Origin of the sequence: Dechloromonas hankyongensis (assembly GCF_022012295.1) — a bacterium.
GTDB lineage: Bacteria > Pseudomonadota > Gammaproteobacteria > Burkholderiales > Rhodocyclaceae > Azonexus > Azonexus hankyongensis.
Window position 1 is genome coordinate 230687 of sequence record NZ_JAKLTN010000002.1, and the last position, 57671, is coordinate 288357.

Sequence of the window (57671 nt, forward strand, 5' to 3'; positions counted from 1 at the left end):
TCTCGGCCTTGCGGTCATCGACAATGACCAGGCGCGTCTCGACCTTGTGCGCTCGGAGCAGTTCGTCGAGCTGGCGCAGTTGGTAGCCGCCATCACGGGACAATTTGCCGTCGATCAGGCTGGGTTCCCCAAAGACCTGTGCCCTGGTCTTTTTGCCGGTGGCGATAACGCTTTCCTGAGTATGCCGACGCACGGTCAATTCCAGTCCGCCAGGGAGGTAACGGCTGTCCGCGGGAAGCAGGCGACTGCGATCGCGCGGCGCCTCCTCGCCTTGTGGGGCCAGGGCGTTGAGGACCATGGCCGCCGTGGTCGGGCCGCAGAAGGCTATTGTCGCCTGCGCTTCGAACTGATTAGCGAGGGGCGCGAAGTCGGTTTTTGCATTGGTACGGGCCAGTCTATCCAGACCCTCCGCGCTGGCGAAGGGGACGAGCGCCTGGCTGTGTGATGGCGCTCTGGTGCCGTCGGCGAGGGCGGAGGCATGCAGCGCGACCGCCACCAGCAGTGCGGACGCGATTCGGGCGAGCGATGACATTGATCCCTCCATGTGACGAGAGGGTAATTCTACCGCCCCCTGCTTTGCCGGCCGGCGTTGGTCAGTATCTTGTCCTTTACTGCATCGAATGCAGGCCGATCATGTTGCCTTCGCTGTCCCTCAACAGCACGATGAACCCGTACTGGCCAATGGACATCTTGTCCTTGACGATCTGGCCGCCGGCCTTGGCGGCGTTCGCCGCTTCGACGGCGCAGTCGGCGCAGCGGAAATAGACCAGTATGTTGTGGCCGCCGGCTTCGAGGCCGGGGATCTTGACCAGCGCCCCGGTGACGCCCATGGCGTGTTCGTGCATGGGAAAAGCCCACATTTCCATGCCGGGCGGCTGGTTTGGCGCTTCCAGCCGGGTAAACGACGTACCCAGCATGGCTTCGTAAAAGGTCTTGGCCCGCTGCATGTCGTTCACGTAGATTTCGAACCAGCCGACGGGGTTGTGGATGGCGTCTTCGCTCATGGCAATTCTCCTTTGGTGAAAATTAGGTCTAATCTGGAATTTCCGGCTCGACCAGGCGTGCCAGGTGGTCCAGCGACTCCTGCCAGCCGAGGTAGCAGAACTCCACCGGAATCTGCTCGGGGATACCCTCCTGCACGACCTTCAACTCCGTACCGCAGACCACGGCGCGCAGGGTGACGGTGGTCACCATCTCGCCTGGCAGCTTGGCGTCGTCGAACTGGTCGGTGTAGCGGATGCGCTCGTTCGGCGCGAGTTCGAGATAGCGGCCGCCGAAGGAATGGCCGTTGCCGGTGGTGAAATTGCGGAACGCCATCCGGAAGCTGCCGCCGACCTTGGCGTCCAGGTGATCGACCTTGCACGTGAAGCCATTGGGCGGCAGCCAGCGGGCGAGGGCTTCGGCATCGAGAAAGGCGCGGTAGATCTTTTCGGGTTTGGCACGCAGCACGCGATGCAGGTTGACGGTACCGGTCGGCATGATTTTTCCTTTCCTTTTGGGATTCGCTTCGGGGTAGTTGTTGTTGCTTGTTATTCAGCTTAGACGGCTGGCCACGCAGCAATTCACCCGTCCTGAGAAATTTTTTCGAAGCAGGGCGCAATGCCGACACAGGTCGGCGCGCATTCCGATGCTCGCCGCGGCGTCCTCCGATATGAGGGGCGCGCCGCGAATGGGATGATTCGGCAATCCCCCATCTCACAAGGAAAACAAGCGTGAAAACATCGGCTGTCATTCTTGCCAGTGCCCTGCTGCTCGGTGCCGGAGCTTCGCTGGCCCAGGGCAACACGACGGCGACCACTCCAACCGATCCGCAGATTGCGCACATCGTCGTCACCGCCAACCAGATCGACATCGACGCCGGCAAAGTCGCCGAGTCGAAAGCGTCGTCCAAGGACGTCAAGGCATTCGCCAAGCAGATGGTCACCGACCATACCGGCGTCAATAAACAGGCTTCCGAATTGGTCAAGAAGCTCAAGGTGACACCGGAGGACAACCCGACCAGCCGCAACCTCAAGGCCGGCGGCGACGACATGCAGAAGCAGCTCAAAGGCATGAAGGAAACGGACTTCGACAAGGCCTACATCGACAACGAAGTGACCTTCCACCAGACCGTGCTCGATTCCATCGACAAGACGCTGCTGCCCAATGCCAAGAACGACGAGCTGAAGAACCTGATCACCAAGACCCGGCCCGCCATCGCGGCGCACCTCGAGCATGCGAAGCAGCTTCAGGCTTCGTTGAACAAGTAGCGCGGCCACTTTATGCCGCGGTCGTCGTTGCGCCGGGGCGGTACCCGATGGCGCCTCCTGCCGGCCATCGCGCTCGCCTGGGCAGTGGCCATCCTGCCGACGGCCGGTGAAGCGCGCGACACCGTACCGGCCGTCCGCCACACTGTCGTCATGGACGGCACGCAGTACGAACCGGCAACCCTGACGGTTAAGCGCGGCGAAACGGTAGTCTGGATCAACAAGGACCCCTTCCCGCACACCGCCACCGCGCCCGGCGTTTTCGACTCGCACTCCATTGCCGCGGGCAAGTCGTGGAAATACAAGGCGCGGCGGGCCGGCGAGTTTCCCTACGTGTGCACCCTGCATCCGACCATGAAAGGGATGCTCCGGGTCGAGTAAGGCACCGGACCCGGTAGCCGGTCAAATCTCGATGCAGATTTTCCCGAAATGCCGGCCTGACTCTTCGTGCCGGAAGGCGTCGGCCAGACCGCCCAGCGGAAAGCTGCGGTCGATCACCGGGCGCAGCTTGTTTGCGCTCAGGGCGCGGACCATTTCCTGCTGGTGGTTGCGGCTGCCGACGACAAATGCGTGCAGACGAATCTGCTTGGCGAGCAGGGTCAGGATCGGTGCATTGCCTTCGATGCCGGTCAGGACGCCGATCAGCGCAATGTGGCCGCCTATGCGGGCAGCGGTGATCGATTGCGCCAGGGTGGCCGGGCCGCCCACTTCGACGACATGGTCGACGCCGCGGCCGTCGGTCAATTCCAGCACCCGGGCACCCCAATCCGGGGTTTGCTGGTAATTGATGGTGTGGTCCGCGCCGAGGGCTTTCAGGCGCTCCAGTTTGGCGTCGGAAGACGAGGTCGAAATCACCGTCGCCCCCATCATCTTGGCAATCTGCAAGGCGAAGATCGATACGCCGCCGGTGCCCATGGTCAGCACGCTGTCGCCGGCCTTCAGGCCGCCATTGACCACCAAGGCGCGCCAGGCGGTCAGGCCGGCGGTGGTCAGCGTCGCCGCTTCGGCATGCGTGTAACCGGCCGGGGCGTGGGTAAACCAGCCGGCCGGGCGGACGGCATACTCACGGGCATAGCCATCGACACCGTCGCCTGGCGTGGTGGCAAACCCGGCGACCGGCGGTTCGCCGTGTTGCCAGGTCGGGAAGAAACACGACACCACGTGATCGCCCACCTTGAATTCGTCGACGCCGGGGCCGACCGCTTCGACGACGCCGGCACCGTCGGACAGCGGGATGCGCCCGGCTGCCGTGGGCAGGCCGCCGACAGCGACCAGGTAATCGTGGAAATTGAGCGAACTGGCGTGGATGCGGACGCGAATTTCGCCCGAGCCGGGTGCGCCGGGGTCGGCGAACTGGGCAAGGCGGAGGTTGTCGAGATGGGTGGGGGATTGCAACTGGATACCCTGCATGGTGTCTCCTTTTCGTTTTTAAGAGAGTTGGTCGAAACACGTGCTGACCGGCAAAGCGGACTGCCTGGGGCGCGAAGTCCGCGAGGCCCCGGCACAATCCTTTGCGAATGTCATTGTATGGGCCACTTGGCTTATTGACACACCCCTTTACACGCCCACACTGTTTCGCGATGCGGCAGGCCGGATGCCGGGATACCGCTTGGCACCGGCTATATCGGCTGCAACCTCCCGTATTGCCGGCTGTCAACCGTTCCTTACGGAAGATGTGGCGTAAAGGAGGAATAACTCATGGCCATAAACCTCGTCCGTGGGGCATCAGTTGAAATTTCCCCCGAGCGGTCGGGGGGCGCGTATCCGGAACAAGTGGCTAATTTTTTGCCTGGAATGCTGGAAAGCTCCGACGATCTTTTCGCGGCGGTCAATTCGGAACGGCAATTGGTCGCATTCAACGCCGCATTCCGGGGCGCGTTAACCGAAATCACCGGCACGCCACCGCAATTGGACCAAAACCTGGAGCAGTTGCTGGCAAACTTCCCGGTGCTTGCCAATACGGTCATCGAGCTTTGCCAGCGCGCCTTTGACGGTGAAGCGCTACGCCTCCCGATGGAACTGTTGGCGCAGGACAATCAGCAGCGTTATTTCGATGCCAGCATCAGTCCAATCACCGACCCCGACGGTACCGTCCTGGTCGTCGCCATCGCCATGCGCGACATTACCGATAGGCGGGTGACGGAGCAGCGGTTTCAAGGTGTGCTTGAAGCGACCCCCGACGCCATGCTGGTCGTGTATAAGGGCATTATCGAATTTGTCAATTCGCAACTGGAACGCATGTTCGGTTACGCCAAGGGCGCCTTGCTGGGACTGCCCCTCGAACGGCTGGTACCGGAGCGTCTGCGCGAACGCCATATCCTGCAGCGGGTCGGCTACGAGCGAAACTCGAAGACGCGCCCGATGGGCAGTGGTCTGGATCTATGGGGACTGAAAGCGGACGGCAGCGAATTCCCGGTCGAAATCAGCCTGAGCCCCCTTGAAATCTCCGGCGAAAAACGGGTAATCGCGGCCGTCCGGGATATTTCGGCGCACCGGCAGACGGAAGAGGATCTTCGAGACGAATCCAGCGATCTGCGTACGCAATTGGCCATGCTGCAGCGGCGACAGGACGCGCCGAGCGACCTCGAGGTGTACCGGGCTGGCTTTGATAAAGCGGCGGCAGCGATGGTGCATTACGGGCCGGATTGCCGTATCAAGCGGGTCAATACCTACTTCTGTCAGCTTGTTGGGTACAGCCGGGAAGAGCTGACGCAATTGAATTTTTCGGATATCACCCATGCCGACGATGTACTCCTCAACCTCGATCTGGATAGCAAGCTGCTTGCCGGCGCCATCGACCACTATCAGGTCGACAAGCGTTTGCTGCGCAAGGACCGGACGGTCCTCTGGGTCCGCCTGGCGGTGTCGCTGCAGCGCTGTGCCAGGGGCAAGCCGGAATACTTCATCGGCGTGGCGGAAGACATCAGCGAGCGCAAACGTACCGAAGAAGCGCTGCGCGAAGCCCAGTTGCGCCTCACCCTGGCTACTGAAATCGCCCGCGTCGGATATGCCGAGCTGGATCTTGAAAACAGGGGCACTTATCTTTCGTCGGAACTGAAGCGGCAACTCGGTTACGAGGACGCCGAGCTGCCCAGCACTTTTTGCGAATGGTCGCGCCGTTTGCACCCGGAGGATCACGAGCGTGTCACCAAGGACATCCTGGCGGCCATGGAGGGGCCGGGTGGCGGACTTGATCTCGAATACCGGTTGTGCCATAAGGACGGCAGCTATCACTGGTTCTTCGGGCGGGGCGTCGCGCTGGAGGATTTTCCCGGTCATGCCTACCGGGTGCTGTTGACGCAAATCGACATCACGGCGCGGCGGAATTCGGAAAAGCTGTTGCGCGAGCAGACGGAGGAACTGCGTCTGGCGCTCCGGGTAGGCCGGTCGGGGACGTTTCAATGGAATGTCCAAACCCGTGAACACCGTTGGTACGACGAGATGCTGGCCCTCTACGGCCTCAAGCCGGAGGAGTTCGGTGGGCGGGACGAGGATTGGCTGGACTGTCTGCTGGAAGAGGACCGGGCAGCGGCGATGGCTGCCGTCGAAGTCGCCCTGCGGACTGGCGACTATGTCGCGGAATTCCGCATCCAGCGCCGCAATGATGAGCAGATTCGGTGGATCAGTGCGCGCGGCCAGGTGTTTTTCGATGAAGCCGGGATAGCGCGACGCATGGTCGGCATCAATGTCGACGTGACCGAAGAGCGCCGGGTTCAGGGTGAACTGGAGGAAAGCAAGGCCCGCTTGCAGGGTATTTTGAACAGCCTCCAGGAAGGGGTCGTCGTCTTCGATGCCGAGGGCCGGGTGATCGATGCCAATCCCGCCGCCCTGGAGCTACTGCACTACCACGCTCCCGAGCAGATCCGCCGCCGGGTGGAGGAATTTGCCGAGTCCTTTGAAATGTTCGATCTCAGCGACCGCTTGCTATCGGTCGATGAATGGCCGCTTTCCCGCGTGCTGCGCGGTGAATCCTTCAGCGACGAGGAACTGAAGGTGTGCCGCAAGGACCATGGCGATACGCTGATTGCCAGCTACAACGGAACGCCCATCCGCGACGCCGACGGCAACGTGACCCTGGGTGTCCTGAGTCTCGTCGATATCAGCGAGCGCAAGCGGGCCGAGCGCGCCCTGCAGGAAAGCGAGCGTCGCCTGGCCTTGGCGCTCAAGGCCAGTAATACAAGTGTCTGGGAAGTCGATATTGCGACGCAAAAACTGCTGCCGGCCGAAGACGAGTTGTTCGCCATGCTGGGTTACACCTGCGAAGAATTGGGTACGGTAGGGGACTGGGTCGCCCTCATCCACGAAGAGGACCGACCGCTTATCAACCAGATGTTCGAAGAAATCATTCAGGGGACACGAGACGGTTATCAGGGCACGGAAGTGCGGTATCGCAAAAAAGACGGCAGCTGGTGCTGGATACTCTGTCAGGCGATGGCTACCGATCCGGATGCACACGGCAAAGTAACCCGGCTGGTGGGCACCCATACCGATATTCAAGCCCGCAAACAGGCTGAAGAGCGGGCCCGCGAAGCCTCGCTGCATGATCCGCTTACTGCCCTGCCCAATCGGGCGCTCATCTTCGAGTACGGCAGCCGTCTTCTGGCGGCGGCCCATCGTACCCGTGGGCACGGGGCGGTCCTCTTCATCGATCTCGACCGGTTTAAGCCGATCAATGACCAATACGGCCATGAAGTGGGCGACCGCGTGCTGCAGGAGGTCGGCCAGCGCTTGAAGGACTGCACGCGAGACGAGGATCTGGTCGGGCGTCTGGGCGGCGACGAGTTCGTCATCATTCTCGGGCATCCGGACGGTCACGCCCATCGGGCATCGGCGGTTGCCCAGCATGTGGTCGACAGCCTGCGGCGACCCATCGCAATCGATTCCATCGAGGTATCCATCACCCCTTCCATCGGTATCAGCTTCTATCCCGAACATGCCGACAATCTGGAGGGATTGATCCATGCGGCCGATCTGGCCATGTACCAGGTGAAGCAATCGGGCCGCGCCAACTATCAGATTTATACGCCGGAGCTGGATCGGCGGGCCGACGAGGTCTATCTGCTCGAAGTCCGCCTGCGGGAGGCTCTGAAGTACGGTCGGCTGGTATTGCATTATCAGCCGGTGATCGACGCCAAGAGCGGCGAGTTGATCAGTGCCGAAGCGCTCGTTCGGTTCGCTGACAACGACGAGGGCGAAGTGAGCGGTCCGGCCGCATTCATTCCCATCGCCGAATCGGCCGGGCTTATCGGCGACCTCGGCGAATGGGTCGCCATCGAGGCGTGCCGCCAGCACGAGGCGTGGCGCCGCGAGGGCATGCCGGTGACCATTGCGATCAACGTCTCGCCGCTGCAGTTCAGACAACGCGGATTCCCGGAGCGCCTGGGCAGCATCATCGCGCAAGCCGGGATCGACCCGGCCGCACTACAGGTGGAGGTCACGGAAACGACGGTCATGGAGTCGGACGACGAGGCCAGCGACATCCTGAACCGGCTCAAGGCGCTGGGCGTCAAGATCGCACTCGACGATTTCGGCACCGGCTATTCGAGCCTGAGCCGTCTCAGCCGCTTGCCACTCGACAAGCTGAAGGTCGACCAGTCCTTCGTACGCGGCGTGGACACCGATCCGGCCAGCCGGGCCATCACCGAGGCCATCATTGCCCTCGGCCACAACCTGAAGCTGGACATCATCGGCGAAGGGATAGAATCGGAAGCCATGCTGCACTATCTGGAGCAGCATGGCTGTGATCAGGTGCAGGGATTCCTGTTCAGCAAACCGCTACCGGCGTCGGAGTTTGCCCAATGGCATCGGCAACACCATACGCCGGTGGTTTAGAGGCTGCTTACGTTAATAAGGTGGGGTGAGCAAATAAGTCCCGCCGGGTTCTGGCGGGACCATCGCGTTATTGAGCCGACTTCAGGCGGATATCGTTGCGTACAGCCTTGACCCCGGATACCTTGGCGGCGATCTGGGCTGCCCGTTCGATTTCCATGGAACTGTCGGCAAAGCCGGAAAGCTGGACCGTGCCCTTGAAAGTCTCGACCTGGATGTTGGTCGCCTTCACTTCCTTGCTCTGCACGAAAGCGGTTTTGACCTTGGTGGTGATCGTGCTGTCGTCGATGAATTCACCCGTGCTTTCCTTGGCCGTATTGCCGGCGCAGGCGGTGAGAGCGGTCAGCAGCAGGAGGGTAGCGATACCGGATTTCTTATTCAGCATGATTATTCCTTTCCGTTTTGCCGGCTGAGCCGGATCGCCAGTCAAACAGCGATCCGGCTTTGAACGTGCCGACGGTGATTTCATCTTAGGAACAGGCCGTTAGGTCTGCTGTCAGATCAAACTGAATTGCCTGTAGGACGACTCCTGCATAACCCGGTCGACTATTTCCGTGAATGGAGGGAAGGACGAAACCCATGCCCACCGCTTTTCTGAAGCGCCACAACGGCCACCTCGCGCGCAAGTGGCACCATCTGCTCCTTGCCCTGGGCGGCGCCTTCGTGGTGCTCCTGTTGGCCTCCAGCCATTGGCAGGCGACGGCCAGCCTGAAGGCGCTCGGTGATTTGCGGCAGCAGGCGGTGCGTGTCGAGCATCTCGACAGCTTGCTGATCCAGTTGATGGACGCCGAGAGCGCTGTGCGCGCCTACCTGCTCAGTGGCAATCGCGCGCATCTCGAGCCCTATGACAAAAGCCGGGCCACCATCGGTACGACGCTGGAAGACATCCATCGCGATCTGGGCGCGCTGAGCAGCAACGACGAGGCGCTGGCCGATCTGTCCGGCCTGGTGGCAATCAAGCTGCGCAGTCTGGAACAGGCGGTCGAGCGCGGCTCGGCCGGCGAGGAAACGCGCATCCAGGGCAAGCGCTACACCGATCGCATCCGCGAACGCATCCTCGGTTTGAAGGCTGGCCTGGCGGCCGAGGCCCAGGATTCTTTCGACCGCTCGACCGGCCATGTCGAACGCACCCGCTGGGTAGTGGCCATCCAGGCCGGCGCCGCGCTGGCGCTCTTGGTCGCCCTGTTTTTCGTCGTCGAGCGCCAGTTCAAGCTGCGCGAGCAATTGGCAGCGTTGCTGCACAGCGAAAATCAGCGGCTCGATGCGCTGGTCCAGGCGCGCACTGACGAATTGAGCGATCTGGCCAGTTATCTGACCAACGCCCGCGAGTCCGAGAAAGCGCGGCTGGCGCGCGAACTGCACGACGAACTGGGGGCGTTGCTGACAGCCGCCAAGATGGAGTCCGGCTGGATCGCCCGCCAACTGAAGGGTGCAGCGGGGGCAGCCAGCCGGGAACGGCTCGCGCGGCTGGACAGCCTGCTCGACAGCGGCATTGCCTTGAAGCGGCGTATCATCGACGGCCTGCGCCCGCCGCTACTCGAAGAACTGGGCCTGATCAACGCCTTGCGCATCCTCGCTCAGGAATTTGTCGAGGGGGAAGGCAACCCGGAACTGCAACTCGAATTGCCGACCGAAGACCTGCTGCTGGCGCCGGCTACCGCGCTGGCCGTTTTTCGCATCGCCCAGGAAGCGCTGACCAATATCCGCAAGCACGCCGCGGCCCGAACGGTAAAACTGGCCATGCGGGTGACGGAAGGGCGCCTCGAACTGGCGATCGAAGACGATGGCCGGGGATTCAAGACCGGTTGGGAGCGCGGCCGGCATCACGGGCTGGCCGGCATGAAGCACCGGGTCCTGATGTGTGCCGGCGATTTCTCGCTGGACAGCCAGCCGGGGGGCGGGACCCGGCTTCGTATCGGCATCCCGGTGCCCGGCACCGCCATGCCGGCCAGCGGTCAGGCCGAGCAGGGAGAAGCCTGCCGGACATAGGCCAGCAAGTCGTCGAACTGGGTTGCCTTGTCGAAAAAACGTTCGACGCCGAGGGCGAAGCAGCGCTCGCGGACCACGGCGTTGCCGTGGCTGGAAAACACCACCGCCCGCGGGCGGCCGAAGCGATCCGGGGCCCGGGATAGTGCGCGCAGCACCCCGAAGCCGCTGCCGGCCTTGAGTTCCAGGTCGAGTATGGCGAGTTGGGGTTGCCGGCGCTGCAGCAGTTCAAGGGCCGAGCTTTCATCCTCCGCTTCGCCGACCACCGCGACCGCGGACAGTTCGTCGAGCAGGGCGCCGAGGGTTTGCCGTAGCACGGGCGAATCCTCGATCAGGATGACCGTCAGTGGGGTTTGGGCGGCGTTTTTCGGCAGGCGGGCCATGCTTCAGTCGGCTAGCAGCCCATTGCGCAGCGCATAGGCCGCCAGTTCGGCATTGCTGGCGACTCCCAGCTTGTCGAGCAGGCGGGTGCGGTAGGTGCTCACGGTCTTGATACTGAGGTGCAGCGCTTTGCCGATGTCGGATACCGACTGCCCACGGGCGAGGTGCAGAAAGACCTGCAATTCTCTTTCCGACAGCAGATCGTGGGCGGCGCCTGAGCCGTTGCCGGCGACCTCGTCGGCCAGCAACTCGGCCATGCGCGGCGACAGGTAGCGCTGGCCCTGGCCCAGAGTACGCACGGCGCGCAGCAGTTCATCCTGGCCGCATTCCTTGCACAGGTAGCCGTCGGCGCCGTGGCGCAGCATGGCCAGCGCGTAGCGTTCCTCCGGGTAGCCGGTGAGCACCAGCACCTTCAGATCCGGATAGCGCTGGCGCAGGGTGCGCAGCACGTCCACGCCGCTTTGGCCGGGCAGGGCGAGGTCGAGGAGCAACACGTCGCATGGGCATTCCGGCAGGCGGGACAAGGCGTCCTCGCCGCTGGCCGCCTCGAAGGCGATGCCGATGCCCAGTTCGTTGGCGAGGATTTCCCGCAAGCCGGCGCGGACGATTTCATGATCATCGACGATCGCGACATTCACCATGCTGAATTCCCTTTTCCAATTTATAGCGATACCTAGGCTTCGATTTCGCTGCGGCACCGGCGAAACCGGTGCAATTACCTTTCGCTACCGATTAGAACGGCCGTTGCCGGGAAGATTCAGCGCCGTATGCCGACTGCCGGTGCAGGACTCCTCCTACAAGCGAATCGTCCCCGGCTGACATTTTTCGCCGGCCCGCCCGGCTAGGGTGAAAGCAGTGGTTTCCGCAGGCCGGGCGGCGGGGGCGATCCGCGTCTTCACTCGCCTGGGCCAGACAACAAAGGAGAACATCATGATCCGGAAATTCCTGAAAACCCTCATCTGGCTGCTGCCGGTTTTCTTCCTGCTGCCCGGAAGCGTGCGGGCCGACAGCGTGTCGCCTGACGAACTGGTCAAGGGCGTGACCGAAGAGGTGCTGAGCATCCTGCGCCAGGACAAGGGTATCCAGTCGGGCAACAAGCAGCGGGCGATGGCCCTGATCGAGAAGAAGGTGGCACCGCATTTCGACTTTTCCCGCATGACGAGCCTGGCCGTCGGGCGGGCCTGGCAGCAGGCCGATGCCAAGCAGCGCGAGGCGCTGACCGCCGAGTTCCATACCCTGCTGGTGCGCACCTACGCCAATTCGCTGACCGCCTACCGTGACCAGACGGTCAGCTTCAAACCGAGCAAGCAGACCGGCGACGAAGTGCTGGTCCGCAGCCAGATCAACAAGCCGGGCAATCAGCCGATTTCGCTGGACTACAGCCTGAGCAAGAGCGGCAATGACTGGAAGGTGTTTGACGTAGCAATTGCCAACATCAGCCTGGTCACCAACTACCGCGGCAGTTTTGCCAGCGAAGTCGAAAAGGGCGGCATTGACGGCTTGCTCAAGACTTTGCAGGAGAAGAACCGGAAGGGCGTGACCGACCAGCCGCCCGCCTCGTAAGCCAAGCGGCAGCGTGCATTGCAAAGCGGGCGCCAAACGGCGCCCGCAGTGTTTTCATCGCCAAGTTCCCAGCTAGTTGGCCGCGGGAGTGCTGACTTTCGGCGCCCGTCCGGCCAGCGCCTGGCTGCAGGTCGTGGTGTCGGTGTCCCCGAGATCGATGAAGGGAATGATGGCGGCCAGCGGATTTAGTAGAGCGAGGCCCATGGCGGCGACGGCCTTGGCGGCGAGCGGCGTCGCTTCCGGGCGCAAGGTTGGATCGGCGAAGCTGCCGGTCAGACGGAACGGCGAGCGCAGGGTCAGCGGCGACAGGTTCTGCGGCTTGGCGGTGAGGCGCAGGTTCAGTTGTTCGCTGGCGAAGTTGATGTTGCCGTCGATCAGTACCACGGTGACCGGAGTGGCCATCAAGGCGACGCGTGGCGTGAGCAGGCCGTTCTTGGCATCCACGTCGATAATGGCGCACTCCACCGGTTGCCGGTCGTCGCCTTTGAACAACAGCCCCAGCCCTTGGGCGACATCCAGCCCCAGCGCTTCGAGCGCCAGGTGGGACAACGTGCCGTTGCGCACGAAGAATGTGGCGCGGCCGTCGAGCGAGCCGAGAAGCTCGGCCGTAGATTGGCCGTGGCCGACCAGTTGCGTGCGGCCGTGCAGGCTGCCGGTGAACCACGGCGGCGGGTTGCTGTCGCCACGGCGACGGATGTCGTCGGCGCCGGACTTGGCCGATGCCAGCCACTGGTCGAGACGCAGGTTGTCCCAGGCCAGGTCGGCGCGCCATTCGGGCCGGGCGGGGCGGGCGTCGATGGCGAAGGTGCCGGCCAGGCGGCCCTGGGCGGTGCTGGCGTCGATGTCGGTCAGGGTCATGCGGCCGCCGTCCAGCGTCAGCTTGGCGCGCAGCGGGGTAATCGGCTGGCGGAAAGCCGAACCGAGATCGACCCGCTCCAGATTGACGGCGATACCGGCGTTCAGGCGGGTCAGCGACGGCAGGTCGAGGCGGCGATCGGGCAGCGTGCGGCCGCCGGAAGGCCGGACGATGCGACCCTCTTCGTTGCGGGTGCCGAGGGCGGGCGCCAGATCGGCGAGGACGAAGTTCTTGCCGGTCAGTTCGCCGTCCAGGCGGGGCGGCTGCGGCCGGGTGTCGTAGGCGAATTTCCCGGCCAGGTCGCTCTTGCCGATCCGGGCGTGGCTGACCGTGATCTGCCAGATTGGCGAGTCCTTGACGATATTGGCCTCCAGGCTGAAGGGGGCGGTGGTCGGCAGCGTCACGTCGAACAGGCGGCCGAGGACGCTGAGCGACGGTCCTTTTATAGCCGCCGTTCCGCGCAGGTCGCTGACCCCGAAGCTGCCGGCGAAGCTCAGGTTCAGCCCGCCGTAATCGACCTTTCCTTCGGCGGCGATGGCTTCGCCGGCGGCTTCGGGCAGCGCCCCGGGGAGGCCGGTGGGCAAGGTGATGCTGGCCCGCAACGGGCGCTCCCTGAAGCGGCCCGATATCTCGGCGCTGGTGGCGCGGGCCGCGCCATTTTCGTCGGAACTGATCCGGGCATTGAGATCGGTGGCCAGGATGGCGTCGCGGAAAACAATCCGGCCTTGGGCGACGCCCAGACGATCGACAGTCGGCGGCGGGCGTTGCGATTTTTCGGCAAATTGCCAGGTCGCCCGGCCATCGGCCAGGCGGATCAGCCAGGCGTCGATTTGCTCGGCAGCCAGGGTAGCCAGGCGAAGTGCCTGGGTATCCTCACGCAGCGCCAACAAATCGCCGTAACGCAGGCTCAGCGTCAGCCCTTGCGCATCGATCAGGTGCGGTACGGCAAAATCGGCCGGTGCGGAAATTCGCAGGCCGCCCACCTCGAGGCGGATCGTGCCGCGGAAATGCAGCCGGAAGGGCGTCGCGATGGCGACCTCGCGTCCCAGCTTGGACGACAGGATGGCTTCCGCCGGCGTGCGCAGGAAAAACCACCCGCTCAACTCGCTTGCCGCCAAGGCGGCAATCAGCAGCACCGGCAACGACCACAGCAGCCGACGCCGCGTGCTCATGGGGCGCCGCTCCACCACGCAGTTGGCGGTACTCGTCCGAAACCAAACGAAACGCTGGACTGCATCGATATGCCTCCAAGTCGATTGCCAGGCGCTGCCGGACTTCCCGGTCGGCGAGAGCAGCGGCAATTCATGTTTAAACGCTCCCCGGTTCTGTCAAGAGCATTCCGGGTTCCGTTTCAGGCGAATCTGTTATTTCCGACAGTCAGCCGGCGGCGGTGTTCCGAAACGCGAATACTGGACGACCTTGCCATCGCGTGATGAATATTGATCCGGGCAAGCACCGTCCCGTTCGGACGTCCGTGGCGTCGAACTTTCCGGGCTGGCCTTCAGTCGTACCGGGAGTCCGGGGCAAAATGCTGCCCGGGAGGATTTCCGGTTCGGTGCGCCCATGTCTTCCAAGTTGTCCACCAGGTATCTGGCGGCTGAATTTTCTTTTCTTTTTTTGAGTTGCCCAGCCTTTTTCTGGTGGGAATGCGAGACGCTGAGGCACTGGATCGTTCCGCAACTAGTTGGCGTCGCATCGATCTGCCTGTGGTTGCTGTGGCGCGATCCGGACTTCGACCGCCGCTGCCTGATGGCCCTGCCTGAGCTGTGGCGCAGGCATCTGCTGCGCATTGCGCGGATTTTCATTCCGGGCGGCGCCGCGCTGCTGGGCTGGGTCGCGTGGTCGGATGAAGCCAGCCTGTTCGACTTGCCCCGGCAGCAGCCACACCAGTGGCTGGCCTTGATGCTGCTTTATCCGCTGGGCTCGGTCCTGGCCCAGGAACTCATTTTCCGCGTCTTTGTATTCCATCGTTATCGACGGCTGTTCGGCGCCGATTCCGGCATGGTGCTGGCGAGCTCGGTGTCCTTCGCGCTTGCCCATTTCGTGCTCGGCAACCTGCTCGCGCCCCTGCTTTCCTTCTTCGGTGGCCTGCTCTTCTCGCTGACTTACCGCAAAACGCGCTCCTTCGCCGTGGTGGCGCTCGAACATTGGGTGTGGGGCGCCTGGCTGTTCAGCGTCGGCCTTGGCCGCTATTTCGGTGGCAACTAGTCGGCCCAATGTGCGTGCCGCGGCAGAACTCGTTCAGGTGCAAATCTTGAAACCGGCGTGGGATTTCGCCTCGTACATCTTGGCGTCGGCCAGGCGCAGCAATTCCTCGGGATCGACGAATTCCTCGGGGCCGGTCTGCACTACACCTATGCTCAGCGTGACGCTGGAAACCCGCGCCTTGAACTGCTCGATGAGGCGCTTGCAGGTCAGCTCGGCGTTGGCCAGATTGCATTCGGGCAGGGCCAGACAGAATTCGTCGCCGCCGTAGCGGCAGGGAAAATCCGATTCGCGGCTGACGTTCAGCAAGGCTTCGCCGATCATGCGCAGGATTTCGTCGCCCGACGAATGGCCACGGGTGTCGTTGATCTGCTTGAAGGCATCGACATCGAAATAGATTAGGCAGAACGGCCGCTTGTGGCGGCTGGCCACCATCAGCTCGCGGCGCAGGTAATCGCGCAACGAGCGCTGGTTGTAGAGGCCGGTCAGCGGATCGCGGCGCGACAATTCATGCAGCTGGTGGGTGCGCTCGGCGACCTTGCCTTCCAGCTCCTTGGCGTAGTTCTGGACCTTGTCCTTGGCCAGTTCGACTTCGGCTAGCAGGGAGCGGATATAGGTGTCGAAGACCAGCGTGGTGTCGAAATAAAGCAGCTTGTCGATCGCGCCCATGACCTTGCTGACGTGCTCCTTGTCCTCGAGATAACGATTGAGGGCGGCGTCGATTCCGTCTTTCAGCGTCTTCACGGCGGACAGGTACAGCTTGGGTTCGACCCCGATCCGCTTGTGCACCATGCCGATCCGCAAGCGGTTATTGACGTATTCGATGTCGTAATAGCCGTCGAACAGGCCGAGGATGTAGGCGCGCTGGGCCGAGTGCAGGCGGGCCAGGGTATCGGAGTCGCCAATGAGCAGGGCGATTTCCTCGATTGCCGTCTGCTTTTCGTAGAACTCGGTGACGATGGCGTCGATGTGTCGGGTGATCAGTTCCTTGCAGGACAGCAACAGCGCCACGTCGTCCTCGGAAAAACCCAGGAACTCCTTGCGCCGGGCAATTTCCAGCTCGGTGATCTGCAGTTGCTCCAGCAATGTCTTGTTCGTCGTTTGGATCAAGATGGTCTCCGCGAAGTCGACGCGCATTCGGGCGCGGGGCCTATTATGGGCCGGCAACATGGCACGGCTGCTACGTTAGCGCTTTTGGTGCATTTGTGCAGCTTGCGAGATCGCCGAATGGACCGGTATCGATCAATCGACGGGGCGATATGCCCGCCCGTCTTAGACAAAAAAATGCCCGCACGGGGCGGGCATTAAATCCAATCCGTTGAGGAGGTTGGAGGAGACATGGATGCATTATGCACAACAGCATTGTGCATTGCACCAATTTCTTTGTATCGGTTTGTAACGATTATTGACTGGCCTGCGTTTGAGGTGATTTTGCTATCGCAGCATGGCTGCCGATGTCAGCTGTTTCAGCCGATCAAAGCGGCAGTTCCGCCTGCACGGCGGCGGTCGGCGCCGCGAGTTCGGCTGCAGGCAGCAGCGTGCCGGCCCGGACGCCCAGCAGGCGCATGCGCTGGTCGAGCGGTACCCGCTTCAGGCATTCGCCGGCCGCCTTGCGGATCAGGCGGCCATCGGCTGTCGGCGTGGACAGCGTGATGTCCCGCGTCACGGCCTGGAAATCGGCGTAGCGCAGCTTGATGCCGATGGTGCGCGCCACGTAGCCCTTGCGGGCGAGGTCGTCGGCGACGCGCAGGCAGATGCCGGTGAAGATTTCCGACAGTTCGTCGCGGTCCAGCTTGGCGTGCAGATCACGCTGAAAGGTGCTTTCCCGGCTGATCGACTTGGGTTCGCGGCTGGTCTTGATCGGACGCTCGTCGATGCCGTGCGCCACCTGCTGCAGCCAGCTGCCCATGGTTCGGCCGAAGTGGCGGACCAGCAACTCGCCCGGGGCGGCGGCCAGTTCGCCGACGCTATGGATGCCCAGCTTGCCGAGGCGCTCGCTGGCCTTGGGACCGATGCCGTTGATCTTGCGGGCGGGCAGGGGCCAGATGCGGTCGGGAATGTCCGCCATGCCGAGCACGGTGATGCCGTCCGGCTTGTCGAGGTCGGAGCAGATCTTGGCCAGCAGCTTGTTGGGCGTGATACCGATCGAGCAGGTCAGGCCGGTGGCGTCGAATACCGCCTGCTTGATGCGGCGGGCCAGCGACTGGCTGTCTTCGTCGAAATCGGACAGGTCGATGAAAATTTCGTCGATGCCGCGATCCTCGATGAGTGGCGCGATGCCGGCGACCGCCGTCTTGAAGCGCCTCGAATAGTCGCGATAGGCGTCGAAATTGGCCGGCAGCAGGATGGCGTCGGGCGCCAGGCGGGCCGATTTCATCAGCCCCATGGCCGAGAAGACGCCCAGGGCGCGGGCTTCGTAGGTCGAGGTGGTGACCACCCCGCGCCCGACATAGTCGCGCAGGCGGGCAAAGCGCCGGCTGCCGTCGGGCTCCATGACCGGCTGATCGACGCTGCGCCCGCCGACAACCACCGCCTGCCCGCGCAGTTCCGGGTAGTGCAGCAATTCCACCGAGGCGAAGAAGGCGTCCATGTCGAGATGGGCGATGCGCCTTTCGCTGGTGTTGCCTGGGGGCGGGGCGGTCATGTCAGGCGGTGCGGTAACTGTGTATTTGTACAGTTATTGATTCTAGCCTAATGACGCGCGGCGCGCACCGTTGGGATGCCGCGCCGCGCCCAGTCGTTCAGGCCTTGCCCTTCAGCGATTTGCGGGCATAGATGTCGAAGCGGCTGGATTTGCCTTCCAGCGTGTAGCTTGGCGTGGCGCCGGCGATGCACGGCGCCTTGCGCGGCCGCTTGACGACGATGCGGTGCGTCGCCAGTGCCAGCGCGGCTTGCAGCAGTTGCGGCGCATCGTCGTCATCGCCGACCAGGGGCCGGAAGACGCGCATTTCCTTCTTGACCAGCGAACTTTTGTTGCGGTGCGGGAACATCGGGTCGAGATAGATGACCTGCGGCGCTTCATCCGACCACGACTGCATCTGTTCGATGGCGTTGCCGCAGCGCAAGTGCATGCGTTCGATAATGGCGGCCACTTCCGGATCGCTCTCGGCACGGCGCAGGCCGTCGGCGAGCAGGGCGGCGACCAAGGCCTGCCGCTCAATCAGCGTGACGTCGCAGCCGAGCTGGGCGAGGACGAAGGCGTCCCGGCCGAGGCCGGCTGTCGCGTCGAGCACGGTGGGCCGGACCCCCGGCTGGATACCGACCGCCTTGGCGATCATTTGCCCGGCGCCGCCGCCTTGCAATCTGCGATGGGCCAGGGCGCCTTCGACGAAATCGACTCGTACCGGGCCGGCCGCGCCAGGGCCGAGTTCCTGCAATTGCAGGCCTTGCTCGCCGAGCTGCAGGCTGAAGCCCGCCTCGCCGCTCAGCGGCAAACCGAGCTGTTCGGCGAGGGCGCTGGCAGCAGGCGAAAAGGCGGGGTCGAGGGCGTCGATACGAACGCTGGTCGGGCCGCTGTGGTCCGGTTCAAGGTGCTGCTTCATCGATAGAGGGGGAGGTGTAAGGGCCAGGAGGCGGGCGGCGAGCATTGTAACAGCCGTGGTGGGTGCCCTTGCCCCAGGTCGCTCTGGTGCCGGCCAGCCTTTCCGGATGCGTCGGCGCGGCCAAACCGGGTTAAATTGGCGGCTTGACCAAGATCGCAAGGGACTTCCATTGCTGCCCAGCACCACCGAAAGCATCACCATTCGCGGCCTGCGCTATAACGTCCGCCACTGGGGGCCGGCCGACGCGCCGGCGGTTTTCCTGCTCCACGGCTGGATGGATTCGTCGGCCACCTTCCAGTTCGTCGTCGACGCCCTGCGCCAGGACTGGCACCTGATCGCTCCCGACTGGCGCGGCTACGGCGCCAGCCAATGGCTCGGCCGGCCGTACTGGTTCCCCGACTACTACGCCGACCTCGAAGCCCTGCTGCAGCATTATTCCCCGGATGTGCCGGCGCGCATCGTCGGCCACAGCATGGGGGCCAACATCGCCGCGACCTATGCCGCGCTTCGCCCGCAGCGGGTAGCAGCGCTGGCCATGCTCGATTTCCTCGGCCTGAAGCCCGATCCGGCCATCGACGCGCCGGCCCAGATCGGCAAGTGGCTGGACGAAATCGCCGACGAGCCGCAACTGCGCGCCTATCCCGACCATGCCGCGCTGGCCCGTCGCCTGCGCTTCGCCAATCCCCGCCTGTCGGTCGAGCGGGCCACCTTCCTTTCGCAGGCGGTGAGCCGCGTGGCGGCCGACGGTTCCGTCGCCATGGCCTGCGATCCGTGGCACAAGATTGCCTCGCCGGCTCTGTACCGGATCGAGGACGCGATGGCGGCCTGGCGTAAAATCGCCGCCCCGGTGCTGATGATGATTGCCGAAAAGGGCTTCGTGAACATGCGCTTCGGCAAGGAGCCGGAGGAATTGCAGCGCCGCCTCGGCTGCTTCGCCGACCTGCGGGTCGAGACCGTGCCGGATGCCGGACACAACCTGCAGCATGACCAGCCGGAAATCGTGGCGGCGCTGCTTGAGTCCTTCCTGCCGCGCTGACCGTAACCGACTACCCCAAAGAATTTAGTGATGACCGATACCCTGATCTCCCACCTGTGCCAGTTGCTCGGCGCCGATGCCGTGACCCGTGCCGATGGAATCGACGCCCGCTACCGCACGGAGTTTTTCTCGTCGCAGCCGGTTGCCAGCCAGCCCTGCGGCCTGGTCCGGCCGCGCAGCACCGAGGAGTTGTCGAGCATCCTCAAGCTATGCCATGGCCACAGGCGGGCCATCGTCGTCCAGGGCGGCATGACTGGCCTGTCCGGCGGCGCCTTGCCCGGCGACGGCGAATTGATCGTGTCGCTGGAGCGCCTGCGCGGCATCGAGGAAATCGACACCCTGGCCGGCACGATGACCGTGCTGGCCGCCACCCCATTGCAGGAAGCGCAGGAAGCGGCCGCCGCGCAGGGTTTCCTGCTCGCCATCGACCTCGGCGCGCGCGGTTCCTGCCATGTCGCCGGCAACGTGGCAACCAATGCCGGTGGCAACCGGGTGGTCCGCTACGGCATGGCGCGCCAGCAGGTACTCGGCCTGGAAGTCGTGCTCGCCGACGGCACGGTGATCCGTTCGCTGAACAAGATGCTGAAGAACAATGCCGGTTTCGACCTGAAACACCTGTTCATCGGCAGCGAGGGGACGCTGGGCGTCATCAGCCGCGTCGTCTTCAAGCTCGAACCGCTGCCGTCCTGCGTGCAGACGGCCCTGTGCGCCGTTCCGTCCTACGGTGACGTGGTGGCCCTGCTGCGCCACGCCCAGCGCACGCTCTCCGGGCGCCTGTCGGCCTTCGAGGTGATGTGGTCGAATTTCTACGACCTGGTCACCCGGCGCCTGCCCGGGCAGCGCACGCCGCTGCCGCACGGTTCCCCGTTCTACGTGCTGCTCGATCTGCAGGGCAGCGATGCCGCGCTGGACGCTGCCTTGTTCGAAAAAATGCTCGAACAGGCCATGGAGGAGGGGCTGGTCACCGATGCCGTGATCGCCGCCTCGGACAAGGAAACCCAGTCGCTGTGGAAAATGCGCGATGCGCCGGGCGAATTCCCGGTGGTCTGGCCCGTCGTCGTCAGCTTCGACATCAGCCTGCCGATCGGCGCCATCGGACCTTACGCCGAGGCCCTGCACGCCAGGCTGGATAGCCAGTTCCCGGGCTGCGAATACGTCACCTTCGGGCACATCGGCGACAGCAACCTGCACGTCTGCGTCCATGTCCCGGGCACCACGGCGGAAACCTTCCCGGAGCATGCGATCAAGGATTGCCTGTACGACCTGCTGCGCGACTACGGCGGCAGCGTGTCGGCCGAACACGGCATCGGTACCCACAAGCGCGAATACCTGCCGTATTGCCGGACGCCGGAGGAAATCGCCTTGATGCGGACCCTGAAGCAAGCGCTCGATCCGCGCGGCATTCTCAACCCGGGGCGCGTGCTGCCGGACGCGAGCTGACAGACACAGCCAGGCCGGGCTGATGCCCGGTCAGTGGTAGAAGGCGTAGCCGATCAGGATGGCGCCGACCAGGCCGACGGCGTCGGCGATCAGGCCGCAGGCCAGGGCGTAGCGGGTCTTCGTGATGTTCACGCTGCCGAAATAGACGGCCAGCACGTAGAAGGTCGTTTCGGTCGAGCCCTGGATGATCGCCGCCAGCTTGCCCTGGAAGGAATCGACGCCGTAGGTGGTCATCACATCGACCATTAGGCCGCGCGCGCCGCTGCCACTCAGGGTCTTCATCAGGCCAACTGGCAGGGCGGGGACGAAATCGGCATTGAGGCCGAGAGCCAGTACGGCGGCGCGGATGCCGCCGATCAGGTAGTCCATGCACCCTGTGGTACGGAAGACCGAAATGGCGACCAGCATGGCGATCAGGTAGGGAATGATCTGCACCGCCACGCCGAAGCCTTCCTTGGCGCCATCGACGAAGGATTCATAAACGTCGATGCGGCGCCAGGCGGCGACCGCGACGAACAGCGCGATGATGGCCACGATCAGCCCGCTGCCGAGCAGGCCGATCATCTGCGCCATGCGCTCGGGCGGCATGCCGTTGAGCCAGGCGTAGAGGCCGCCCATCTGCGCCGCGAAACCGGCGAAGAAGGCTACCACTGGCCGGCTGAACAGGTTGATGCGCTGCCACAGCGCGACGGCGACCAGGCCGGCACAGAAGGAGACGAAGGTGCCGAGCAGGGTGGGCAGGAAGATGTCGGCCGCGTTGAAGCCGGCCAGCCCCTGCTTCAGCGCGATGCTCTGGCGGATGGCGATGACCGAGGTAGGGATCAGCGTGATGCCGGCCGTGTTGAGCACCAAGAACATGATCATCGGATTGCTCGCCGTGTCCTTGTGCGGGTTGATCTCCTGCAATTCGCGCATCGCCTTCAGGCCGAGCGGCGTCGCAGCATTGTCCAGGCCGAGCATGTTGGCGCTGAAATTCATCACGATGCTGCCGCTGGCCGGATGACCGGGCGGGATGTCAGGAAAGACGCGGCGGAAGAAAGGCGCCATGGCCCGCCCGAAGAGCTGGATCAGGCCGCCGCGCTCGCCGATTTTCATGATGCCCAGCCACAGGCTCATGACGCCGACCAGGCCGAGGGAAATCTCGAAGCTGGTGCGCGCCGTATCGAACAGGCCGGTCAGGACGCGAGAGAAGATATCGAGGTCACCCTGCAGCGTCTGCACGACGGCGGCGGCAAAACCCAGCAGGATGAAAGCAACCCAGATTCGATTCAGCACAGGCGGCAGCGTGGCTCGGGGCGCGGTGCCACGAGCCGTTTGGCGGATGGAAAGCCGCCCAGTCTAGCGATGTCGCTCTCGGCTGTCATCGCGGCGGGCGAGGACAGCGGCTACGGCAAGCCCCAGGCAACTTGGTAGCGCCGGTATTCCGCCGCCGGCAACTGGACAAGCAGGGGGCAGGCCGCCGCATCGAGCCACAGGCAGATTTCCGAGAGCTCAGCCAGCGCCGCCGCCGTGCATCCCGCCGTTGGCACCCCTTCCGCCTGCCAGACGTGCAGAAAGATGCACGAACCCGCCGCTGGCCGGCATTCACTGTTGTGGGCAATGACGGCGCCGATGGCATAGCGCTCGTCGGTGCGCCGCATCTCTTCGTGGGAATTCCAGTCCACCGTATCGACCGTGCGTTGGTCGACCACCCGGTTGTAATGGCGGGAGGCGGGATCGTCGACGCACTTGAGGTCGCCGGTGGCGCAAAGATAGGGCAGGCGCGCCGATTGGGCGAATGGGCTGCCCGCATTCGCCTCGCCGAAGAGCGCGCTGATGGCGAAAATCCCGGCCGGAGCCCGGCCGTCGCCTTCGCGTTTGGCCGGCTGGCCGCGGCCGGTTGCCGGATGCAGGCCGCTACCCCAGGCCAGTCCGGCGCGACCGAGGCTGACCTTGATCGGGCTTCCGTACGCGTGCCAGACCGCATTGGGCTCGTCTCGCGCGTAGCGTTGCAGCGTGGCTGTCGTGCTTGCCCAGTCGCTTGCCGTGACGACGAGCAATTGGCGGGATGAGGCGAGGGGAGGCGTAGGACTCGATTCAGCCATTAGGTCGGGATCGGCTTGGCGACGGGTAGTGAACTGGAATGCGGGATGATTCTAGTCGCAATGCCTGACTTCGACGCGGCATCCGGTCACATATGGGTGTGTTGTATTTGCAATATTTGGCATTATGGGTTTGTCGGATACTTCTGGAATATTTGCCGGAATGGTATAAAGTGGTCTACGTAGCGGTGTGAAATCAAGGTGATGTTATGGCTATTCAATCAGTGACTTCCAGCCTCAGCGCTTATGCCAACACGGGAACGCAGGCCAGCCAGACCCAGCAGACCCAACAGGCTCAGCAAACGCAACAGGCGCAGCAGGCCGAAAAGCGCGAGCCGCGCCCGGAAGAGCGTGTGGAACGCAGGGAAGAACAACCTCCTAAGCCGGTGGTCAATGCCCAGGGGCAGCCGACCGGCACATTGATCAACGTGATTGCTTGAGGAACGGGTTTAGCTTTTAAGTCGGGTCCGGCAAATGCCGGTAACCTCCTTATCCGGCACGCAAGCGGCGGGTGGTGCGTTATGGGCGCAGATTCAACAGCAGCAGGCGCAGCGTACCGCCGATCAGGCTGAGCAGCGTGCCAGAATCTTGCAGCAGCAGGCCAGCGATGCGCAGGGCGTAGCAAGTCGCGCCGAGGAAAAGGCGCGCACGCTGCAAGTCGAGTCGAATTCCGCACAGAGCGATGCCGGCGAAGCCCGGCGAAATGTTGTCGCCTCCAAGTCGTTGGAGGCCGTGCAGGCAAAGATCAGCGACGTGCGCGGCCAGATCAAGGATATTCTGCAGCAGCCTGACGCCTCGGCTGCAACGACGACTGCGCAGGCCCCGGTGGTCAATTCGTTTGGCCAGGAGACCGGAACGCTGGTCAATGTGACCGCCTGATCGCCTTTTTCGCACCGCTTAAGGGCGCCGGCGGCGCCCTTTTTTCATGGGCTTTGCTATTGTTGTCAATATTTCAAATGAATAGGAAAGGAGCTGGCCTGTGCTAGCCAACCACTGGTGCGCGTCGGTCGACGCCACCATACAGCTGCGGACCGGGTGCAACCCGCTTGAAAAGCACGGGCCGCAGGCCGTGCTGGTGCATGCCGATGCGTGGGCGCCGATGGAGGCGGTTGCCGATCCGCATGACATCCGCCAGGTCGTCGATTACGAGGTGATTTTCCTGGCCATCCGCAAACTGGAACAGAACGGCCATTGCGAATGCCTGGAGTCGAGCATCCTGGAAGTGATGGATGCCATATTCGGCATGCCCATCGTGACTTCCGCCTTCGTCTCGATGCACAAGCCGCACGTGTACAACGGCCAGGGGAGGCCGGCCATTTCACTGTCCATGACCCGCGAGCAATGGGAAAAGAGCCAGCGCTGATTTCCGCCATCGGTGCGGTGGCGGCCAACGGCATGATCGGCCTAGACGGCTGGCTGCCCTGGGACATCCCCGAGGAACTGGCCTATTTCGAAGCGACGGTAGCCGGCGCAGCGCTGGTCATTGGCCGTCTAACCTACGAGTCGATGGACGTCGTGCCGGTCGATTCCTTCATCGTGTCGCGGCGCGACGATCTGATCGTCCGACCGGGCTGCCGGCGCGTCGCCTCGGTCGAGGAAGGTTTGCGCGGAGCGGTGGCGACAGGCAAGCCGGTATTCGTGATCGGCGGCGCTTCAGTCTATGCGGCGGCATGGCGCTACTGTCATCGTTTCTACCTGACGCGGATCGAACGGGATTTCGCCGGCGATTCGCGCTTTCCCGAATCGATACGGCTGGACGACTGGGTGCTGGAGCGGGAGACCGTCCGCCAATTGCACGAAAACAAGACAGACAGCGATGTTACCTGCCGTTTTTTGGTGTTTCGGCAACAAAATCCCCTGATTTTGATTTCCGCGGATTGCAATTCACCGATGGGCTGATCAGAATGCCTCGGGGAGACTAATTAGAAGCCTGATAAATGGACACCACCTCTAAAAATAACGACCGCTCCGGCTACCATCTGTGGATCGCACTGATTGTCCTGGTGGGCGGCGGTTTCATGCTGCTGGCCTATGTGTTGTGGTCGGCCTATCAGGACGTCTGGGTTGAAGCACGTTCGGTCGCCGTAAGCCAGTCCGACTTGTTGGAGGCGCGCTTCGATTCGACCCTGCGCCGCGTCGAGGCAACGCTCGATGACTTGGCCGAACGCACTTCCGTGGACGCCTTCCGGGCGGAGGCAAGCAGCCGCTTCCGGCCACGGATCGAAAAGGAACTCGAACGTTCCCAACAGGCGTTTCCCGAGGTTGCCGGTTTCCGCGTCATCGATGCGCAGGGCGACGTGCTGTATCGCTCGGGGGGCGGTGACTATGTGAATCTGGCGGATCGTTCCTACTTCAGGATACCGAAGGAAAAAGCGGATGCCGGGATCGTCTTTTCGGAAGTCATTACCTCGCGCATTACCGGACGTCCGACCATCGCCGCTGCCAAGGCAGTCCGCTCGGCCGACGGTCGCTTTCTCGGCGTGGCCAGCGCAGCGATCGAACTGACCTATTTCGAGGACTTGTTCAAGGCAGTTCGCTTGGGGCCGGGCGCGGTGCTGGGGATACGGCGCAGCGATCAGCACGCGCTGGTGGTCCGCTATCCGTCGATACCTACGGCCACCAACCAGCCGCTGGACCCTCTCAATCCCATCGTTCAGGCCGTGCAGGGCGGCGAGCGGCGGGGCGTGCTCGAATTGATGGCGCAGACCGACGGCATACCGCGGGTCTACGCTTTCCGTGTTCTCGACCGCTACCCCTTCTATGTCGTAGCCGCCCTCTCCAAGGATGACGTGATGGGTCCCTGGCGTCAGCGTGCGCTGCTCGTCGGATCGCTGGGCGGGGGCATGCTGGTCTGCCTGGCGATGGTTGTCGTCAGCCTATATCGCTCGCAGCGGCGTGAGCATACCGTTGCACAGGAGCTTCTGGTCAATGATGAGCGGCTGACCGCGGCCCAGCGCATCGCCCAGATCGGCAGCTGGGAAATCGAATTGCCCGGCCACCACGTCCGATGTTCGAACGAGCTGTACCGGATATTCGAGATTTCTCAGGGCGCCGACGGCTCGCCGTATGCGGACTTTTTTGCCCGGGTGCATCCGGACGATCGGGAGACGGTCGACAAGGCGCTGCAGGACGCTATCGCCACACGCCAACCGACATCGTGGGAACACCGTCTGTTGATGCCGGACGGGCGCATCAAGCATGTGCTCGAATGCTGCGAAACGGTGTACGCCGGCGATGGAACGCCGCTGCGGGTCACCGGTACGTCACAGGACGTGACCAGCCAGCAGGAGATGCTTTCCAGTATGCAACTGCTGGCCAGCGCCGTTCAGTTCAGTGGCGAAGCGATCCTGATCACCGACGTCGAAAACAAGATCATCACGGTCAACCCGGCCTTCACACGCCTGACCGGCTATGAGGCGGTCGAGGCGGTGGGGCGCAATCCCCGCTTCCTGTCGGCTGGCCGGACGACGCGGGAAGAATATGCGCAGCTATGGGCCAGCCTGAACGATCGCGGTTTCTGGCAGGGCGAAATCTGGGATCGCCGCAAGGACGGCGCGGTCTATCCGAAGTGGATGTCGATTTCGGTGATCCGGGATGACAAGGGCGACATCCAGTACTACGTGGCGCACTTTACCGATATCACGTCGGAACGGGCGGCCGAGGAGCGCCTGCACCAGATCGCTCACCATGATGTTCTGACTGGACTGTTTAACCGTTTCAGCCTCAAGGGGCATCTCGACCAGGCGCTGGCCGCGGCGCGACGCGACGGAACCCGGGTGGCGCTGATGTTCATCGACCTCGATCGTTTCAAGGGGATCAACGATACGCTGGGCCACCATGTCGGCGACGAGTTGTTGATCGAAGTGGCCAGCCGCCTGCAGGACACGGTACGTGAAAGCGACGTGGTCGCCCGTCTGGGGGGCGACGAGTTCGTCATCATGCTGACCGGTATCGAGCATGCAACCGCAGTCGCCCAGGTTGCCGAAAAGCTGGTCTTGAGCATCGGCTGTTCCTATCAGGTCGGCGGCTTCGATCTCTATACCTCGCCGAGTATCGGTATCGCCATTTTCCCGACCGATGGCCAGGACGGCCAGACCCTGATGAAGAATGCCGATGCCGCCATGTATCACGCCAAGATGGTCGGCCGGAATAATTTCCAGTTCTTCGACCAGAAGATGAACGATGCTGCGGTCGATCGCCTGAAGATCGAGCACAGCTTGCGCCAGGCTCTGGCCAATGGCGAGTTCCGCCTCCACTATCAGCCCGTCATCGATATGCCGACCGGCAAGGTGTGTGGGGTCGAGGCGCTGGTCCGTTGGCAGCATCCGGAAAAAGGCCTCCTGGCCCCGGGCCGCTTCATTGGAATTGCCGAGGAAACCGGCCTCATCCAGCCGCTCGGCGAATGGGTGTTGTGGGCGGCCTGCCGGCAGCTGGCGGAGTTCAAGGCGGCCGGACTGAGCGGGGTGCGCATGGCGATCAACATCTCAGCCATCCAGATGCGCAACGGCAACCTGCCGTTGCTGGTCCGCGGCATCATCGAAGCCTATGGGCTGCGGGCGGAAGAGCTGATGTTCGAGATCACCGAGACGGTAGCCATGGAGCAGCCGACCGAGACGGTGCGCATACTCGATCTGCTGCACGACATGGGAATCAGTATCGCCATCGACGATTTCGGCACCGGCTACTCGTCGCTGAGCTACCTGCACATGTTCCCGATCAGCCACCTCAAGCTCGACCGTGCCTTTGTCAAGGAAATCGGCGAGGACACCGACGAGGCGGTGATTTGCGATGCGACCATCGGGTTGGCCCACAGCCTGGGCCACAAAGTGGTCGCCGAAGGGGTCGAGACCACCGCCCAGCTTGAATACCTGCGCCGCCTGGGCTGCGACATGGTGCAGGGCTTCCTGTTCAGCCAGCCGGTCCCGGCCGAGCAGGTCATCGACTTCATCCGCAGCCGGAACGCCTAAAAACTTCCCGGCGACAAAACGCTTGCCAAGCGTTTTTGTTTTCCCTATGATTCAAACGAACGTATGAATTATAAGGAGGCCGCCATGGCTGAAGTCCGCACCAACGATACCCGCGAACGCATTCTGGATGCGGGCGAGCGCCTGTTCATGGCCCATGGTTACGAGGGCACCTCGATGCGCCAGATCACCGGTGAGGCCGGCGTCAATCTGGCGGCCGTGAATTACCACTTCGGCTCCAAGGAAGCGCTGATGCAGGAAGTCTTCCGGCGCCGTCTCGACTGGCTGAACGAGGAGCGCATGCGGGTGCTTGACGAAATGGAAGCCGACGCTGCCGGCAAACCGCTCAAGCCGTCGCAGATCGTCGATGGCTTCTTCGGCACGCTGTTGCGCATGGCCGATGACGAGAAGCGTGGTGGGGTGACCTTCCTACGCCTGCTCGGTCGCACGCTGACCGAGCCGTCGGAGTTCATCCGCGCCTTCCTGGCCCATGAATACCAGACGGTGATGGACCGCTACAAGGAAGCCTTGTTTAAGGCGTTGCCTGAGGTGCCCAAGGCGGAAATCGTCTGGCGTTTCCATTTCATGCTCGGCGCCACGTCGTACGCCATTGCGGGAACCGATGCCCTGCGCCTGGTGACTGACTGGCAGATAGAGGAGGAGGATTCGACCGATCGCCTCGACCGCCTGGTACCGCGCCTGATGTCCTTCCTGCTCGGCGGTCTGCGTTCCCCCTTGCCCCAGTTTTCGGATGCAGCGGCTGACAGCAACTAAGCAGCCACCATTTAGTACCCAATACCAATAAAAGACGTAAAAGGAGACATGCAATGCAAACCGTGTTGTCGATTCTGGCGGCGGCGGTAGCGATCGTATTGATCGTTGCCATTCGCCCGATCCGCCGGGGGCTGATCACCAGTCCCATTTTTGCCACCTACCGCAAGGTGCTGCCGCAGATGTCGGATACCGAGCGCGATGCGCTCGAAGCTGGCACTGTCTGGTGGGAAGGTGAGCTGTTTCGCGGCAAGCCGGACTGGCAGAAGCTGCACGCCTACCCGGTGCCGAAACTGACGCCGGCCGAGCAGTCCTTCCTCGACAACGAATGCGAGGAAGCCTGCCGCCTGGTCGATGACTGGAAGGTGACGCATGAGTTGTACGACCTGCCTAACGAGGCGTGGCGCTACATCAAGGACAAGGGCTTCCTCGGCATGATCATCCCGAAGAAGTACGGCGGCCTGGAATTCTCGGCCTACGCCCATTCGCAGGTGGTGACCAAGCTGTCGACCCGTTCCTCCGCACTATCGGTGTCGGTGATGGTGCCCAACTCGCTCGGCCCGGCTGAACTGCTGCTGCACTACGGCACCGAGGAACAGAAGAACCATTACTTGCCGCGCTTGGCCAAGGGCATCGAGGTGCCGGCCTTCGCGCTGACCAGCCCGTGGGCCGGTTCCGATGCGGCGTCGATCCCGGATACCGGCGTTGTCTGCAAGGGCATGTACCAGGGCAAGGAAGTGCTCGGCATGCGCGTTTCCTGGGACAAGCGTTACATCACATTGGCCCCGGTGTGCACGGTGTTCGGCCTGGCCTTCCACCTGTTCGACCCGGATGGCCTGCTCGGCGACAAGAAACATATCGGCATCACCTGCGCGCTGGTTCCCTACGACCATCCGGGTGTCGATACCGGCCGCCGCCACTTCCCGCTCAACGCCATGTTCATGAACGGCCCGACGCGCGGCAAGGAAGTCTTCATGCCGCTCGATTTCATCATCGGCGGCCCGAAGATGGCCGGGCAGGGCTGGCGCATGCTGATGGAGTGCCTGGCCGCCGGCCGTTCGATCTCGCTGCCGTCGTCCAATACCGGCATGGCGCAGATGACGGCGCGTGCCGTCGGCGGCTATGCCCGTGTCCGTTCGCAGTTCAAGATGGCCGTCGGCAAGTTCGAGGGCGTCGAGGAAGCGTTGACCCGCATCGGCGCCTACACCTACATGATGGATGCCGTGCGCAAGATGACGGCCGGCGCTGTCGATCTCGGCGAAAAGCCCTCGGTCGTCTCGGCCATCGCCAAGTACCACGTCACCGAGCGCGCCCGCCAGGTGGTCAATGACGGCATGGACGTCATCGGCGGCAAGGGCATCTGCCTCGGTCCGTCCAATTTCCTCGGCCGCGCCTACCAGCAGGTGCCGATCGGCATCACTGTCGAAGGCGCCAATATCCTGACCCGCTCGCTGATCATCTTCGGCCAGGGCGCCATCCGCTGCCATCCCTACCTGCTGCCGGAAATGCAGGCGGCGCAGAATCCGGATGTCCGCAAGGGCCTGGTCGATTTCGACAAGGCGCTGTGGTCGCACATCGGCTTCACCATCAAGAACGGCTTCCGCGCGCTGTGGCTGGGCATGACCGGTTCGCACTTCGTCGGCGTCAATACCGACGTGGCGCCGGAAATGCGCCGGTACTACCAGCAGCTGACGCGCTTCTCGGCAGCCTTCGCCTTCATGTCCGACATCTCGCTGCTCGTGCTCGGCGGCAGCGTCAAGCGACGCGAAAAGCTGTCGGCGCGCCTCGGCGACATCCTGGCCCAGATGTACCTGATTTCCTGCACCCTGAAGCGCTACGAAGCCGAAGGGCGCAAGCAGGAAGACGCGGCGCTCGCCCACTGGGCGATCTGGGACGCCATGTACAAGGCGCAGCAGGCGTTCGACGGCGTCATCGCCAATTTCCCGGTGCGCTTCATCGCTGCCTTCCTGCATCGCTCGATCTTCCCGTGGGGCCATCCGTACGTCGTGCCGTCCGATGACGTCGGCCACCAGGTCGCCAAGTCGCTGATCGCGCCGTCGGCCACCCGCGACCGCCTGACCGCCGAATGTTATCTGCCGCTGGTCGAGAAGGAGCCGGTCGGTGCCATCGAACTGGCGCTCAAGGCCACGCTGGAGGCCGAGCCGATCGAAGCGAAGATCCGCGCTGCCGAGAAGGACGGGCGTTTCGACAACAATCCGCAGGCCAACGTGCGCGACATCGCCATCGTCGCCTTCGAAGCCGGCGTCATCACGGCGGCCGAGTACGAAGTGATGAAGCGCCGCAACCACCTGCGCGACATCGTCGTCCATGTCGATGACTTCCCGTTCGACTATGGCGTGGCGACCGCCAACAAGCCGGCCGAAAGCCGCATGGCGGCCTGAGCATGAGCAAGACAATCTACGTGGTGGACGGCGCTCGCACGCCGTTCCTCAAGGCGCAGAAAGGGCCGGGGCCGTTCGCGGCGTCCGATCTCGCGACCCAGGCAGGCAGGGCGCTGCTGCTGCGCCAGCCGTTCGAGCCGAGCGATCTGGACGAAGTGATCCTCGGCTGCGCGGCGCCGTCACCGGACGAGACCAACATCGGCCGCATGGTTGCGCTGCGCCTCGGTTGCGGCAAGAAGGTCCCGGGGTGGACGGTGATGCGCAACTGCGCTTCCGGCATGCAGGCCATCGATTCGGCCATCGCCAACATCCAGTGCGGGCGTTCCGGACTGGTGCTGGCCGGCGGCGTCGATGCGCTGTCACGCGCGCCGCTGTTGTATTCGGATGCCATGGTGCGCTGGTTCGCCGGCATGATGTCGCTGCGCACCGCCGGCCAGAAACTGCAGCATTTCCTGAAGCTGCGCCCGGCCGCCTTGCTGACGCCGGTCATCGGCCTGATGAAGGGGCTGACCGATCCGGTGGTCGGCCTGCTCATGGGACAGACGGCGGAGAATCTCGCTTGGCGCTTCGGCATCGACCGCAAGCAGATGGACGAATTCGCCGTGCGCAGTCACCAGAAGGCGCTGGCCGGGCGGCGGGCCGGGCATCTCGACGAGATCGTGCCGGTCGTCGATGGCAGCGGCAACGTCTATGCCGAGGACGACGGTGTGCGCGCCGATGCCAGCATGGAGGGCATGGCCAAGCTCAAGCCTTTCTTCGACAAGAAGTACGGCAATGTCACGGCCGCCAACAGTTCGCAGATCACCGATGGCGCCGCCTGGGTGCTGCTCGCGTCGGAGGAGGCGGTGCAGAAATGGGGTTTGAAGCCCATCGGCAAGATCGTCGACAGCCAATGGTCCGGCCTGGAGCCCGAGCAGATGGGCCTCGGTCCGGTGCATGCCGCGACACCGCTGCTGCAGCGCCACGGCCTGACCCTGGCAGACGTGGATTACTGGGAGCTGAACGAAGCCTTCGCTGCCCAGGTGCTGGGTTGCCTGGCGGCATGGCAGGATGATGCCTATTGCCGCGAGCAGCTCGGCCTGCGTGGCGCCTTCGGCAAGATCGCTGAAGATAGGCTGAACGTCGATGGTGGCGCGGTATCGATTGGCCATCCGGTCGGTGCTTCCGGGGCGCGCATCGTTCTCCACCTGTTGCAGGTCCTGCGCCGGAACAAGGCGAAGCGCGGCGTGGCTACGATCTGCATCGGTGGCGGCCTGGGCGGTGCCATGCTGGTCGAGAGCCTGAACTGACATGCGCATCGGTATCGTGGTGGACTCGGCGTGCGACCTGCCGCGCGAGTTTCTCGACCAGCACGGCGTGCTGGTCATGCCGATCACCCTGCGCATTGGCGATGCCCTGATCGAGGACCGGCGCCATCCGGACGAAACGCAGGCCTTCTACGTCCGCCATCTGGACCGCAAGAGCGAGGATTTCGCCGAGTCGATCCCCTATTCGGTGGCGCAGATCGAGCGCCTGTTCCTCGAACGCCTGGTGCTCGATTACGACTACGTGTTCTGCCTGACCATCACCAGCACGCGCAGTCCGATTTTCGACCATGCCATGCAGGCCTCGCGCGCCATCCTGACCAAGTACAAGGCCATCCGCCGGGAAGCGGGGATGGAGGAGCGTTTCGGGCTGGCGGTATTTTCCACGCGCAATCTGTTCACCGGCCAGGCCGTACCGGTCGCCGAGGCCGTGCGCCTGATCCGCCAGGGCGGCTTGCCCAGTGAAATCGGCAGTCGCCTGAAGCACCTGATCGACGAGACGCACACCTACCTGGTGCCGGCCGACCTGTTCCACATCTACAAGCGGGCGTCGAAGAAGGGCGATACCAGCCTGGGCTGGTCGTCCTACACGCTGGGCACCTGGCTGGACGTCAAACCCATCCTGCACTGCCATCGCGACGTGACGACCACGGTCGACAAGGTGCGCGGCTTCCACGCCGGCGTCGAGCTGCTGTTTGACAAGGCGGTGCAGCGCATCCGCGACGGCCTCGATGCGCCGAATATCTGCATCAGCTATGGCGGTGAGCCGTGGGCCGTCCCGCGCCTGCCGGGCTATGCCGCGCTGGCCAAGGCCGCCGAGGACAACGGGGTGGCCATACTCGTGTCGCCGATGAGCAAGACGGCGGCCGTTAATGTCGGGCCCGGCGCCCTGTCGCTGGCTTTTGCGGCGCGCGGCCACCAGGCTCACTGAGGACTATGCAATGAATCTGAATCTGCAACACTGGCGGCTGCTCGTCGATGTACAAGGCATCGCCACCGCTACCCTGGACAAGGCGGGCGAGTCCGCCAATTCGCTGTCGGCCGACGTGCTGCGCGAATTTTCGTCCATTCTCGATCAACTCGACGTCTATCCGCCCAAGGGCCTGATCGTCCGTTCCGGCAAGGAGGCTGGCTTCATCGCCGGCGCCGACATCTCCGAGTTTTCCCAACTCGATACGCCGGAAAAGGGCAGGACATTGGTTGAGCGTGGCTGGGGGCTGTTCAACCGCCTGGCTGCCGTCAAATACCCGACCCTGGCGCTGGTGCGCGGGCATTGCCTGGGCGGCGGACTGGAACTGGCGCTGGCCTGCCGCTACCTGCTGGCGGTGGACGAGTCCGGAACCAAGATGGGTCTGCCGGAAGTGATGCTCGGCATCTTCCCCGGCTGGGGCGGCATGTTGCGCCTGCCGCAGCGTGTCGGCCCGGCCGCGGCGCTGGACATGATGCTGACTGGCAAGACTATCGACGCCAAACGGGCGAAGAAAATGGGCCTGGCCGACGACTGCGTGCCGCCGCGCGTCATGGAGCCGGCGGCCCGCCAGTTGCTGCTCTCCGGCCAGGCGCGGCGCCCATTGCCGCTGCTGCAAAGGCTGCTGAATGGTCCGCTGAAAAGCGTCGTCGCCAACGGCGCCCGCAAGCAGGTGGCGAAGAAGGCGCGGCCGCAGCACTATCCGGCCCCTTACGCGATCATCGACCTGTGGCAGAAGCATGACGGAAATGCACTGGCCGCACCGGAGGTGATCGACCGCATCATTTCCTCGCCGACGGCGCGTAATCTGGTCCGCGTTTTCCATCTCCAGGAGCGCATGAAGGGCTTCGGCAAGGATTCCGAATTCAGGGCCAAGCGCGTGCATGTCATCGGCGCCGGTGTCATGGGCGGCGATATCGCCGCCTGGTGTGCGCTGCGCGGTTTGACCGTAACGCTGCAGGACCAGACGCTGGAGCGCATTGCGCCGGCCCTGAAGCGGGCACAAACGCTGTTCGAGAAGCGATTGCGCGAACCGCTCAAGGTCCGCGCCGCCTTCGACCGGCTGATCCCCGATCCGCAGGGCGACGGGGTGGCGCACGCCGATGTCGTCATCGAGGCCATCTTCGAGAACGTCGAGGCCAAGCATGCGCTATTCAGGTCGCTGGAACCGCGCCTCAAGCAGGGCGCCGTGGTTGCCACCAATACCTCCAGTCTCCGGCTGGAAGACCTGCGTACGGTGCTCGCCAATCCGGGGCGCCTGGTCGGCATCCATTTCTTCAATCCGGTGGCCATGATGCCGCTGGTCGAAGTCGTCGAGGCCGAGGGCGCCGATCCGGCCGCCGCGCAGGCGGCCTGCGCCTTCGTCAAGCAGATCGACAAGCTGCCGCTGCCGGTCAAGAGCGCGCCGGGCTTCTTGGTCAATGCCGTGCTCGCCCCGTACATGCTGGCGGCGATGCGGGCGGTGGATGACGGCGTTGCGCCGGAAACGGTCGACGAAGCCATGCTCGCCTTCGGCATGCCGATGGGGCCGATCGAACTGGTCGACACGGTGGGGCTCGACATCGCCATGGCCGCCGGCAAGCAACTGGCCGGCGGGGCCGATGCACCGCGTTGCCTGATCGCCTGCGTCGAAAAAAACCAGCTCGGCAAGAAAAGCGGGCAGGGCTTCTACGACTGGTCTTCCGGCAAGGCCGCCAAGGGCAGCGCCGGCGGCGTGCCGAACGGTTTGGCCGAAAAACTGGTCAAGCCGCTGATCGACCGCGTCGAACAACTGGTCGCCGACGGCATTGTGGCCGACGCCGAATTGGCCGACGGCGGCGTGATCTTCGGCACTGGCTTCGCGCCCTTTACTGGCGGTCCGTTGCACTATCGTGCCGCAGCGCAGGGGTGATGTTGCGTATCTGCAACAAGACCTAAATTATTATTCGATGAAACAACATTTCAAACGTTTGTTTGAGTTTTAATTGACGCACCAAATCGGGGCTCGCCCCAACACAATCACAACAGGAGACATATCGATGTACAAGACTTTCAACCTGCGCCTGATTCCCGCCCTGGTCGCCGTGGCCTTCTCCGGTTCGGCCGCCGCTGCCGGCTTCCAGCTCTTCGGCGAGCAAAGCGCCAGCGGCATCGGCAATGCGGGCGCCGGTTCGGCTGCCGTCGCGGAAAACGCCGGTACCATCTACTACAACCCGGCCGGCATGACCCAATTGCAGCGCCTGGAAGTATCGGGCGGTCTGTCGGTGGTCAGGACCAATTTCGAGTTCAAGGACAACGGTTCGTCGGTCGGTGCCCTGGGCGCATCCGGCGATGGCGGCAATGGCGGCGACTGGGGCTATGTGCCGAATGCCTATATGTCGATGGCGCTCAACAAGGATCTGTACATCGGTCTGGGCATCGGCGCCCCGTTCGGCCTGAAGACCGGATACGACAATCCGTGGAAGGGTGCCGCGCAATCGCTGAGCTTCGATATCAAGACGATCAACATCAACCCGTCTGTCGCCTGGCGGGCGAATGAATGGGTGTCGGTCGGTTTCGGCCTGAACTGGCAGAAGATCGATGCGGAGTATGTTCGCGCCGTGTCGGTGACCAATGCCGGTTTTACCGGTGCTACCGCGACCCTGAACCTGTCGGATGACGCGTGGGGCTGGAATGCCGGTGCCTTGTTCAATCTGAGTCCTGATACCAAGCTGGGCGTTTCCTACCGTTCGAAAATCAAGTACGAGACCACTGGTGACGTGAAGCTGAGCAGCAATGGCTCCGCCGCTTCGAATGTCACGGTTGCCGGGTTAACGACGGGGGGTGGGGCGAGCGACACCAAGGCCAGCATCACGCTGCCGGATACCTTCATCCTCAGCTTGACGCAAAAGCTGGGTAACCAGTGGGAACTGCTCGGCGACGTTTCGTGGACCGGCTGGAGTTCCATCCCGAAGGTGGATATCTACCGCACCTCCGGCGTGCAGAACGGTGCTCTCGCACAGACGCTGGACACCGAGTTCCGTGACACCTGGCGGGTCGCGCTGGGGGCCAACTACAAGGTCAGCGAGGCCGTGAAATTGAAGATGGGCATCGCCTACGACCAGACGCCGGTCAAGAATGCCGAACACCGCCTCGTTTCGCTGCCGGACAACAACCGGACCTGGTTCGGCCTGGGCGCCCAGTGGAAGCCGTCCAAGACCATGACCCTGGATGTCGGCGGCGCTTATCTGTATGTGAAGGATGCAGATATCAACAACAATCAGACGGTCGCGGTGGTCAATGCCCAGACCGCAGCGGCCAATCGCGGCACGGTCAAAGGCACTTATAACGATAGCGCCTGGCTATTCGGTGCTCAGGTGTCGCTGGCGTTCTAACCCCTCTTCCTTGCGTACTTCAACCCCGGCTGGTCCGGGGTTTTTTTTGGCCTGCCGCTTTGCCGTGGGCTACGGCATTGCGCTGCATTCGATCAGGAAAATCCTTCCCGCCCTGACCGGTTTTGCTACATCGCTCGGATGTTCGGCCGGCAGACGGCGATGATGTATGCACACAGAATGCCTCCCGTCCTGACCGAAATGAAGCTGATTCGGGTCGGAAGTGTTGGGAAGGAGGGAGCCATGATTCCACATTTGAGCATACGCAGTCGGCTGGTGCTGTTGATCGTGCTGGCCTGGGTAATTCTTTCGTCGGTGATCGGCTATGCGCTGGTCCTGGAAAAGCGCGAGCTGTTGCAACAGAAGCAGGAGCGGACCAATAACGCGCTCGAACTGGGGTTCAGCGTGCTCGACTACTACCAGAGCCAGGTCGAGGCGGGGGCGTTGTCGCGCCGGGACGCCGAAGCGACGGCGGCAGCGGCCGTTTCCCGGATGCGCTACGACGGGCTGAACTACTTCAGCATCTACGATCTGAACTACCACATGCTCCGGCATCCGATCAAACCGGTGATGAACGGCGGCGACTTTTCCAGCCTGACCGACGCCAACGGCGTGCGTATCGTTTTCGAACTGGTCGAGGCGGCCAAGCGCGACAAGGGCGAGTTCGTCTATTACCTGTGGCCCAAGCCGGGCAACGCGAAACCGGTGAAAAAGGCGGCGACCAGCCGCTTGTTCGCACCGTGGGGCTGGGTGTTGCAGACCGGCATCTATATCGATGACGTCGACATCGAATTCCGCAGCAAGCTGCTCACCTATTTGGGCCTGATCGCTGCCGCCATGCTGCTGCTCGTGCTGCTGTTGTGGCACATCGCCAACGGCATCAGCAAGCCCTTGCATGATCTTCAGGAGTCGGTCGGCCGCATCGCCGGACTCGATCTGTCCGATCCGGACGTGCTGCACGCCGTGGCCGAAAAACTGTCTGCGTCGGCTCGCGACGGCAATTGTCCCGAAATCAAGCACCTGGCCCATGCCTATGCGCTGCTTGCCGGCCGTCTGGTCGATGCCAACGACAATCTGGGTGACGTGAATAGAAAACTGACGGCCGAATTGAACGACCGGCACCGCGCCGAGGCGGAACGCGACGACGCGGAACAGGCCAATCAATCGAAAAGCGCTTTCCTGGCCAATATGAGCCACGAAATCCGGACGCCGCTCAATGCCATCATCGGCCTGACCCATCTGTTGCGCCGCAACCAGCTCGACGACCAGCAACGGGAGCGCCTCGGCAAGATCGATGCTGCCGCCACGCACCTGTTGGCCGTCATCGACAATATTCTCGACCTGTCCAAGATCGAGGCCGGCAAGCTGGAACTGGAACTGGCTGATTTTTCGCCGGCTGCGCTGCTGGACGAAGCGCGGTCCCTGGTCCAGGACCGGGTTGCCGCCAAGGGCCTGGATTTCCGGACGGAGATCAGGGGCTTGCCGACCGTTCTGCATGGTGATGTGACGCGGCTGCGCCAGGCGCTGGTGAACTATTTGGGCAATGCGGTCAAATTTACCGAAAAGGGCGGCATCATCCTGCGCGCCAGCGTTGTCGACGAAGATGCCCACCACGTTCAGGTGCGTTTTGCCGTGCAGGATACTGGCATCGGCATCGCCGCCGAAAAAGTGCCGATGCTGTTCCAGGTATTCGAGCAGGTCGATACGTCGATCACCCGCAAATTCGGCGGCAGCGGCCTCGGGCTGGCGATCAACCGGCGTTTCGCCCAGTTGATGGGAGGCGAAGCGGGCGTCGACAGCACACCAGGGCAGGGCAGCACCTTCTGGCTCACGGCCAAGCTGGGCAAGCGACCCGGCGTCGTACTGGACACCGGCAAGCAGGATGCCGACCTCAAGGCCGAGCAGCGTCTTGGCCGGCACTGCGCGGATGCACGCGTGCTGTTGGTGGAAGACAACCCGATCAATCAGGAGGTGGCGCTGGAACTGCTTGCCCGGGTCGGTCTGTCGGCCGATGTGGCACAAAACGGCGAACAGGCATTGGGTAAGGTCAGGGAATCGACTTTCGATCTGATCCTGATGGATGTGCAGATGCCGGTCATGGACGGCCTGGAAGCGACGCGCCGGATTCGCCAGCTACCGGCCTGCGCCCACGTCCCCATCCTGGCGATGACGGCCAATGCTTTTCGGGAAGACAAGGTCGCCTGTCTGGCGGCCGGCATGACCGATTTCGTGGCCAAGCCGGTAGATCCGACCGTGCTGTACAGCACCCTGTTGCGCTGGCTGCCGCAGCACAAGCCGGCGCCGGGAGGGGCATTGATTTCCGCCCGCAACGAGGCGGGCGGTACGCCGGCCGGACATGGCGACAGCGAATTGCGCCAGCGTCTGCGGACCATTGCCGGCCTGAATCTGGAGCGTGGCCTGCTGTGCACCGCCGGCAAGCTGCCCAAGCTGGTCCGCTACCTGCAGATGTTCGCCGAAACCCACGCCCAGGACGCCGATCGTGTGCAGTACTACCTGACGGCGCATGACCCCGAACAGGCGCGACGCTGGGTGCATGCGCTGAAAGGGGTGGCCGGCAATCTTGGTGCCGAAAGCGTGCATGCCGCCTCGCAGGCGCTGGACATGGCGATCCGCCGCGGCGCCGGAGCCGACGAACTGGCCCGGAATCTTGGGGCAATGGCCGAGGAACTGGGCGTCTTCGTCGCCGGCATACGTTCGGCGCTGGCCCTCGACTGCAGCGCCTGATCCTCTCGCGGTGCCGGCCGGCCGCGCATCGCGGTGTTGAAAATCGAAACAAAATAGTTGACCACGGCGGTGTCTCCTCTATAATTCAAACGTTCGTTTTAGTTTTGCGAATGACAAAATAGAGACCATAAGGAGACACGCTTGAACAAGCTGATCGTGAAGAAAGCCGCCGTGCTCGGCGCCGGTGTGATGGGGGCGCAGATTGCCGCGCACCTCGCCAATGCCGATGTGCCGGTCGTGCTGTTTGACCTGCCGGCCAAGGAAGGCGACAAGAACGGCATCGTGAAGAAGGCCCTTGATGGCCTCAAGAAGCTCGATCCGGCGCCGCTGGCTAGCAAAAGCAAGCTGAAGTTCATCGATGCCGCCAACTACGACGAGCATCTGCCGCTGCTCGCCGAGTGCGATCTGGTCATCGAGGCCATCGCCGAGCGCATGGACTGGAAGAACGACCTGTACGCCAAAATCGCGCCGCACATTGCGCCGCAGGCCATCGTTGCCTCCAACACCTCCGGCCTGTCGATGAACGCGCTGGCCCAGGGGCTGCCGGCGGCGGTTCGCCCGCGCTTTTGCGGCATCCACTTCTTTAATCCGCCGCGCTACATGCATCTGGTTGAAATCATCGGCACGCAAAGCACCGATGCTTCGACGCTCGATGCGCTGGAAACCTGGCTGACCTCGCGCCTGGGCAAGGGCGTCATCCGCGCCCTCGATACCCCGAACTTCGTCGCCAACCGCATCGGCGTCTTCTCGATTCTCGCCGTCATGCACCACACCCAGGCCTTCGGTCTCGGGTTCGACGAAGTCGATGCGTTGACCGGCCCTAAGATCGGTCGTCCGAAGAGCGCCACCTACCGCACGGCTGACGTGGTCGGCCTCGATACGCTGGCCCACGTCGTCAAGACCATGCAGGACACGCTGCCCAACGACCCGTGGCATGCCTTTTTCACCAGCCCGGCCTGGCTGCAGGCCTTGATCGCCCAGGGCGCACTCGGCCAGAAGACCCGCTGCGGCATCTTCCGCAAGCGGGGCAAGGAAATCCAGGTGCTCGACCTGGCCGCCCAGGACTACCGCAAGTCGGCTGGCGAGATCGCCGAGGAAGTCGGCGCCATCCTGAAAATCCGCAACCCGGCCGAGAAATTCGCCGCCTTGCGCGCTTCCAGCCATCCGCAGGCGCAATTCCTGTGGGCCATTTTCCGCGATATCTTCCATTACGCCGCCGTGCAGCTGGAAAGCGTCGCCGACAACGCTCGTGACCTCGATCTGGCCATGCGCTGGGGCTTCGGCTGGACGCAGGGCCCGTTCGAGACCTGGCAGGCCGCCGGCTGGGGCGAGACCGCCCAGGCCATCGCCGCCGATATTGCTGCCGGCAAGGCCATGAGCCCGGTCGCGCTTCCCGCCTGGGCGCTTGAAGCCGGCCGTACCGGCGTGCATGCCGCCGAAGGTTCCTATTCGGCCAGCAAGAATGCCTACGTGCCGCGTTCCACGCTGCCGGTCTACCAGCGCCAGCTGTTCCCCGAGCGCGTGCTCGGCGAAACCGCCGCCACCCCGGAAAAATCGGGCGAAACGCTGTACGAGAACGACGGCGTGCGGCTGTGGACGCTGCCGGCAGTCGATAAGGGTATCGGCATCCTGTCCATCAAGTCGAAGATGCACACCATCGGCAACGAGGTGCTCGATGGCGTGATTGCCGCCGTGCGCCAGGCCGAGGGAACGCTGGACGGCGTGGTCGTCTGGCACGAAGCGCCGTTTGCTGTCGGCGCCAACCTGCAGCAGGTGGGCGAAGCCTGTGCTGCCGGCCAGTTCGACATCCTCGAGCAGACCGTCGAGAAGTTCCAGCGCGCCTCGCAGACGCTGAAGTACGCACAGGTGCCGGTCGTCGCTGCGGTGCAGGGCATGGCCCTGGGCGGCGGTTGCGAATTCGTCATGCATGCAGGCAAGCGGGTCATGGCGCTGGAAAGCTATGTCGGCCTGGTCGAAGCCGGGGTCGGCCTGATCCCGGCCGGTGGCGGCTGCAAGGAATTCGCCGTGCGCGCCGCCGAATGGGCCGCGCAATCGGCGACGCCGGGCGAGGTGTTCAACTACCTGCAGCCGGTGTTCCAGACCATCGCCATGGCCAAGGTCGCCAAGAGCGCGCAGGAAGTCGTCGATTTCGGTTTTGCCAAGCCGTCCGACACCATCCTGTTCAATGCCAACGAACTGCTCTTCGTCGCCATCAAGGAAGCGCGGGCCATGGCCGACGCCGGTTACGCCCCGCCGCAGATGGCGCGCGGCATCCCGGTCGCCGGCAAGAACGGCATCGCCACCTTCGAGATGATGCTGGTCAACATGAAGGAGGGCGGCATGATTTCCGCCCACGACTACAAGGTCGCCAAGTCGGCCGCCACCGCCCTGTGCGGCGGCGAGATCGAGACCGGCAGCCTGGTCGATGAGGAATGGCTGATCACCGTCGAACGCCAGCTGTTCGTCGAATTGCTGAAGACCCCCGAAACCCAGGCCCGGATCAAGCACATGCTGGAAACCGGCAAGCCGCTGCGTAATTAATCGGGTCAGGAGACATAAAGAAATGAGCAAACAGATTCAAGACGCCTACATCGTCGCCGCCACCCGCTTGCCGGTCGCCAAGCGCAACGGCATGTTCAAGAACGTTCGGCCGGACGACATGCTGGCCGCCGTCATCAAATCGGTCGTCGCGCAGGTTCCGGGTGTCGATCCGGCGCTGATCGGCGATGTCATCGTCGGCTGCGCCATGCCGGAAGCCGAGCAGGGCATGAACGTTGCCCGCATCGGCGCGCTGCTCGCCGGACTGCCGATCACCGTGCCGGGCATCACCATCAACCGCTTCTGCTCCTCCGGGGTGCAGGCGGTGTCCGATGCCGCCAACCTGATCCGCCTCGGCCAGGCCGACGTGATGATCGCCGCCGGTACCGAGTCGATGTCGGTCATGCCGCAGATCATGGGCAACAAGATGTCGATGAATCCGGCCATCTTCAGCCATGAGGAAAACCTCGGCATCGCCTACGGCATGGGCCTGACCGCCGAAAAGGTCGCGCAGCAGTGGAAGATCGGTCGCGACGCACAGGATGCCTTCGCCCTGGCCTCCAACCAGAAGGCTTGCGCCGCCATCGCCGCCGGCCATTTCAGTGCCGAAACGACGCCTTACGCCATCCGCGAAAGCCTGCCCGACCTGAAAACCGGCCAGATCAAGCTGCGCGAGCGCACCGCCGAATTCGACGAAGGCCCGCGTGCCGATGCCTCGCTGGAAAAGCTCGGCAAGCTGAAGCCGGTGTTCCACGCCCGTGGCTCGGTGACGGCCGGCAACTCGTCGCAGATGTCGGACGGCGCCGGTGCGGTGATGCTGGTTTCCGAGAAGATCCTGCGCGAGCACGACCTGACTCCGCTTGCCCGCTTCGCCGGTTACGCCGTCGGCGGCGTCGCCCCGGAAATCATGGGCATCGGCCCGATTGCCGCGATTCCCAAGGTGCTGGCCCAGGTCGGCATCAAGCAGGACGACCTCGACTGGATCGAACTGAACGAAGCCTTCGCCGCCCAGTCGCTGGCCGTGATCCAGGAACTCGGCTTGAATCCGGACAAGGTCAATCCGCTCGGCGGCGCCATCGCCCTCGGCCACCCGCTCGGCGCCACCGGCGCCATCCGCATCGCCACGCTGGCGCATGGCTTGAAGCGCACCGGCGGCAAGTACGGCATGGTGTCGATGTGTATCGGGACCGGCATGGGTGCCGCAGGCATTATTGAGGCGCTGTAAGGCGTGAAACCAGCCTGGCTTGCCAAGCTCCCACCCGCCTGGCGGGCGCGGATGGTGCGGATGGGGTTCAACTTCCATCCCGCCTTCCGCGGTACCGGCGGCCGGGTCACCCATGTGGCGCAGGATTTGCGCCATATCCGGGTGCGCCTGCCGCTTAACTGGAAGACCAAGAACATCGTCGGCTCGCTGTATGGCGGCTCGCTGTTCGCGATCACCGACGGGGCGCATCCGATGATGTTGATGGCGGCGCTGGGCGATGGCTACATCGTCTGGGATAAGGCGGCCAGCATTCGTTACCGCAAGCCGGGGTTTTCGACGCTGTATGCCGATTTCGTGCTCAGCGACGAGGAACTGGCCGATATCCGGGCAACCTTGGTGCACAGTCCGGAACTGGAGCGCACCTTTCAGATCGAGCTGAAGGACCGCCACGGCACGGTGCATACCGTCGTCGAGCGCACGGTCTACATTGCCGACAAACATTACTACCGCCAAAAGAGCGGTGGAGGAGACAACGAGTGATTACATCGACAAGCGTCCGCCGGGCTGCCCTGGTCGCTGCCCTGATGGCCGTGCCCGGGCTGCATGCGGCGGAGGTGGCCGGCGTCAAGGTGGACGACAAGCTGCGCGTCGGTAGCAACGAACTGGTTTTGAACGGGGCCGGCCTGCGCAGCAAGCTGTTCATCAAGGTCTATGTCGGCGCCCTGTATGTCGGGCAGAAGGCCACGACGCCGCCGGCAATCTACGACAGCCCCAGCCCGCGCCGCATGGTCCTGCGCCTGCTGCGCGACCTGGATGCCGATTCCCTGCATACGGCGCTCGACGAAGGCCTGAAAAACAACAACACGCCGGCCGAACTGGCTGACATGAAAGGGCAGGCCGAACAGCTTGCCGGCATCATGAAATCCATCGGCAAGGTGCGCGAAGGCGATACCATCGCCATTGACTTCTCGAGCGAGGGCGTCGCCATCAGCCAGAACGGCGAAGCGCGCGGCAAGGTGGCCGGGGCGGGCTTTGCCAAGGCCCTGCTCAAGGTCTGGTTGGGCGACAAGCCGGCGGACGCCTCGTTGAAGAAGTCGCTGCTCGGCAGCTAGACAAAACAATGGAGGAGGAGACAAAAATGGAAAAAATCTGGCTACAAAGCTACCCGGAAGGCGTACCGGCCGAAATCGACATCGACCATATCCCGTCGCTGGTCGCGCTGTTCGAGAAGGCCTGCGCGACCTATGCCGACCAGGTCGCCTACATCAGCATGGGCAAGGAGATGACCTATCGCCAGCTCGACGAGGAAAGCAAGGCTTTCGCCGGCTGGCTGCAGGCCAAGGGCTTCAACAAGGGCGACCGCGTCGCGTTGATGATGCCCAACCTGCTGCAATACCCGGTGGCGCTGTTCGGCACCCTGCGCGCCGGCTGCGTGGTGGTCAATTGCAACCCGCTGTACACGCCGCGCGAACTGGAGCACCAGCTGAAGGATTCCGGCGCCGTCGCCATCGTCATCGTCGAGAACTTCGCCCACACGCTGCAGCAGGTCATCGCCCATACCGCGCTCAAGCACGTCATCGTGACGCCGATGGGCGAAATGCTCGGCCTGAAGGGCGTCGTCGTCAATTTCGTGGTGCGCCACGTGAAGAAGCTGGTGCCGGCCTGGAAGATCGCCGGCGCCATCGGCTTCAACAGCGCGCTGGCCAGCGGCCGCAGCCAGGGCTGGAAGCCGGTGCCGCTGACCCGGGACGACATCGCCTTCCTGCAATACACCGGCGGTACGACCGGCGTTTCCAAGGGGGCGATGCTGACCCACGCCAACATCGCGTCCAACGTCACCCAGGCCTACAACTGGATCAAGCCGGTGGTGCGCGAAGGCCAGGAGCTGATCATCACCGCCTTGCCGCTGTACCACGTCTTTGCCTTGACGGCGAATTGCCTGGTTTTCCTGATGATCGGTGCCCGCAACCTGCTGATCGCCAATCCGCGCGACATCCCCGGCTTCGTCAAGGAATGGGGCAAGTACCCGGTGACGGTGGTGACCGGCGTCAATACGCTGTTCAACGCGCTGCTCAACAACCCGGAATTCGCCAAGCTCGATTTCTCGACCATGCGCGTCACGCTGGGCGGCGGCATGGCGGTGCAGGGGCCGGTCGCCGATAAGTGGCTCAAAGTGACAGGCACGCCGCTGCTGCAGGCCTACGGCCTGACCGAGACCTCGCCGGCGGCGACCATCAATCCGCTCGACATGCACGAGTTCAACGGTGCCATCGGCCTGCCCATCTCGTCGACCGAGGTGTCGATCCGCGACGATTACGGCAACGAAGTGCCGCTCGGCCAGGTCGGCGAAATCTGCATCCGCGGTCCGCAGGTCATGAAGGGCTACTGGCAGCGGCCGGATGAAACGGCGCTGGTCTTCTATCCGGATCGTTTCCTGCGCACCGGCGACATGGGCTATGTCGACAAGAAGGGCTTCGTGTTCCTGGTCGATCGCAAGAAGGACATGATCCTGGTTTCCGGCTTCAACGTTTATCCGAACGAGGTCGAGGAGGCCGTCGCCATGCACCCTGGCGTGATGGACGTGGCAGCCATCGGCGTCGCCGACGAGCATTCCGGAGAGGCGGTGAAGATTTTCGTCGTCCGCAAAGACCCGAAAGTCACCGAACGCATGCTGATCGACCACTGCCGCGGCCTGCTCACCGGCTACAAGATTCCCAGACACGTCGAATTCCGCGACGACCTGCCGCGCACCAACGTCGGCAAGATCCTGCGTCGCGCACTGAAAGAGGGGGCGTAATGCCGATTCCCGCATCACTGAACAAGAACCTGACTCTGCCCGCCATCTGCGCGCCGATGTTCATCGTTTCCAATCCCGACCTGGTCATCGCCCAGTGCAAGGCCGGCGTGATCGGTTCCTTCCCGGCACTCAACGCCCGGCCGAAAGAGCTGCTCGATGCATGGCTGACCCTGATCAAGGCCGAACTGGCCACCGATCCGCATGCCGCGCCATTCGCCGTCAACCAGATCATCCACCCGTCCAACGAGCGGCTGGAGCACGACATGGCGCTGTGCGTGCAGCACGAGGTGCCGCTGATCATCACCAGCCTGTCGGCGCCGACCCAGATCGTGCCGCATGTGCATGCCTACGGCGGCAAGGTGTTTCATGACGTGATCAGCGTCCGCCATGCCGAAAAGGCGCTGGAGGCGGGCGTCGACGGCCTGATCCTGGTCTGTGCCGGGGCCGGCGGCCACGCCGGGACGCTTAGCCCGTTCGCGCTGGTCGGCGAGATCCGCAAGTTCTACGACGGCCCGCTGGCGCTGTCCGGCTCCATTACCAACGGCAGCGCCATCCTGTCGGCGCAGGCCATGGGCGCCGATTTCGCCTACATCGGCACGCGCTTCATCGCCACGGCCGAAGCCAATGCTGTCGAATCCTACAAGCAGGCCATTCTTGAATCGGCGGCCAAGGACGTCGTCTACACGCCGTATTTCACCGGCGTGCATGGCAACTACCTGATGAAGAGCATCGTCGCCGCCGGCCTCGATCCGGCCAATCTGCCGGAAAAGGACAAGACCTCGATGAGCTTCGGCGGCAACCGCGATGCCGCCAAGGCCTGGAAAGATATCTGGGGCGCCGGGCAGGGCGTCGGCACCATCGACGAGGTGTTGCCGACGGCCGAACTGGTCGCCCGCCTCCGGCAGGAATACCGCAGCGCCAAGGCCGCGCTGTGCAGCAACCCATTCTGAAAAATACATAAAGGAGACAACAGCAATGAGTGACTACCGCGCCCCGGTCAAGGACATGCGCTTTGCGATGGACGAACTGGCCGGCTTCCGCGAACTGAGCCGGATTCCCGGCTTCGAGGAAGCGACCCCCGACCTCGCCGATGCCATTCTCGACGAAGCAGCCAAGTTCGCCGGCGAAGTGCTGGCCCCGCTCAACCGCATCGGCGACACCGAGGGCTGCAAGCTCGGTCCCAACGGCGTGACCACCCCGGCGGGCTGGAAGGAGGCTTATGCCGCCTTCAGCGAAGCCGGCTGGAACGGCATCACCTCGCCCGCCGAGTTCGGCGGCCAGGGTCTGCCCGACAGCCTGGGCGTTGCCGTCAAGGAAATGGTCTGCTCGGCCAACCTTTCTTTCTCGCTCGGCCCGCTGCTCACCACCGGCGCGGTCGAAGCGCTGCTTACCTGCGCCAGCGACGAGTTGAAGTCCGTCTATCTGGAAAAGATGATCACCGGCGAATGGACGGGCACGATGAACCTGACCGAGCCGCAGGCCGGCTCCGACCTCGCGCTCATCCGTTCCCGTGCCGAGCCGCAGGCCGACGGCAGCTACCGCGTCTTCGGCCAGAAGATCTTCATCACCTACGGCGACCACGACATGACGGACAACATCGTCCACCTCGTGCTCGCCCGCCTGCCCGATGCGCCTCCCGGCGTGAAGGGCATCTCGATGTTCCTGGTGCCCAAGTTCCTGGTCAATGCCGACGGCTCGCTGGGCGCGCGCAACGATGCGCACTGCGTGTCGATCGAACACAAGCTCGGCATCCATGCCAGCCCGACCTGCGTCATGGCCTACGGCGACAATGGCGGCGCCGTCGGTTACCTGCTCGGCGAGCCGAACCGCGGCCTCGAATACATGTTCATCATGATGAACGAGGCCCGCCTCGGCGTCGGCCTGCAAGGCATCGCCCTCGGCGAGCGCGCCTACCAGCAGGCGCTCGGCTATGCCCGCGAGCGCAAGCAGGGCCGCGATGCCATCACTGGGGAAGCGCTGGTCAGCATCGACAAGCATCCGGACATCCGCCGCATGCTGATGCTGATGAAATGCCGCGTCGAAGCCTGCCGCGCCATGGCTTACTACACGTCCGGCCTGCTCGACCGGGCGCATGCCGCCGGGCACACCGAGGAGGGCAAGCGCCAGCTGTGGCTGGCCGAATTCATGATTCCCATCGTCAAGGGCGGCGGTACCGAGATGGGCGTCGACGTGACGTCGCTCGGCATCCAGATCCACGGCGGCATGGGCTTCATCGAAGAAACCGGCGCCGCCCAGCACTGGCGCGATTCGCGCATCACCACCATTTACGAAGGCACCACCGGCATCCAGGCCAACGACCTGTTGTTCCGCAAGCTGATGCGCGACCAGGGGGCAACGGCCAAGCTGGTGTTTGGCGAGGTGTACGCCACGGTCAAGGCGCTGGCCGCTTCCGGCAATCCGGAACTGCAAGCCATCGGCCAGCGTCTCGGTACGGCCCTGAAGGCATGGACGGAAGCCACCGAATGGCTGGCCGCCAATGCCCGTAGCGGCCTGTCCGGCGTCCTGACTGCTGCCGTTCCTTATCTGCATCTGGCGGTCACCGTTTGCGGTGGCTGGCTGATGGGCAAGGCCGCCCTGGCGGCGGCTGGCTATCTGGACAAGGGTGAAGGCGACCAGGCTTTCTACCGGACCAAGCTGGTCACAGCCCGTTTCTATGCCGACCAGCTGCTGCCGCAGGCTGCCGCCTTTGCCGAAACGGTGATGGCCGGCGATTGCGGCGTGCCGGAGGGTGTCGATCTGTTCGCTGCAGATTGACGCTGCCGTATTGAAAAAGACAAAGGCGCCATGTGGCGCCTTTGTTCATTTCAGCGGGTAACTCGGGTCACCGCCGCTTCATTTCTTGAGCAGGGCTTCCTGCGCAGCGTCGAGATCGGGCTTCTTGACGATGCCCATCTTGCGTTGGACGACGTGGCCGTTGCGGTCGATGAACAGCGTGTAGGGCAGGCCGGCCTTGGTGTTGCCGAGCGCCTGCATGAGCGGGATGCCCTGTTCCTTGGCGACGAAGACCGGGTAATCCATGTCGTAGGCCTTGGCGAATTCCTTGGCCGGTTCGGCCTTGTCCTCGATGCCGATGCCCAGCACCTCGATCTTGCCCTTGTGAGCATTGCGGAACTTGATCAGTTCCGGAATCTCGGCCCGGCAGGGGCCGCACCAGCGGGCCCAGAAATTGACCACCAGCGGCTTGCCCTTGTAGCGCTCGAGGGCGACCGGCTTGTCGTCAAGGTCGTTGAGCGTGGCGGCGAACAGCGGGGCAGAGGATGGCATTTCCTGCGCTGTCGCCAGCGCCGAGAAAAATGCCAGAGCCAGGGCGGCAAGGGGTTTTTTCATGGCAGATCGCCGCGGCGGAACAGGAAATAGCCGGTCGTCGCGCTGATCAGGCCGAGTGCGGCCGGGTAGACCAGGGCGAAGACCTTGTAACCGGCGGCGCCGAACAGATCGAGGATGACGTAGGCCGACGGGCCGAGCACGATCAGCTGCGGGTCGAACAAAGCCAGCGCGGCGGTACGGAAAACCTGCAGCGGATTGGCCAGCGCCAGCGTGACGGCGACTTCCGGGGCGACCTTGCCCTGGATCATGACGCCGAGCAGAATCAGGTCGAGGAAGAGCAGCAGAACCAGCCACACCATGAAGGCGGCACCCTGCGCCATGTCGGTGCTGCGGGCCACCGACGAGATCAGCATGCCGATGCCGAGGAAGCACATGGCCATGACGGCGAGCAGGGCGGTGTAGTAGCCGAACATGTCCCACGGCACTTCGATGCCGGCGATGGTGGCCCAGATCACGGCGCCGAGCATGGCTAGGAAGACCGGTGCGAAGACGACGATGTAGCGGCCGATGATCTTGCCCCAGAACCAGGCGGCCAGGGAGACGGGGAGCGACAGCAGGTATTCGAAGACGCCCGCCTCACGGTCGCCGGCCACCGAGCGGACGGTGGTGATCAGCACGAAGATGGGCAGGATGGCCATCGTCAGCTGGATGTAGGTGACGAGCAGGCGCGACAGTCCGATGAAGCCGAGAACACGCGACTCGGTGAGGCCGAAAACGAAGAGCAGCGCGACAATGCCGCCGAAAACCAGGGTGTAGATCTGGAACCAGCGGGCACGCAGGGATTCGACGATATCGAGTTTGGCGGTGAGCCACAGTTGTTTCATTTACTTGCCTTTGGCCAGTACGTGCTGGCGCATATCGGTGAAATCGAGGCTGCCGGGCATCGGCATGGCGACAGCCGCATAGTTGTAGCCCATGGGCGAACTGCGGGCGACGAAATGGGCGCGGCGCGGATCGAGCCAGCGCATTTCTTCACGGCTCTTGCTGTCGAAGTCGGCAATCCAAATTTTGGTGGCAGCATCGGCTAGCCACGGGTATTTGTCGGCCTTTTCCTTGAGCCAGAAAGCCATGCAACCCGGGTCGTCGAACTTGAAAGCGGCATTCTCAGGACCCCCGCGCACTTCGCAGGCGAAGCGACGATCGGAAATGACCATGCTGCAGCGCGTGCAGGTATCGCGATCCCATTTGATCTCGACCATGTCGTTGGGCCAGCCGCCCTTCTTGCAGCCGGACAGCACAGCAGCCAGCGGCGTCAGCAGCAGACCGCCGATGCCGATACGGCCCAGGAACTCGCGGCGACGAGGTTGGCACATGTCAGTTCTCGGATAGCGACAGGTCGGCAACCAGCGCGGTGTAGCGCGAAATGATGCCGAGGAAGCGTAGACGGTCGGGGCCGGCGAGGGTTCCTTCCCACAGCAGTTCGTTGTCGGCGGCCGCCTTGATGCTCCAGCCGTCCAGCGCCTTGGCGAAGGCGGGCTCGAAACGCTTGAGAACGATGCGGCAGGCCAGCGTATCAGTCAGGGCGACGTCGTCTTCCACCTTGTCGTCGAGGACGACCTTGCCCATGTCCATTTCGATGACGCGATTGACCAGCGACGAGACCTCGTCCAGACGGTGGCTGGAGATGATCATGGTCGCGTCGTGCAGGCGTTCGGCCAGCAGGTCGAAGAATATCTTGCGCGCTTCGGGGTCGAGGTTGGCGGCCGGTTCGTCCATGACAAGCACCTGTGCGTCGCGGCCCAGCGCGATGGAGATGAGCAGCTTCTGCTTCATGCCGCCCGACAGGCGGACGAACTGCCGGGACAGGATTTCCTCGACATTCAGGCCGAGCCGTTTGGCAATGGCGTGGATGCGCTGCGGATCGGTGCCGCATAGCGAGGCGGAGAAATCGATCAACTGGCCGACCGGCATCTTGAGCGGCGGTGGCAGTTGCGGTACGAAACCGATCTTGCCGAGGACCACCGTGCGGTTGCTGCGCGGGTCGAGGCCGTTGATCGAAACGCTGCCGTCGAAAGTGTATTCGCCGAGCAGGCAGCGGATCAGGGTGGTCTTGCCGGCGCCGTTGGAGCCGATCAGGGCAATCCGCTCGCCAATGGCGATGTCGAGGGTGATACCGTCGAGTACACGGGCCTTGCGGAAGGTCTTGGCAACTTGCTTGAACTGGATCATGGGGGTCGATTATAGGGGCGGTGCCCCGACGCGGCATTGAATTTCGATCAAAAATCTGCCATGTCGCCAAGCCTTGCCGGGCCTGCCATTCGGCAGGCCGGGCCGGGTTTACATCAGCTTCGACAGACCCTTGACCTCGAAGGTCAGCGAGCCGGTCGGGCAGGTGTCGACGCACAGGCCGCAGCGTGTGCAGTCCGGGCCGATCGGCACTTCCGTCTCGACCGCCCGCCCCTTGATCACGGTGTCGAGCACGTGGGGAACCAGACAGACTTTGCGGCAGTCGCCTTCATGGAAACAGCCGTCCAGAGTGTACTTGATACGGACCGGCGACAGGATGCCGACCACGCCGTAGGTGAGGCCGATCGGGCAGGCGTAGCGGCACCAGGCGCGGCGCGAGAAGAAGACTTCGAAGAAGAGCAGGGCGAGGACCCACAGCATGGCCAGGCCCGGGCCGTAGATCAGGGCGCGGGAGACGATGCCGGTCGGCGAGATGGACTCATAAACGGTGTAGCCGGTGCCCAGCGCGAGCAGGGCGAAAACGAGCCAGAACACGGTGCGCAGGCGGCGGTCCATGGTCTGGTCGGTGACCAGTTTCTTCTTGGCCAGGAAGAGATGGATCTTTTCCGCCCATTCGGCCAGCAGATGGTAGGGGCAGACCCACGAGCAGAAGGTGCGCCCGCCGAGCAACACCCACAGCACCAGCACGGTGCCGGTACCGATCAGCAGGTTGTTGATGATGTGCTTGTGGGCGAGCATCACCTGCAGGGCCGAATTCAGGTCGATCAGGTGGAAGCCGACAAAGCGCGAGGCGGTCAGCGCGCCTTCGAGAATCTGGATGTCGAGCGCGAAGGACAGTGCGAACAGCAGGTTGGCGAAGATCAGCGTGGCCCAGCGGCGATTGCGCCACTTGTGGCTCGGATTGGCGTGAGCCCGGGCATGCGCTTTTTCGGCGATCAGATTCTGGTTGCCCTTCTTGTAGAAATGGATCTTCTGGGCGGCCGGGCTGATGTCTTCCGGTTTGGTCGGCTTGGCCGGGTCCTGGCCGAACAGGACCTTGATCTGATCGACAAAGCGGCGTTTGAGGAGATCGCTCATACCTTCCAGACCTCCCGGGCTTCAACGGCGATGGCGGTGGGTTCGACCGGGCAGACCATTTCGCAGACGCCGCAGCCGACGCAGGCTTCGTGGACGACCGGTGACTTGTGTTTGCTGCCATCGGGAGCGAACACGGTTTCGATGGAGATGGCGCCCTTGATCGGGCACTCGCGAGCGCACAGATCGCATTCGGCGACGTCGTAGGGATGGTCGGCGATCTTGATCGGCTTCCAGCGATCGACTGCCATGTAGCGCATTTTTCCGGTGAAGCCGGAGCCCCGCGTCTGCCCCTTGAAACCCTTGCCCTGGATGGCCAGGCAGGCCTCGGGGCGGACCAGGCGGGCGACGCCGATGCGCTCGTTGAGATTCAGCGTCGGTTCGGTGTCCTTTTCCTTGGCGAGCAGGATGGGCTTGGCCGAGAGCTGCGCTCCCGTCCGCACGGGAAGGAAGTTCGGCTTGTGATAGGTCAGTGACCCCGTCGGGCAGGCGAGGACGCACTGCACGGCATCGCACGAAAAATCGCAGGCCTGGCTGCGGGCGTCGATCATCGGCGTGCCGACCCCCATGCCATCGACCAGGTCGGCCAGCTTGATCGCCGAGACCGGGCAGACCTGCACGCACTGGCCGCACTTGATGCAGCTGGCCAGGAAATCCTTTTCGTCGAGGGCGCCGGGCGGACGCAGGCGCTTCTTTTGCGAATAAACGAGGGGGAGAAAGCCGGACATGGCGGCACCGAGAACTCCGCCGGTGAGCAGGATGGTGCGCAGGACGCGCCGCCGGTTGGTCTGCTTTTTGGCGATCGACACCGTCGGCGCATTGCTGGTTGCCGGCTTGCGATCGCCGCTGTCCGGGCTTTCGTCGCTCATGAGATGGCTACCTTGGTCGGTTTGACGAAACGGGGCTTCTCGTCACGCAGGATCAGGTCCGGGGCCGAGAAGGGGGCCAGGCGCTCGAGGAAATCGAGCAGTTCCATGACCGGCGAGCTGCGGAAGAAGCGGGCAACCGGCATTTCCATCCAGATCTGGTCGGCGTAGGACATCAATTCGTGCGGGCTGTCGCCAACGCCGTCGCTATTGCGGTCGAAGCCCTGGTAGTCGTCCCAGTAATTGCCTTCCCAGTAGTTCTTGCCCGCTGCGTTACTCCGCGAGCCATAGGTGACCTGGGTCAGGTTGCCTTCGAAAATGTTGTCGATGAGCCGATTGCCGCCGGTTTCGCTGTTGAACTGGACGCCGATGCCGTTATAGGCGAAACGGTTACCGTGGATTTCGATGGTCGAGTCGGGCTGGAAAGGCGACAGGTCAGAACCGATGCCGATGGCGCAGTAGATGATCTCGTTGTTCTCGATGATCGTCCCGGACGCTTCCTTGAAGCCGATGCCCATGCCGGTGGCGCCGGTGGCGTGGGAGATGACGTTGTTGCGTACGGTCCCGCCTTCGGTGTACATGAAATAGACGCCGACGGCATTATCGTAGAAGCGGTTGCCTTCGACGACGTTGTCGTTGGCGAACATGAAATGGATCGAGTAGCGGCTGCGCTTGCCGATGTTGTTGCGGTAGATGTTGCGGTGCGAATACCAGGCCACCATGTCGCGCGAATCGATGATCTGGTTGCCTTCGACCAGATTGTCGTTGCTGTACCACAGGCGCAGACCGTCGCCACGCACGCCCAGCTCGCGATCCTTGGAGCGGATGCTGTTGTTCTTGACGGTGCTGTGATTGACCTGCTTCAGATCGATGCCGAACAGGCAGTTGTCGACTTGCACGTTCTCGATGGTGTTGCGGTCGCCGCGGACGTCGAGGCAGGAGTCGTCGGTATCGTGCGAGTCGCCCGAGCCGGTCAGGTGCACGCCACGCAGCGTGACGTCCCCGACATTGATGATCATCACCGTGCCCCGGTCGCCGGCATCGATGGTGACCTGGCCGCCACCGTCTATGGTCAGCGGCTTGTCGATGACTACCGGGCCGGCGTACATGCCGGGCGGTGGCTTGATAACCGAACCGGGTTCGGCATGGTCAACCAGATCCTGGAAGGGCTTCAGGCCATGCACGCGCTTGTCGCGCTCGTGCAGCATGAAGGTCGGCTTGGGGCGATTGACATCGGCGCGGGCGCCCATGCCGGCCGGCGGTTCGGATTGGGTTTCCGAAATGCTGTGGGTGAAAACCAGGAGGAGGGCGGAGGCCAGGCCGAGCCTGGCCAGGTTGTGCAGGGCGGTCACGGGGATTTACTCGGCGCCGCCTTCGCGCAGCTGCTTGCGGCGGATCAGCAGGGCCAGCATCATGCAGACGAAGATGATCACCAGCAGGCCGTAGCCCCAGTAGGGATACGAGAAGGTCGAGAACTGGGCGACCTTGCCTTCGCCGAAGACCGTCGGCATGAAGGGCTTGACCGTGAAGGCGCCCCACGGATGGAGGTTGTGGCCGAAGAACCACAGCCAGCCGGCGTAGGTGATGACGAAAAAGAGCGGCAGCAGGGCCGGCACCAGCGCGAGCAGCAGCTGGAAGGAGCGGATCATCGCGGTGGCGGCGATGACCACGCCCATGACGACGATCAGTCCGACGATCACGATCTTGGAGTAAAGCGTGACGTTCTCGCCCCAGATCCTGATTTTGTCCGGTTCCTTGAAGAAGGTGCCGGCTTCCTGCACGTAATGCTCGACGTGGCTGGCCAGATGGCCCATGACGAACTGGTCGATGAGCATCCAGGCGGCGACGACGGCAAAACCGACGGTCAGCGTCATGACGCGGGCCTTTTTCTTGGTCAAGGCGAAGGCGATCATCATGACCGCGAAGAAGCCGAAGAAGAACTTGGCCAGCGGTTTTTCGACCGGCGCGCCGGTGGCGATCGGGAACATGCCGACGTAGTGGTTGATGGTGTTCATTTCATGGACGCAGTCGAGGCCTTCGGCACCCTTGTCGACGTCCTTCTTGGCGTCGGTGATCGGGTTGTAGCGCTCGTCGTCGTGGGCGAGATCCTTCTGGATGATCTCGTTGGCCATGCGCGTGCCCTTGCCGGCCGCCTTGCAGCCGTTATAGACGCCGTCGAAATGGAAATGGATGCGGATGCCATCGGGGAAGGCATCCGGCGGATAGTTCGGTGCGGTGAGCGAAACCCACCAGATGGGGGCGAAGTAGGCGGCAACCAGGCAGATCAGGGAGATCAGGGTCAGGCCACCGACGATCTTGTTTTGTTTTTCCATGTCGCTGTTCTCTGTTCGATATACGCCCGGCAGGTGCCGGGAGAGCGGCTGCCATCGGGCAGCCGCGATCCTGCTAAGACTTGAAGCTTACTTCTTCTTCGCCGGTGCAGCAGCCTTCGGCTTGCACATGTTGCCAGGCATCTGCAGGCTGGCCTGGTAGGCGGAGATGGAGATCAGCTGATCATCGCTGTATTTCTTGATGATCTTGACCATGTCCGGGTTGGCGTTGCGGCGATGGCCGTTGCGAATTTCGGTCATCTGGCGCAGCAGGTACTTGTAGTGCTGACCGGCGATCACCGGGTAGAACTTTTCCTTGTTGCCTTCGCCGTTCTTGCCGTGGCATTCCAGACATTCCTTCTCGTACAGCCCCTTACCTTCGGCGATACGCTTTTCGGTATCGGCCGGTGCCTTCCAGTCCTTGCCGGCGTCGCCCGGCTTGGAATCGTAATGACCGTGGTCGAGCGGAATACAGAGCTTCTCGATGTAGGAAGCGACGTTGGCCAGTTCCTGGGCATCGGTCAGGGTGGCGGCGAACGGGTACATGGTCGGGTTGTCGCGCAGACCGGCACGGATGTCGGCCATCTGCTTGATCAGCACGGTGGTGTGCTGGCCGGCGAGCTGCGGGAAGGTGCCGTCCGGGCGACCGGCGCCGGAAGGCAGGTGGCAGGCGGCGCAGGTTTCGTAACCTTCTTCACCGGCCTTCGGATCACCCTTCTTGGTCAGGGCTTCGCTCTTTTCGCCGCCCTGGGCGTTCCACTTGTAGTCCTTGCCTTCGATGCCTTCGGTTTTCGGGGCCGGTGGGGCGGCAAAGGCGATACCTGCCGACAGCAGGCTGATCAAAAGGAATGATGCTTTCATGTTTGGTGTCCTTTGATGTCAGGTTATGTGGAACGATGGCTGAATTATTATCCAAGCTATATCAGCGTTCCTTGATGTACGTCATAAGCCCGGCAAGCCGGGCTTTTCCAACTTATTTCAGCTTGGAAAGGTGTTCGGCGATGGCCTTGATTTCCTCGTCGTTGACCAGGTGCATGACGCCCTTCATGGCGGCGGTCTGGCCGTTGTTGCGGGCGCCGCTCTTGATGTCATGCATCTGCTGTTCGATGTAGGCCGCATTCTGTCCGGCGATCTTCGGATAGTTCGGCATCAGCGGCTTGTCGCCCTTGGGGCCGTGGCAGGCATTACAGGTCTTTTCGGCATACAGCTTGGCACCGTCCGGAGCTGCGATGGCGGAGCCGGCCGTGAGCGCGGCGATGGCGAGAAATACTGCTACTTTCATGGATTTACCCTCCGTTATTTGGTGGGAAGCCAAGATAACCCAGCTTCCCACTCAAGTTTAATGAGATACATCAAATCGGTATTTACTTGACCTTTTTGGCGCCGTTCTGCTCGAGGTAGGTCTTGGCACGGAGACCGATGTCGGCGGCCTTGACCTGGTACTGCCAGACTTGCTCAGCCCAGAGGTTGGCTTGGTCCCAATCCTTCTTGGCGGCAGCGGCTTCGTGCTTGGCCTTGGCATCCTTCATCTTGCCCAGCTGGTCGGTTGCATCCTCGACCATGGCGACGACATCCGGGAAGTCCTTGTAATTCACGCTGGTGATGTAACCGACCACGGAATCGATGACGGCCTGGGTGTCAGCAACCTTCTTCACCGTC

Annotated in this window: 51 protein-coding genes (2 of these 51 running past the window's edge); 27 read left to right on the forward strand and 24 right to left on the reverse strand. The window is 63.2% G+C overall.

Going from position 1 to position 57671, the window contains the following annotated elements:
* From LZ012_RS09590 to LZ012_RS09600, 3 genes are all read right to left on the reverse strand, one after another.
* Nucleotides 1-532, reverse strand: the 5' portion of a protein-coding gene (locus tag LZ012_RS09590) for a phytochelatin synthase family protein (RefSeq protein ID WP_275710127.1). It extends 269 nt beyond the left edge of the window; 532 of the gene's 801 nt are visible here — the first part of the coding sequence; its start codon is at nt 530-532; its stop codon lies beyond the left edge, outside the window.
* A gap of 76 nt (nt 533-608) precedes the next feature.
* The gene (locus LZ012_RS09595) at nt 609-1004 is read right to left on the reverse strand and encodes a VOC family protein (protein ID WP_275710129.1); all 396 of its coding nucleotides are present in this window, start codon (nt 1002-1004) and stop codon (nt 609-611) included.
* A 28-nt stretch (nt 1005-1032) separates the two neighbouring features.
* Nucleotides 1033-1479: an SRPBCC family protein gene (locus LZ012_RS09600; RefSeq protein ID WP_275710131.1), complete on the reverse strand. Its 447-nt coding sequence runs from the start codon at nt 1477-1479 to the stop codon at nt 1033-1035.
* Between the two features lie 233 nt (nt 1480-1712).
* Here LZ012_RS09600 and LZ012_RS09605 point away from each other — a divergent pair, with 233 nt between their 5' ends.
* Together LZ012_RS09605 and LZ012_RS09610 are read left to right on the forward strand one after the other, a co-directional pair.
* Nucleotides 1713-2249, forward strand: coding sequence for a DUF4142 domain-containing protein (locus LZ012_RS09605; RefSeq protein ID WP_275710133.1), 537 nt, complete (start codon nt 1713-1715; stop codon nt 2247-2249).
* Nucleotides 2250-2261: 12 nt separating this feature from the next.
* Nucleotides 2262-2627: a cupredoxin domain-containing protein gene (locus tag LZ012_RS09610; RefSeq protein ID WP_275710135.1), complete on the forward strand. Its 366-nt coding sequence runs from the start codon at nt 2262-2264 to the stop codon at nt 2625-2627.
* Between the two features lie 21 nt (nt 2628-2648).
* Here the strand turns inward: LZ012_RS09610 and LZ012_RS09615 are convergent, their stop codons facing one another.
* Nucleotides 2649-3656: a zinc-dependent alcohol dehydrogenase family protein gene (locus LZ012_RS09615; protein ID WP_275710137.1), complete on the reverse strand. Its 1008-nt coding sequence runs from the start codon at nt 3654-3656 to the stop codon at nt 2649-2651.
* A gap of 288 nt (nt 3657-3944) precedes the next feature.
* Between LZ012_RS09615 and LZ012_RS09620 the strand changes: the two genes are divergently transcribed.
* A complete protein-coding gene (locus LZ012_RS09620) occupies nt 3945-8078 on the forward strand; it encodes a PAS domain S-box protein (RefSeq protein ID WP_275710139.1) in 4134 nt (1377 codons plus the stop codon).
* A gap of 67 nt (nt 8079-8145) precedes the next feature.
* Here LZ012_RS09620 and LZ012_RS09625 read toward each other — a convergent pair whose 3' ends face one another.
* Nucleotides 8146-8460, reverse strand: a complete 315-nt coding sequence (locus LZ012_RS09625) for a BON domain-containing protein (protein WP_275710141.1) — start codon at nt 8458-8460, stop codon at nt 8146-8148.
* 194 nt (nt 8461-8654) lie between these two features.
* On the opposite strand from LZ012_RS09625, the gene LZ012_RS09630 reads away from it, so the two are divergent.
* Nucleotides 8655-10064, forward strand: coding sequence for a sensor histidine kinase (locus tag LZ012_RS09630; RefSeq protein WP_275710143.1), 1410 nt, complete (start codon nt 8655-8657; stop codon nt 10062-10064).
* Here the strand turns inward: LZ012_RS09630 and LZ012_RS09635 are convergent.
* Nucleotides 10031-10444 carry a response regulator gene (locus LZ012_RS09635; RefSeq protein WP_275710146.1) on the reverse strand — a complete coding sequence of 138 codons (414 nt, stop codon included), beginning with the start codon at nt 10442-10444 and terminating at the stop codon, nt 10031-10033. The two genes, LZ012_RS09630 and LZ012_RS09635, sit on opposite strands and share 34 nt — an antisense overlap.
* Nucleotides 10445-10447: 3 nt before the next feature.
* Nucleotides 10448-11083 (reverse strand): response regulator, encoded by a 636-nt coding sequence (locus LZ012_RS09640; protein ID WP_275710148.1) that lies wholly within the window; start codon nt 11081-11083, stop codon nt 10448-10450.
* Nucleotides 11084-11372: 289 nt separating this feature from the next.
* On the opposite strand from LZ012_RS09640, the gene LZ012_RS09645 reads away from it, so the two are divergent.
* Nucleotides 11373-12005: an MlaC/ttg2D family ABC transporter substrate-binding protein gene (locus tag LZ012_RS09645; protein ID WP_275710150.1), complete on the forward strand. Its 633-nt coding sequence runs from the start codon at nt 11373-11375 to the stop codon at nt 12003-12005.
* A 72-nt stretch (nt 12006-12077) separates the two neighbouring features.
* Here LZ012_RS09645 and LZ012_RS09650 read toward each other — a convergent pair whose 3' ends face one another.
* Nucleotides 12078-14033: an AsmA family protein gene (locus LZ012_RS09650; protein WP_275710152.1), complete on the reverse strand. Its 1956-nt coding sequence runs from the start codon at nt 14031-14033 to the stop codon at nt 12078-12080.
* A 445-nt stretch (nt 14034-14478) separates the two neighbouring features.
* Between LZ012_RS09650 and LZ012_RS09655 the strand changes: the two genes are divergently transcribed.
* The gene (locus LZ012_RS09655) at nt 14479-15069 is read left to right on the forward strand and encodes a CPBP family intramembrane glutamic endopeptidase (RefSeq protein ID WP_275710154.1); all 591 of its coding nucleotides are present in this window, start codon (nt 14479-14481) and stop codon (nt 15067-15069) included.
* A 33-nt stretch (nt 15070-15102) separates the two neighbouring features.
* Here the strand turns inward: LZ012_RS09655 and LZ012_RS09660 are convergent, their stop codons facing one another.
* The 3 genes from LZ012_RS09660 to LZ012_RS09670 form a co-directional block, all read right to left on the reverse strand.
* A complete protein-coding gene (locus LZ012_RS09660; RefSeq protein WP_275710156.1) occupies nt 15103-16176 on the reverse strand; it encodes a GGDEF domain-containing protein in 1074 nt (357 codons plus the stop codon).
* A 364-nt stretch (nt 16177-16540) separates the two neighbouring features.
* Nucleotides 16541-17710 carry a DNA polymerase IV gene (gene dinB, locus LZ012_RS09665; protein WP_275710158.1) on the reverse strand — a complete coding sequence of 390 codons (1170 nt, stop codon included), beginning with the start codon at nt 17708-17710 and terminating at the stop codon, nt 16541-16543.
* A gap of 97 nt (nt 17711-17807) precedes the next feature.
* Nucleotides 17808-18608, reverse strand: coding sequence for a class I SAM-dependent methyltransferase (locus LZ012_RS09670; RefSeq protein ID WP_275710160.1), 801 nt, complete (start codon nt 18606-18608; stop codon nt 17808-17810).
* 169 nt (nt 18609-18777) lie between these two features.
* Between LZ012_RS09670 and LZ012_RS09675 the strand changes: the two genes are divergently transcribed.
* Both LZ012_RS09675 and LZ012_RS09680 read left to right on the forward strand, forming a co-directional pair.
* Nucleotides 18778-19644 carry an alpha/beta fold hydrolase gene (locus tag LZ012_RS09675; protein ID WP_275710163.1) on the forward strand — a complete coding sequence of 289 codons (867 nt, stop codon included), beginning with the start codon at nt 18778-18780 and terminating at the stop codon, nt 19642-19644.
* Nucleotides 19645-19674: 30 nt separating this feature from the next.
* A complete protein-coding gene (locus LZ012_RS09680; protein WP_275710166.1) occupies nt 19675-21084 on the forward strand; it encodes an FAD-binding oxidoreductase in 1410 nt (469 codons plus the stop codon).
* 30 nt (nt 21085-21114) lie between these two features.
* On the opposite strand, the gene LZ012_RS09685 is transcribed toward LZ012_RS09680, so the two are convergent.
* Both LZ012_RS09685 and LZ012_RS09690 read right to left on the reverse strand, forming a co-directional pair.
* Nucleotides 21115-22359: a nucleoside recognition domain-containing protein gene (locus tag LZ012_RS09685; protein WP_275710168.1), complete on the reverse strand. Its 1245-nt coding sequence runs from the start codon at nt 22357-22359 to the stop codon at nt 21115-21117.
* A gap of 110 nt (nt 22360-22469) precedes the next feature.
* Nucleotides 22470-23168 carry a L,D-transpeptidase family protein gene (locus LZ012_RS09690; RefSeq protein WP_275710169.1) on the reverse strand — a complete coding sequence of 233 codons (699 nt, stop codon included), beginning with the start codon at nt 23166-23168 and terminating at the stop codon, nt 22470-22472.
* Between the two features lie 206 nt (nt 23169-23374).
* Here LZ012_RS09690 and LZ012_RS09695 point away from each other — a divergent pair, with 206 nt between their 5' ends.
* The 19 genes from LZ012_RS09695 to LZ012_RS09785 all read left to right on the forward strand — a co-directional run bounded on the left by LZ012_RS09695 (nt 23375) and on the right by LZ012_RS09785 (nt 48982).
* On the forward strand, nt 23375-23605 hold the full coding sequence (locus LZ012_RS09695; RefSeq protein ID WP_275710171.1) for a hypothetical protein: 231 nt from the start codon (nt 23375-23377) through the stop codon (nt 23603-23605).
* 34 nt (nt 23606-23639) lie between these two features.
* Nucleotides 23640-24044: a hypothetical protein gene (locus LZ012_RS09700; RefSeq protein WP_275710173.1), complete on the forward strand. Its 405-nt coding sequence runs from the start codon at nt 23640-23642 to the stop codon at nt 24042-24044.
* A 100-nt stretch (nt 24045-24144) separates the two neighbouring features.
* Nucleotides 24145-24528 carry a dihydroneopterin aldolase gene (locus LZ012_RS09705; protein ID WP_275710175.1) on the forward strand — a complete coding sequence of 128 codons (384 nt, stop codon included), beginning with the start codon at nt 24145-24147 and terminating at the stop codon, nt 24526-24528.
* Nucleotides 24507-25064 carry a dihydrofolate reductase gene (locus tag LZ012_RS09710; protein WP_275710178.1) on the forward strand — a complete coding sequence of 186 codons (558 nt, stop codon included), beginning with the start codon at nt 24507-24509 and terminating at the stop codon, nt 25062-25064. Before LZ012_RS09705 ends, LZ012_RS09710 begins: the two co-directional genes overlap by 22 nt.
* 38 nt (nt 25065-25102) lie before the next feature.
* Complete coding sequence (locus LZ012_RS09715; RefSeq protein ID WP_275710180.1) at nt 25103-28132, forward strand: bifunctional diguanylate cyclase/phosphodiesterase; 3030 nt, start codon at nt 25103-25105, stop codon at nt 28130-28132.
* An 84-nt stretch (nt 28133-28216) separates the two neighbouring features.
* Nucleotides 28217-28903: a TetR/AcrR family transcriptional regulator gene (locus LZ012_RS09720; protein ID WP_275710182.1), complete on the forward strand. Its 687-nt coding sequence runs from the start codon at nt 28217-28219 to the stop codon at nt 28901-28903.
* A gap of 53 nt (nt 28904-28956) precedes the next feature.
* Nucleotides 28957-31302: an acyl-CoA dehydrogenase gene (locus tag LZ012_RS09725; protein ID WP_275710184.1), complete on the forward strand. Its 2346-nt coding sequence runs from the start codon at nt 28957-28959 to the stop codon at nt 31300-31302.
* Nucleotides 31303-31304: 2 nt separating this feature from the next.
* Nucleotides 31305-32591 (forward strand): acetyl-CoA C-acetyltransferase, encoded by a 1287-nt coding sequence (locus tag LZ012_RS09730; RefSeq protein ID WP_275710186.1) that lies wholly within the window; start codon nt 31305-31307, stop codon nt 32589-32591.
* A 1-nt stretch (nt 32592) separates the two neighbouring features.
* Complete coding sequence (locus LZ012_RS09735; RefSeq protein WP_275710188.1) at nt 32593-33537, forward strand: DegV family protein; 945 nt, start codon at nt 32593-32595, stop codon at nt 33535-33537.
* A gap of 10 nt (nt 33538-33547) precedes the next feature.
* Nucleotides 33548-35464, forward strand: a complete 1917-nt coding sequence (locus LZ012_RS09740) for a 3-hydroxyacyl-CoA dehydrogenase NAD-binding domain-containing protein (protein WP_275710190.1) — start codon at nt 33548-33550, stop codon at nt 35462-35464.
* A 127-nt stretch (nt 35465-35591) separates the two neighbouring features.
* Nucleotides 35592-36926, forward strand: a complete 1335-nt coding sequence (locus LZ012_RS09745) for an OmpP1/FadL family transporter (protein ID WP_275710192.1) — start codon at nt 35592-35594, stop codon at nt 36924-36926.
* 240 nt (nt 36927-37166) lie between these two features.
* Complete coding sequence (locus tag LZ012_RS09750; protein WP_275710194.1) at nt 37167-39668, forward strand: cache domain-containing protein; 2502 nt, start codon at nt 37167-37169, stop codon at nt 39666-39668.
* A gap of 141 nt (nt 39669-39809) precedes the next feature.
* Nucleotides 39810-42209: a 3-hydroxyacyl-CoA dehydrogenase/enoyl-CoA hydratase family protein gene (locus LZ012_RS09755; RefSeq protein ID WP_275710196.1), complete on the forward strand. Its 2400-nt coding sequence runs from the start codon at nt 39810-39812 to the stop codon at nt 42207-42209.
* 22 nt (nt 42210-42231) lie between these two features.
* A complete protein-coding gene (locus LZ012_RS09760; RefSeq protein WP_275710198.1) occupies nt 42232-43431 on the forward strand; it encodes an acetyl-CoA C-acyltransferase in 1200 nt (399 codons plus the stop codon).
* A 3-nt stretch (nt 43432-43434) separates the two neighbouring features.
* A complete protein-coding gene (locus tag LZ012_RS09765) occupies nt 43435-43950 on the forward strand; it encodes a DUF4442 domain-containing protein (protein WP_275710200.1) in 516 nt (171 codons plus the stop codon).
* On the forward strand, nt 43947-44522 hold the full coding sequence (locus tag LZ012_RS09770) for a chalcone isomerase family protein (protein WP_275710202.1): 576 nt from the start codon (nt 43947-43949) through the stop codon (nt 44520-44522). The genes LZ012_RS09765 and LZ012_RS09770 overlap by 4 nt, the downstream gene beginning before the upstream one ends.
* A gap of 26 nt (nt 44523-44548) precedes the next feature.
* Nucleotides 44549-46207: a long-chain-fatty-acid--CoA ligase gene (locus LZ012_RS09775; protein WP_275710204.1), complete on the forward strand. Its 1659-nt coding sequence runs from the start codon at nt 44549-44551 to the stop codon at nt 46205-46207.
* Nucleotides 46207-47157: an NAD(P)H-dependent flavin oxidoreductase gene (locus LZ012_RS09780; RefSeq protein ID WP_275710206.1), complete on the forward strand. Its 951-nt coding sequence runs from the start codon at nt 46207-46209 to the stop codon at nt 47155-47157. Before LZ012_RS09775 ends, LZ012_RS09780 begins: the two co-directional genes overlap by 1 nt.
* Before the next feature lie 25 nt (nt 47158-47182).
* On the forward strand, nt 47183-48982 hold the full coding sequence (locus LZ012_RS09785) for an acyl-CoA dehydrogenase C-terminal domain-containing protein (protein ID WP_275710208.1): 1800 nt from the start codon (nt 47183-47185) through the stop codon (nt 48980-48982).
* Between the two features lie 78 nt (nt 48983-49060).
* Here the strand turns inward: LZ012_RS09785 and LZ012_RS09790 are convergent, their stop codons facing one another.
* From LZ012_RS09790 to nosZ, 11 genes are all read right to left on the reverse strand, one after another.
* Nucleotides 49061-49555 carry a TlpA family protein disulfide reductase gene (locus LZ012_RS09790; protein WP_275710210.1) on the reverse strand — a complete coding sequence of 165 codons (495 nt, stop codon included), beginning with the start codon at nt 49553-49555 and terminating at the stop codon, nt 49061-49063.
* Nucleotides 49552-50379, reverse strand: coding sequence for an ABC transporter permease (locus LZ012_RS09795; protein ID WP_275710212.1), 828 nt, complete (start codon nt 50377-50379; stop codon nt 49552-49554). Before LZ012_RS09795 ends, LZ012_RS09790 begins: the two co-directional genes overlap by 4 nt.
* Nucleotides 50380-50868 carry a hypothetical protein gene (locus LZ012_RS09800; protein WP_275710214.1) on the reverse strand — a complete coding sequence of 163 codons (489 nt, stop codon included), beginning with the start codon at nt 50866-50868 and terminating at the stop codon, nt 50380-50382.
* Nucleotide 50869: 1 nt separating this feature from the next.
* Nucleotides 50870-51724, reverse strand: coding sequence for an ABC transporter ATP-binding protein (locus tag LZ012_RS09805; RefSeq protein ID WP_275710216.1), 855 nt, complete (start codon nt 51722-51724; stop codon nt 50870-50872).
* Nucleotides 51725-51832: 108 nt separating this feature from the next.
* A complete protein-coding gene (locus LZ012_RS09810) occupies nt 51833-52819 on the reverse strand; it encodes a NapH/MauN family ferredoxin-type protein (protein WP_275710218.1) in 987 nt (328 codons plus the stop codon).
* Entirely contained in the window at nt 52816-53685 is an 870-nt protein-coding gene (locus LZ012_RS09815) for a 4Fe-4S dicluster domain-containing protein (RefSeq protein WP_275710221.1), read from the reverse strand. Before LZ012_RS09815 ends, LZ012_RS09810 begins: the two co-directional genes overlap by 4 nt.
* Complete coding sequence (gene nosD / locus LZ012_RS09820) at nt 53682-55034, reverse strand: nitrous oxide reductase family maturation protein NosD (protein ID WP_275710223.1); 1353 nt, start codon at nt 55032-55034, stop codon at nt 53682-53684. Before nosD ends, LZ012_RS09815 begins: the two co-directional genes overlap by 4 nt.
* A gap of 6 nt (nt 55035-55040) precedes the next feature.
* Nucleotides 55041-56015 (reverse strand): hypothetical protein, encoded by a 975-nt coding sequence (locus LZ012_RS09825; protein WP_275710225.1) that lies wholly within the window; start codon nt 56013-56015, stop codon nt 55041-55043.
* Between the two features lie 87 nt (nt 56016-56102).
* A complete protein-coding gene (locus LZ012_RS09830) occupies nt 56103-56873 on the reverse strand; it encodes a c-type cytochrome (protein WP_275710227.1) in 771 nt (256 codons plus the stop codon).
* 112 nt (nt 56874-56985) lie between these two features.
* Nucleotides 56986-57294 carry a c-type cytochrome gene (locus LZ012_RS09835; protein WP_275710229.1) on the reverse strand — a complete coding sequence of 103 codons (309 nt, stop codon included), beginning with the start codon at nt 57292-57294 and terminating at the stop codon, nt 56986-56988.
* Nucleotides 57295-57376: 82 nt separating this feature from the next.
* Nucleotides 57377-57671: the 3' end of a Sec-dependent nitrous-oxide reductase gene (gene nosZ / locus LZ012_RS09840; RefSeq protein ID WP_275710231.1), read on the reverse strand. 1988 nt of this gene lie beyond the right edge of the window; only the last 295 of its 2283 coding nucleotides appear in the window; the start codon falls outside the window, past its right edge; the stop codon is at nt 57377-57379.

Coding starts and splice junctions, on each gene's coding strand:
- LZ012_RS09795 (WP_275710212.1), bottom strand. CDS start 50,379: ATGAAACAACTGTGGCTCACCGCCAAACTCGATATCGTCGAATCCCTG.
- LZ012_RS09805 (WP_275710216.1), bottom strand. CDS start 51,724: ATGATCCAGTTCAAGCAAGTTGCCAAGACCTTCCGCAAGGCCCGTGTA.
- LZ012_RS09730 (WP_275710186.1), top strand. CDS start 31,305: ATGAGCAAGACAATCTACGTGGTGGACGGCGCTCGCACGCCGTTCCTC.
- LZ012_RS09825 (WP_275710225.1), bottom strand. CDS start 56,015: ATGGAAAAACAAAACAAGATCGTCGGTGGCCTGACCCTGATCTCCCTG.
- LZ012_RS09625 (WP_275710141.1), bottom strand. CDS start 8,460: ATGCTGAATAAGAAATCCGGTATCGCTACCCTCCTGCTGCTGACCGCT.
- LZ012_RS09815 (WP_275710221.1), bottom strand. CDS start 53,685: ATGAGCGACGAAAGCCCGGACAGCGGCGATCGCAAGCCGGCAACCAGC.
- LZ012_RS09745 (WP_275710192.1), top strand. CDS start 35,592: ATGTACAAGACTTTCAACCTGCGCCTGATTCCCGCCCTGGTCGCCGTG.
- LZ012_RS09640 (WP_275710148.1), bottom strand. CDS start 11,083: ATGGTGAATGTCGCGATCGTCGATGATCATGAAATCGTCCGCGCCGGC.
- LZ012_RS09690 (WP_275710169.1), bottom strand. CDS start 23,168: ATGGCTGAATCGAGTCCTACGCCTCCCCTCGCCTCATCCCGCCAATTG.
- LZ012_RS09595 (WP_275710129.1), bottom strand. CDS start 1,004: ATGAGCGAAGACGCCATCCACAACCCCGTCGGCTGGTTCGAAATCTAC.
- LZ012_RS09670 (WP_275710160.1), bottom strand. CDS start 18,608: ATGAAGCAGCACCTTGAACCGGACCACAGCGGCCCGACCAGCGTTCGT.
- LZ012_RS09650 (WP_275710152.1), bottom strand. CDS start 14,033: ATGAGCACGCGGCGTCGGCTGCTGTGGTCGTTGCCGGTGCTGCTGATT.
- LZ012_RS09750 (WP_275710194.1), top strand. CDS start 37,167: ATGATTCCACATTTGAGCATACGCAGTCGGCTGGTGCTGTTGATCGTG.
- LZ012_RS09790 (WP_275710210.1), bottom strand. CDS start 49,555: ATGAAAAAACCCCTTGCCGCCCTGGCTCTGGCATTTTTCTCGGCGCTG.
- LZ012_RS09695 (WP_275710171.1), top strand. CDS start 23,375: ATGGCTATTCAATCAGTGACTTCCAGCCTCAGCGCTTATGCCAACACG.
- dinB (WP_275710158.1), bottom strand. CDS start 17,710: ATGACCGCCCCGCCCCCAGGCAACACCAGCGAAAGGCGCATCGCCCAT.
- LZ012_RS09775 (WP_275710204.1), top strand. CDS start 44,549: ATGGAAAAAATCTGGCTACAAAGCTACCCGGAAGGCGTACCGGCCGAA.
- LZ012_RS09760 (WP_275710198.1), top strand. CDS start 42,232: ATGAGCAAACAGATTCAAGACGCCTACATCGTCGCCGCCACCCGCTTG.
- LZ012_RS09700 (WP_275710173.1), top strand. CDS start 23,640: ATGCCGGTAACCTCCTTATCCGGCACGCAAGCGGCGGGTGGTGCGTTA.
- LZ012_RS09830 (WP_275710227.1), bottom strand. CDS start 56,873: ATGAAAGCATCATTCCTTTTGATCAGCCTGCTGTCGGCAGGTATCGCC.
- LZ012_RS09680 (WP_275710166.1), top strand. CDS start 19,675: ATGACCGATACCCTGATCTCCCACCTGTGCCAGTTGCTCGGCGCCGAT.
- LZ012_RS09610 (WP_275710135.1), top strand. CDS start 2,262: ATGCCGCGGTCGTCGTTGCGCCGGGGCGGTACCCGATGGCGCCTCCTG.
- LZ012_RS09810 (WP_275710218.1), bottom strand. CDS start 52,819: ATGAGCGATCTCCTCAAACGCCGCTTTGTCGATCAGATCAAGGTCCTG.
- LZ012_RS09710 (WP_275710178.1), top strand. CDS start 24,507: ATGGGAAAAGAGCCAGCGCTGATTTCCGCCATCGGTGCGGTGGCGGCC.
- LZ012_RS09785 (WP_275710208.1), top strand. CDS start 47,183: ATGAGTGACTACCGCGCCCCGGTCAAGGACATGCGCTTTGCGATGGAC.
- LZ012_RS09630 (WP_275710143.1), top strand. CDS start 8,655: ATGCCCACCGCTTTTCTGAAGCGCCACAACGGCCACCTCGCGCGCAAG.
- LZ012_RS09615 (WP_275710137.1), bottom strand. CDS start 3,656: ATGCAGGGTATCCAGTTGCAATCCCCCACCCATCTCGACAACCTCCGC.
- LZ012_RS09645 (WP_275710150.1), top strand. CDS start 11,373: ATGATCCGGAAATTCCTGAAAACCCTCATCTGGCTGCTGCCGGTTTTC.
- LZ012_RS09600 (WP_275710131.1), bottom strand. CDS start 1,479: ATGCCGACCGGTACCGTCAACCTGCATCGCGTGCTGCGTGCCAAACCC.
- LZ012_RS09780 (WP_275710206.1), top strand. CDS start 46,207: ATGCCGATTCCCGCATCACTGAACAAGAACCTGACTCTGCCCGCCATC.
- LZ012_RS09735 (WP_275710188.1), top strand. CDS start 32,593: ATGCGCATCGGTATCGTGGTGGACTCGGCGTGCGACCTGCCGCGCGAG.
- LZ012_RS09620 (WP_275710139.1), top strand. CDS start 3,945: ATGGCCATAAACCTCGTCCGTGGGGCATCAGTTGAAATTTCCCCCGAG.
- LZ012_RS09715 (WP_275710180.1), top strand. CDS start 25,103: ATGGACACCACCTCTAAAAATAACGACCGCTCCGGCTACCATCTGTGG.
- LZ012_RS09725 (WP_275710184.1), top strand. CDS start 28,957: ATGCAAACCGTGTTGTCGATTCTGGCGGCGGCGGTAGCGATCGTATTG.
- LZ012_RS09635 (WP_275710146.1), bottom strand. CDS start 10,444: ATGGCCCGCCTGCCGAAAAACGCCGCCCAAACCCCACTGACGGTCATC.
- LZ012_RS09800 (WP_275710214.1), bottom strand. CDS start 50,868: ATGTGCCAACCTCGTCGCCGCGAGTTCCTGGGCCGTATCGGCATCGGC.
- LZ012_RS09720 (WP_275710182.1), top strand. CDS start 28,217: ATGGCTGAAGTCCGCACCAACGATACCCGCGAACGCATTCTGGATGCG.
- LZ012_RS09835 (WP_275710229.1), bottom strand. CDS start 57,294: ATGAAAGTAGCAGTATTTCTCGCCATCGCCGCGCTCACGGCCGGCTCC.
- LZ012_RS09740 (WP_275710190.1), top strand. CDS start 33,548: ATGAATCTGAATCTGCAACACTGGCGGCTGCTCGTCGATGTACAAGGC.